The organism is Streptomyces sp. NBC_01003, from assembly GCF_045162695.1.
Taxonomy (GTDB): Bacteria; Actinomycetota; Actinomycetes; order Streptomycetales; family Streptomycetaceae; genus Streptomyces.
Genome location: NZ_CP108708.1, coordinates 169,508 through 219,041, shown reverse-complemented (window position 1 = coordinate 219,041; position 49,534 = coordinate 169,508). Strand labels below are relative to the sequence as shown.

Genomic DNA, 49,534 nt, shown 5'->3' with positions numbered 1-49,534 from the left:
CCGCAGACACGACGCGCCGCCGCTACGCGGCGGTTCCCGCGCTTCGCGCGGAAAGAACTCCCCGACTTCGTCGGGGAGTTGGCGTCACTCCGTGACGCCATGTCAGCACCGCTTCGCGCTGCTGACGGCTCGGATCGCTCCGCGATCCGGCCTAGCAGGCCCACGCTCCGCGCGGTCCCGCCAAAAGCAGCTGGCTACGCGGGCGGGTCGTGGATGTGGCGGTGCGTCTGTGGTGGCGCAGGCCCTTGACGATCCGTCATGCTTCTGGTCGGAATCGGACAAGGCGAGAATCTCCCAAGCCGCGTGTGTGTCATTATGGCAAGTTGGCTAGATTATGGCCTGGATGCTTACCACCGACTGCCCCTGCTGGCCCTGATATACGTCGCCAAGCATTCACTAATCGGCGACATCATTCAGTGGCCTTGGCCCCTGCCGAGCACATCAGTCACGGGAGCCCGTAATGGCAGATAGGTGATGGGCTCGACGTGGGGCACCTCCTCTGATGGTTCGTCAGAAACAGCCTTGATGGAAGAGTTTGGGCGATCTCGGGGCCGACGCTGACTCGCATATCTGATCACCGGGCGGGTCGGGCAACTCTGCTGCGGTACCTGCTGCCTGAGGCGACAGGCGGGCGGGCCAGGGCGGTTGTGCGTCGCTCACGTGCGGGCTCCGAGGGCCTGGTCCAGGTCGATGCCGTCGGAGTCGTCACAGCCTCCGGCCAGTAGGAACTCGTCAACGGCCGGAGCCGCGGCGAGGCGGGCCCGCCAGGTGCGGACGACGTCCTGGACTGGGGCGAGGCTGAAGGGGTGCCGGGCGTCGTCCAACGCGCGCACCAGTCCTGCTCGAACGCGGACACCCAGGTCTCCGAGCGCCGGTCGGCGCGCAGCTCCTGGAGCAGCTGGGCGGCGGCGGGGGCTTCCTCGGGCTGCGCGCTCATCAGGTCCTACAGAGGGGTCGCATCGCCACCGTACGTGCGGTGCGGGGCAGTTGGGCGGGCTTGTTGTCACTTCGCGTCGGCGCGTGGTTCTCCAGGGCCGCGGCTCTTGTCTCGCGACTGGCAGGATGGCGGGTTGAGTTGTGCGGCTTTGAAAGGAATCCCGATGTCCGCTCGCTACCAACTGGTGATCGACTGCGCCGACCCCGACCGCCAGGCCCATTTCTGGGCCGCCGCACTGGGCTATGAACTCGCACCGCCCCCATCCGGTTTCGCCACATGGGACAACTACTACCGTGACCTGGGGCTGCCCGAAGAAGCGTTGACCGGCGGCGCGGACCGGATCAGCGACCCGCAGGGCGGTGGACCGGCCATCTGGTTCCATGTGGTCCCGGACGCGAAGGCCGTGAAGAACCGGCTGCACATCGACATCCACGCCAGCGGCGACCGCACAGACCCGATCGAGACGCGGAAGAGGCGAGTGGACGCCGAAGCCGGCCGCCTGATGGGCTTGGGCGCCCTCATCACGGTTGTCATGTACGAGGAAGGAATCGACCACTACGCGGTCGGAATGAAGGACCCCGAAGGGAACGAGTTCGACATCAACTGACCAGAGCTCGGTGACAACCAACGTGCCTTGCCATCCCACAACGGCCAGGTCACCAAGGCCCGCAGGTGTCAACCATAGAACGCCTGAGCCGAAGGACAACGCAGACTCGGTGGCGACGCTGCGCCGAGAGGTGGCGAGGGGAGCCAACTCGTCCTCGCTGACTGGGCCCCGGTGGGCTACCAGCTGGTGAGTGAAGACGGACGCGACCTGTACGTCCAGGTCCGCTATGCCGCTCTCCTGGAGAAGGCGGACCCCATCGCACCCCCTACACAGGCCGCGCCTACGGACGAGTGCTGGTGTCACCGGTGGACGCAGCCGAACTGCTGGGCTGGGGCGAGCGGGGCGCTTCCCAGCTCGCGGCCGCGGCCCGGATCGCCGCCGACCGGTGGGGCCTGACCATCGCCACGGCAGGCACGGCGCGGCATGAGCCGTCCTACCCGCGCGGCGCGCGTGTCAGGTGGAGCCGGAAGTCGTCACTTGCCATCCACCCACCCGCGAACCCGGCGAACCTTCCCGGTCGGAGCACTAGGCGTTCCGTACGTCGGCGCGCTTGTCCAATTCGCGCATCGCCTCTGCGTGGGCGCTCATCCGGATGCTCAAGCTGCCGCTGGTGAAGAGCGCCACACCAGCGACCGACACCGGCAAGGACAGCCCGAGCACAGCCAGGGCTTCGGGCCAGTCGCGTTCGTTCTGGCACCAATCACTGCTTTGCAGGCCGTTGTTGGCGGTACCGCGTTCGGTCAGCAACCGTGACTCGCACTCCGCGGGGTACTGGTCGTCTGGCTCGCGATCGACCGAGTATGGCGTGAGCAGCAGCAGAGCACACCATGCCCACTGCAGCGCCGCCACAACCAACAGGCCTATGCCCCAGGCGCGTATCCGCCCGGCCCTGTCGCGGAAGTCGAGGTCGTAGTCACGTGATCGCATGGTGGGCGAATCTAGCAGCGTGTTTTCTCAGCTCGGGGGGCGTCCACCCCCATTCCCGCGGACGGGTGTCCAGGGTTCACACGGCGGCTGTGCCGGCTGTCCTCTTCCGCCAGCTTCCACGCCGCCAGCCAGCCGTCATATCTGGTTCTCGGCCAGTCGCAGGGGCTCTCTGCTCCAGCGGTGTCCAAGTCGACTGCGGCGCAGGCCTGTTCTCAATCGCGCTCATCGGGCCTCCCGCGCGGTGCACAAGGCTTCCCACTCGGCGTAGGTGGCGCACTGGCCCGCGCTGCGTGCCCACAGGCCGCTTTCAGCGGTGCGCGGGGCCTTGGGGGTGAGGTTGGTATGGGTGTTGGGGCGCGGAACGGCCAAGGCCCGCGGGTGCACGCTTAGGCGGCGAAGCCGATGTTCATGACGTACTCGTAGGCGCCGTAGTCGGAGCCGAGGTCGACGGTGATGCCGTCGAACCATGCCTCGTCCATGGCCTCGTCGTCATCGGCTGCCCAGGCCTGCACCATCCGGTCCCAGTGCCGCACGTTGAGGGTGCGGAAGGAAACGTCACGCTGGAGCGGTCGGGGGACCTGGGCTTGGTTGAGGGGATGGAACTCGACGCGGGTGCCCCGGCCTTGCCGGTTGAGGCGGGCCAGCAGGTGCCGGGCGACGTTGTGGCGGCGGACCTGCCGGTAGGCGGCTTCCAGCTGTGCCAGGCTCGTCTTCGACGGTGAGGCCTTGCCCTCGGCCCAGCGTTTCAGCGTGCGGTCGGTGACGGTGAGGCCGGCCTCACGTGCGGCCGCGCGCGCATGGTCGGTGCGGGTGAGGTAGTGCAGGCGGGCCAGCATGCCACGGCGGGTGGTTGCGGGGCTGGCGATGAAGGCGGCCAGCTGGTCGAGCTGACGGGCCGCGGCTTCGTAGCCCTTGATCCCACGGGCGCCGAACTTGCCGAACTCCAGATTCCTGTCGGGCACTTACTCCCCCTCCCCCGCCTGCAGGGCGTCGTCGGCGGCGGCTTTGGCGGTGTAGGTGTCCTTCACCTTGACCTCGGTAACGCCACGGCCCTCAGGGAAGACACTGTGCCAGTCACCGATGACGTGGAGTTCGTCGGTGCCCATCGCACGCACCACGGTCAGGCCCTCCTCGTGGGCCTTGTAGGCCTTCGTCCAGAGGTTGGCGAAGGCCTGGGAGCGGATGAGGTGCATCCAGTCCGGGCGGTACAGCTCCCGGTTGTAGTTCGACTCCCCCATCGTGGACACGAACTTGGAGTACATCGCCTTCACGTACTCCAGCGTCACCTCGTCCTCCTCGCCGATCGCCCGCTCGCGGGCATCCTTGAGGGCGATGCGGAACTTCTCCAGGAGGTTCTCGGTGGCGCCGGAGGTGTACGACTCGTGGATCTGTGGGGGGTCGCACAGGCCGTACTTCGGGCCGGACAGGCGTAGCAGGAGGCGCAGGGTGGGCTCGGTGACCCACAGGGGGCCGGGTTCGTCCCGGTTTCCGATCGGGTTCGGCAGCACCGCTTCGTGTTCCCAGTGCGGTGGGGTGATCAGGTGGACGCCTGCGCGGCGCCGGTCGTGGTCGAAGCCGGTGGAGTGCTCCAGCTGCCCGAGCGGAAGGTGGGTCTTGAGGGCGGACAGGTAGGCGCCGTTGATGTCGAGCGCGGTCACCTCGTGTTCACCGGGCGGGAGCTCGTGGCGGGTCCACTTGGGGCGGGCCTCCCAGATCCGGTCGGCGCCCTTCGCGGTCTGTTTCTTCAGGATGTCGGGGATCCAGGGGTGGGCGATCACGTCGTAGCGGGCGCCCTTACGGGTCTCGTCCAGCAACGCCATCGCGTCCGGGATCGCCCGCTTCAGCAGCGCGGCACTCGCGGCTTCGACGTCGCCCTCGTGGGCGGCGAGCGCGGCTTGAACGGCTTCGTGGATCAGGTCGGCCGGACCGGAGGGCTCCTGGAACGCCCGCCCACGCGGGGCCGGCTTCTTCGGCCGCTGCGCACCATGCGCCGCGTGTGTCGGGCGTGCCGTACGTGCCGTCTGGGCCTGCGGAGCGCTCGGATCCGTAGCCGTGAGAGCCGCTGTCGTGGCGCCGGTGGTGGGCCGGCAGTCGGCAGGGTCCAGGTGCTGGGGAAAGCCGGCCACGCGCTGTCGGGCCGGGCTGGCGCACAGGACGCACGGCTCGGGCGTGGCCAGAGTTTCGACGTCGTCCGCGTCGTCCCTGTCGTCGGCCGGTGAGGGTTCGGTCGCGTCGGGCGCGGCAACCGGGGCCGGTGCCACCTCGCCCGCCTCGGGCTCGGGCTCAGGCCCCGCCTCGGGCTCAGGCCCCGCCTCGGGCTCAGGCCCCGCCTCGGGCTCGGAGTCGGGCTCGGTGGGCGGTGCGAACTTCGCGGCCAGGCCGTCCAGGAGGTAGGCGTACTTCGCGCGCGTCTCCCCCGCCGGGTCACGCCCCGATTCCCACCCGGTGACGGTGGACGGGCTCACGCCGAGTGCCCGGGCCACCTGCGCCTTCGACAGTCCCGCCTGCTCGCGCAGACTCCGGCGTACCTCGGTGTCGGGAAGCTCCTCCTGCGGGGTGAGCGAGGCGAGCAGGGAGTCGATCGCGTCGAACTCGCTCATCACTGACCCGCCCCCTTGTCCGAGCGCCTGGCGCGGCGGCGCTCGGCCAGGGCCGGGGTGGCCGTCTCCTTGACCCGCTGCTCACCCCACCCGGTGATCTGTGCCGCCCGCCCGATCCGGCCGTGCACCGGCCGCCCGGTGACCGGATCACGGGCCAGATACACGCGCAGCGCATCGGCGACGCGACCCTCGGCGTCCTTCAACACCTCGACTGCATCGGCGAGTTCACGCTCGTCATCCACCTCTGACACACTCCAGACGATACCACTTTCAGTGACATACATTAAATTCGTGACGGTCGCCGTTTTGAGTCAGGCCATCGCGGGACAGTGAGCGATCAACCGGACGGCGTGAGGGTGCAGGTCGCGTTGCCGTGGTCACTGGGGGGACTGTGACCACCGGTAGAGCGTGCCGAGGCAGATATCGCGCATCAGGTATCCCGTGAGCTGGGTGTCGACGGTGTCGGGAACCTGCCCCGTGCCATGTTCGGCCTTGATGAAATCGGTGAACATGCCGCTGACGTAGGGCTGTTCGTGGAGCGGGAAGCCCGCACGCACCCAGGCGGTGAGGACGGCTTTGGTCTGTGCCGGGTTCTCCTGGCTGCTGCCGGCGAGGATGCTCATGCAGCGGGAGAGTGTGTGTCGGGTGTCCTTGCCGTGGGGGTGTTCGAGGCCTTCGGCCCTCAGCCCCTGGCGCAGCAGTTCGCGCCGCTGTTCGCCCCATTCGGCGATGGGGTCTTCCTTGCGCTGGAAGTGGTTGAAGAAGGTACCGCGGGCCACGTCGGCCGCTTCGGTGATTTCATCGACGGTGGTCTGGTCGTATCCCTGCCGTGTGAACAGGAGCAGCGCAGTTTCGCAGATGCGGTTCTTGACCCGGAGTCTGTTGCGTTCGCGGCGCCCTTGGAGGGCCGCAGCGGTGGTGGATGTGTCGCCCATGTGGTTGCTCCTCTCGCGCACGGTGTGTACGGGCCTTCCCCGGTTTCCGCTGCACACCATCCGGGCGAGCGGCGGAGGTGGCCCTGATGAGGGGGGCGGGCACTGCTCCGGCAGTCGATTCACTTGACCCCCTGATGTTCAGCGGTGCGCAGCACGCAGCACGGCCTGCATGACGGTCGGGAAGCACGGGCCGTGACGGTGAAGACGATGTCGGTACGCGGCTCGAGGGGGCTCAGGTGGTGTGGTCCTGGGGCGGTTCGGGCTGGGTGTGGAGGATGTCGCGGGCCTGTTCCGCGGCGCGGGCGATGCTTTCGGAGACGAAGTCGAGGAAACGGGCGATGTTTTCGAGGCGGGTGGCGGCGGGGGTGCCAAAACCGAGGACGCCGACGCCTTGTCGTGCGATGTCGACGACGTGGGCGGTGGAACGGGCGGAGGCCATCATCGACTGGTACATGATGTCGTTGTCCACGACATAGCGCTCACGGCGGCGTTCGTCGCGCTCCCTGCGGACCATCCCCTGACTCTCCAGGAACGCGACCGCCTTGGAGATGGATGCCGGGCTGACCTGGAGACGCTGGACGAGTTCGGCCGCGGTGAGGCTGCCGGTGTCGGTGAGGGTGAGGCAGGCCATCACCCGGGCCATCATCTTGGGCGTGCCCGACTGTATGAGGACGGTTGTGAACGTCTCCTCGTACGCGCGCACCGCTTCGGCGTCGCGTCCGTGGGGCTGCGCCGGCGTGCCCGGGTCGCGGGGCGTCGACTGCTTGCGGCGGGCCCGGTGTTCGGTGGCGCGGTGGGCCAGATCCGCGCGGTAGGCGGTGGGGCCGCCGTTGCGCATCACTTCGCGGGTGATCGTCGACGTCGGGCGGTCCAGGGTTCTGGCGATCTCGGCGTAGGCGAGGCCGTCGGCCAGTCCCAGCGCGATCTGCTGGCGTTCCGGCTGAGTGAGTCTGCCTCCCGGCATTGCGGTCTCCTTCTCCTTCGCGGCGATGCGCCGGCCTGTGGTGTCCGTGCCCGGTGTCCGGCATCCGGCGTTCGTGTCTGAGGTCCGACGCCTCGACTATAGCGTTCACCTCCATGCCATTGCAACGACCGGGAGTGGGTTCGTTGCATTAGAGCCCAGATCATTGCAATGAAATCCCTGCAACTACCTGCGCTTATAGGGTTCTTGCGCAACAAGGGTGTTGCCCGATCCTTGAATGCAACGTAGCGTTTCACTCATCAGAAACGACGGATCGAAGGAAAACACCATGCAGAAGTTCGACACCCCCGCCGCCGTCCTCGCCGTCCTGGACATCCCCGCGGGACGCATCCAGTTCATCGCCGCCGACCGCGCCGACACCACGGTCGAGGTCCTGCCCGCCGACAAGTCCAAGAGCCGCGACATAAAGGCCGCCGAGCAAGTCACGGTCGCCTACGCCGACGGCGTCCTGCGCATCGAAGCAGCCACCGCGAAGAACCGGATCCTCGGCAACTCCGGATCCGTCGAGGTGACCGTCCAACTGCCCGCCGGCTCCCGGGTCGAGGCCAAGGCCGCCGCCGCCGAACTCCGCGGCGTCGGACGGCTCGGCGACATCACCTTCGAAGGCGCGCAGGGTTCGATCAAGATCGACGAGACCGCGAGCGCCCGCCTCACCCTCCAGGCCGGTGACGTCTTCGTCGGCCGCCTGAACGGCCCCTCCCAGATCAGCACGCAAAAGGGCGACCTGAACATCGCCGAGGCCACCAGCGGCACCGTCGAACTGCGCACCGAGTCCGGCGACATCACCATCGGCGCCGCCCGCGGTGTCTCTGCCTCACTCGACGCCGGCACCACCCACGGCCGCATCCACAACACCCTCCAAAACACCGACGGCGCCACCGCCGGCCTCAACATCCACGCCACCACCGCCCACGGCAACATCACCGCCCACAGCCTCTAACCCACCCACACCCTCCAAGGAGCAGTCACCATGACCGACCTGGCCATCGCGGCGAACGGGCTTCGCAAGTCCTACGGCGACAAGACCGTCCTCGACGGCATCGACCTGCACGTCCCGGCCGGCACCGTGTTCGCCCTGCTCGGCCCGAACGGCGCCGGCAAGACCACCGCCGTCAAAATCCTCTCCACCCTCATCTCCCCCGGCCCCGGCACCGGCCAGATCCACGTCGGCGGACACGACCTCACCGCCCAGGCGCAAGCGGTGCGCGCCACGATCGGCGTCACCGGGCAGTTCTCCGCCGTCGACGGGCTGATCACCGGCGAGGAGAACATGCTCCTCATGGCGGACCTGCACCACCTGTCCAAGTCCGAAGGGCGACGGGTCGCCGCCGAACTCCTCGAGCGGTTCGACCTCACCGACGCCGCGAAGAAGCCCGCCTCCACCTACTCCGGCGGCATGAAACGCCGCCTCGACATCGCCATGACGCTGGTCGGCAACCCGCGGATCATCTTCCTCGACGAACCGACCACCGGCCTCGACCCCCGCTCCCGCCACACCATGTGGGGCATCATCCGCGAACTCGTCACCGACGGCGTCACCGTCTTCCTCACCACCCAGTACCTGGAAGAGGCCGACGAGCTCGCCGACCGGATCGCCGTGCTCAACGACGGCAAGATCGCCGCCGAAGGCACCGCCGACGAGCTCAAGCGCCTCATCCCCGGCGGACATGTACGGCTCCGCTTCACCGACCCGGACGCCTACCGTTCCGCTGCCTCCGCGCTGGACGACGCCGCAACGGACGAGGAGGCCCTCGCACTGCAGATCCCCAGCGACGGCAGCCAGCGCGACCTGCGCTCCATCCTCGACCGCCTCGACACGGCCGGCATCCAGGCCGACGAACTGACCGTGCACACCCCCGACCTCGACGACGTGTTCTTCGCCCTCACCGGCAGCGCCCGCATCCCCAACCAGCCCAACCAGCCCAAGGAGACCGTCCGATGAGCTCCCTGTCCCTCGCCGTGCGCGACTCGTCCACGATGCTGCGCCGCAACCTCCTGCACGCCCGGCGCTACCCGTCGCTGACCCTGAACCTGCTGCTCACGCCGATCATGCTGCTGCTGCTCTTCGTCTACATCTTCGGCGACGTCATGAGCGCCGGCATCGGCGGCGGCGGCGCCGGCCGCTCCGTATACATCGCCTACATCGTCCCCGGCCTGCTGCTGATGACCATCGGCTCCACCACCATCGGCACCGCGGTGTCTGTCTCCAACGACATGACCGAGGGCATCATCGCCCGCTTCCGCACCATGGCCATCCACCGCGGCTCCGTCCTCATCGGCCACGTCATCGGCAGCGTCCTGCAGTGCATCGCCAGCGTCATCCTCGTCGGCGCCGTCGCCGTAGCCATCGGCTTCCGCTCCACGGACGCGTCCGCCCTGGAATGGCTGGCCGCGTTCGGGCTCCTCGTCCTGTTCGCCACGGCACTCACCTGGATCGCCGTCGGCATGGGCCTCATCAGCCCCAACGCCGAAGCCGCCAGCAACAACGCCATGCCCCTCATCCTGCTCCCCCTCCTGTCCAGCGCCTTCATCCCCACCGACACCATGCCCGGCTGGTTCCAGCCCATCGCCGAATACCAGCCCTTCACCCCCGCCATCGAAACCCTCCGCGGCCTCCTCCTCGGCAGCGAGATCGGCAACAACGGCTGGCTCACCATCGCCTGGAGCCTCGGCCTGACCCTCCTCGGCTACTACTGGTCGAAGGCAAAGTTCAACAACGACCCGAAGTAGCCGAGATGGCCGCGCGGGCCGCCTCCCGCAACCCCGTTCCGCCCCATGGCGGCGTACCCCGACACCACACCGGGGTACGCCGCCACACCCACACCTTTACCGCGGTAAAGAAACTGGCCGCTGGCGGGGAGAGTGTGAGACCGGGACCTGATGCGCACTCAGGGAGACACACGGGGCGGTTCGGGGAGTTTGGGGTGGTATGAACTCGTTGGGTAGGCCCGGGCTTTACCGCGGTAAAGAATCCAATCCGAGAAACTAACGTGTCGAGGCGCAACTGGATCTACGACGTTAGTAAGGTGACACGCATGAGTTCTCCAACCGCCTCCAGCGACCGGGAAAAGGTCGTATCCAAGCTGCCGGGTCGGCTCCGCCAGAGCCTCAAGGTCAGATGCGCCCAGCACGGTCTCGAGATCCAGACGGCCATCGAACAAGCCGTCAGGGCCTGGACCGGACTCGCCTCCGGGCTTGAACCTGTCGACACGGCCGGCGCCGACTCGTTCTCCACCTTCCTCCCGCACGGTCAGTGGAACGACTTCAAGGCGGTCACCAAGCAGCGCAGCGTGTCGCTCACTCAGGGACTGGCGCAGGCCGTGCACATGTGGCTGGACAGCCATCCGGCACCCGACATCGAACGGCCGGTCGTCACCCGGCGGTTCGTGGTGTGCAACCAGAAGGGCGGCGTGGGCAAGACCGCCATCACCGCCGGCCTCGGTGAGGCCATGGCTGAGGACCGCAACAGCCTGTATCCGGTCCAGATCGCCAAGCAACTTGCTGCGGAGCCGGACGGTGACGAGGACCCGCTCGGTGTCGAGAACCTTCCCGGTATCGGCCTGCGCGTCCTCCTGGTCGACTTCGACCCCCAGTGCCACCTCACCAACCAGCTCGGTGCAACACCTCTTCCCATTTCGCAGGACGGCGACAGCCTCACCAACCACATGGGCGGCTCCCCCAAGGGCGACCTGCGGGATCTCATCGTCACCGTCGACGAGGAACGGTTCGGCGACCGTCTCCACCTGCTGCCCAGTTGTAACGACGCATTCCTCCTCGACGTCCGGCTCTCCGGAGTCCGCGCCCGGGAAGCCGCGTTGGAGCGTGCCCTTGCACCGCTGGAAGCCGACTACGACGTCATCGTTGTCGACTGCCCCCCGAGCCTCGGCCTGAGCATGGACGCCGCCGTCTATTACGGGCGGCGCCGGAAGGACGAGGTGCCCGGCCAGTCCGGCCCTCTCGTCGTCGTCCAGGCAGAGGACAGCTCAGCCGACGCCTACGACCTGCTGACGAACCAGATCGAAGACCTGCGCAACGACATGGACCTCGATATCGACTACCTCGGTCTGGTCGTCAACCTCTACGACCCGCGGCGCGGCTACATCGCCACGTCCTCCCTCGAGGGATGGATGGACATAAAGGATCCGCGTGTCGTCGCGATCGTCAGTGAGCGCAAGGAACAGAAGGAGGCCGTCCGAATGAAGCAGCCTCTGCTGTCGTACGCGCCCAAGAGCCAGATCGCGATCAGCATGCGGGCCATGGCGCGGGAGCTGTCATGAGCAAGAAGGACCAGTTGGGCGGCGGACGATTCGGCAACACCCAGACCCGTCCTGTCAGCGCCCGGCGCCAGGCCGTCGCGGAAGCGACCGGTGTTGCCACAACCGGCGCGCCCGACAGCCGCCTGCAGACGCTGCCGCTCGAACAGCTCGTGCCGACTCGGTTCAACCCGCGTCGTAACTTCGGCACTGATGAGGACCTCAAGGAGTTCGGTCGCAAGCTGGAGGTGAAGCAGCTTCAGCCGGCTGTTGCGGTCACGCGCGAGGCCTACCTGAAGCTGTGGGAGGAAGAGGCCGATGCGGTGGGGACCCATCGGTATGTCATCGCGAATGGTGAGCGCCGCTTCCGCGCTTCCCAGGTGGCGGGTCTCGGCACCCTTGAAGTCATCGTCGACGACACGCTTGCGGCGTCCAGGGCCACGTTCCTGGACGCGGTCCTGTCGGAGAACAACGACCGCGAGGACCTGGACCCCGTCGAGCAGGCCATCGGCATCCAGACGATGGTGGAGCAGCTCGGAGGCAAGGCCAGGGTCGCGGAGCACTTCGGCAAGTCGGCCGGGTGGGTCACCCAGCAGCTGTACCTGCTGAAGCTGGCTCCGGAACTCCAGGACCTCGTCAGTGCGGGTGTACTGCCCGTTCGGGAGACTCGGGACCTGGTGAAGCTGCCGGTGGAGGAGCAGGCCACTGCCTGGGTGAACCGGCTGGCGGCCCGGGCCGAGGAGAAGCTGGCGCCAGCGGATCCGGTAGAGCCCCGGAGAGATCTGTCCCAGCAGGCGCCGACGGCCCCGGTCTTTACCGCGGTAAAGAATCCGCAGACCGAGCCGCCGACCGCACCGACCGCACCAGCTCAGCCGGCGCCGTTCTTTACCGCGGTAAAGAATCCGCAGACCGACTCGCCGACCGCACCGACCGAGTCAGCTCGGCCGGCCCCCGGCTTTACCGCGGTAAAGAATGAGGGTGCTGAGCCTGCGCCCCGGAGCGACGTTGCCCACGCAGCGATGCCGTCATCCCCGACGGCTACGACTCCCGAGACTGTCCCCGAGCCCAGGGCCCACGAACTGACGGAGCGGGACACGAACGGACACGAGGCTGACGGCAAGAAGTTCCCCTACGACAGCGGCGCCATGAGCGCGCACCTCCTGATCCGGAAGATGGAGACGGATGAGGAGTTCTTCAAGATGGTCGACATCCTGGTCGCGACAAAGCTGCGGAAGCGGCCCGCGATCTGACGTGTCGGGCGTACCCCATCGACAAGCCCACCAACGCGCGACACTCAGCCCAAGAAGGCCCAGCTCCCATCGAAAATGGAGGCGGGCCTTCTTGGCGTTTGGGGATATCCGCAACTTCAGGTGGTCTCGGTGGGTGCCCTCGATGCCCCTTCTTTGTGGCTCCGCAAATGGGCTCCCGGCCTCCCGTCCGGCATGACTGTTCCCCCCTGTAGTTCGGATGATCCGGGGGGTGATGTCACCGGGCCGGAGGCACCAGTAGACCGCTGATGGAGGCAGGATCACCAGCTCGCTGGAAGGCTCTTCGTAACGTGGATGCTGGCGACCGGTGCCACGCCAACGTGGCCGGGACAGCACGACCTCGCAGAAGGTTCAGCGTGATCGACACCGGTGATGGGGACGTCTTCCTCGGCCTGTCGTCGGCAAGGGCGAGCACCAGGGAACTGCGTATCTCGGGCGGCAAGAGGATCTTCAACAGCGACTGCCGAACGGCGAACCCAAGCTGCGGGCCGTGCTGGACAAGCTCACCGCCGAGCACGGCACAGTCCTGGTCATGGTCGACCAGCCCGCCTCCATCGGAGCCCTGACCCTGGCGGTCGCCGGGGACGCCGGCTGCCGCGTCGCCTACCTCCCCGGCCTGACGATGTGCCTGATCGCCGAGCTCTACCCCGGCGAGGCCGGAGCGACGCCCGCGACGCGTTCGTCATCTGCGACGCCGACGCTGCCCGCACCATGCCGCACGCCCTGCGCGACGTCGAGCCACCGGCGAGGCCATCGCCGGGCTGGAGATGTTCGTCGGCTTCGACGACGACCTGGCCGGCGAGGCCACCCGTATCGCCAACCGCCTGCGCAGGCCTGCTCACCCCGATCCACCCGCACCTGGAACGCGTCCCGGGGGCCCGGCTCGACTACGCGGCGGTCTAGGCCCCCTGCTTGAGCGGTTCGGTTCCGCGGCCGCCAGGCGCAAGGCCGGGCGCCATCGCCCGACCCTCGGCCCCGCGCATGTTCGAGCGCCTCGTAGAGGACATCCTCGTCACGCTCGACGCACAACCGTGATCGTCCCGGGCACCGACGCGGCCGCGCTGATCGTGCCGGGCCTGGCCCGCTCGCTGCGCCTGGACCAGCGCAAGCTCCTGGAGAAGCGCATCCAAGAGCTGCTGGACGAGCGCCCTTTGTCGAAGATCCTGACCTCCTTGCCCGGCATCGGAATGCGAACCGGCTCCCGGGTCCCGATCGACGTCGGCGACGCGAGCGCGTTCCGACCGCCGCCCACTTCGTCTCCTACGCCGGACTGCCCCGCGACCCGCAGTTCCAGATCATCGATACACAGCGAGCAACCCTCCCGCCGGGGCAACAAGCAGCTGAATCGGGCGTTCTTCCTGGCCGCGTTCGCCGCGCTCAGCGACCCGGCTTTCCGGGCCTACTACGACAAGAAGATCACCCGGGCAAACTCCATACCCAGGCCCTGATCTGACTGACCGGACACAGGGGCGACGTTCTGTTCGCCATGCTCCGCGACGGCACCTTCTACCAGTCCCGGCCCGCAGCAGCCCGCAGTTGAACTCCGAGGGGATCTGCCAGAAGCACCACGCAGTCGGCCGCGGGATCGAACCCGACACCAGGTTCCCGTAGTCGCCTTCGGCAGTCATGGCCACCGGCTCGCCCGGCCGACGGCCCGGGCCGAGGAGAAGCTGGCGCCAGCGAATCCGGTAGAGCCCCGGAGGGATCTGCCCCGTCGGCGCCGACGGCTCTCGGCTTTACCGCGGTAAAGAATCCGCAGACCGAGTCGCCGACCGCACCGACCGCACCGACCGAGTCAGCTCAGCCGACCCCCGGCTTTACCGCGGTAAAGAATGAGGTGCTGAGCGTGCGTCCCGGAGCGACGTTGCCCAGGCAGCGGTGACTTCATCCCCAACGGCTACGGCTCCCGAGACTGTCCCCCGATCCCAGGGACAACGAACTGACGGAGCGGGACACGAACGGTCACAAGGCTGACGGCAAGAAATTGCCCTACGACAGCGGCGCCATGAACGCGCACGTCCTGATCCGGAAGACGTGTTGGGCGTGCCCATCGACAAGCCCATCAACACGCGACGACCATCCCTTCTCTTGCGTGGGTATCCCCGGCTTCAGTCGGGGCGGGAATCGCATCTCGGGGCTGCTGTGACGGGTCATGTGTGCGTGGGTGTTCTGTCTGCGGAGGGGTTGTCAGTGGCCTCGGTTATGTTGCTGACAAGAGCCGAAGGGGGTGGGCCGGGTGATTCGTGCGTACAAGTTCCTCATGCGGCCCACGGTGCGGCAGGCTCAGGCGCTCGGTGAGATGCTGCGTGATCACTGCTCCCTTTACAACGGTGCGTTGCAGGAACGCCGTGACGCTTACCGGCACGCCTCGAAGACGAGCATCAAGTACGGGCAGCAGTCCGTGCAGCTGAAGGACATCCGGGCGTTCGACCCGGAGCGTCAGGGCCGTTGGTCGTTCAGCTCACAACAGGCCACGCTCCGGCGGTTGGACAAGGCGTTCGCGGCGTTCTTCCGCCGGGTCAAGTCCGGTGAGAAGCCCGACTATCCGCGCTTTCGTGGGGTGAACTGGTTCGACACGGTGGAGTTCCCGAAGGACGGGGACGGCTGCCGGTGGGACTCCACGCCGCACGACCCGGTGACTCGCGTCCGCCTTCAAGGTGTCGGGCACGTCAAGGTGCACCAGCACCGGGCGGTGGCCGGCAGGGTCAAGACGATCAGCGTCAAACGAGAGGGCCGGAAGTGGTTCGTCGTGCTGAGTGCCGAACAGGTCCAGCCCGAACCGCTGCCCGCGACGGGTTTGGTCGTCGGGATCGACCTGGGCATAGCCAGCTTCCTCGCCGATTCCAGCGGCGGATTCGTCCCCAACCCGCGCCACGGGGCGAAGAGCGCCGCGAAGCTAGAAGCCGCACAGCAGGCCCTGTCTAGGTTTTTGCGTGTGCGCCGCGACAGGCGGACAGCCAACCACCGGCGTGCGGTCGAGAAGGTCGCGAAGCTGCACCGCAAGGTCCGCCGGCAGCGCCTCGACCACGCACACAAAACCGCTCTTGATCTCGTACGCGCACACGATTTCATCGCGCACGAAGACCTCAAGATCCGCAACATGGTCCGGCGTGCTGCGCCGAAGCCCGACCCTGCCAAGTCGGGCGCCTTCCTGCCCAACGGGGCCGGCGCGAAAGTCGGACTCAACCGCTCGATCGCGGATGCCGGATGGGGGGTGTTCCTGACGATCCTGGCCGCCAAGGCTGAAAGCGCCGGACGGGAAGTGATCGCCGTGGACCCCCGCAACACCTCCCGCCAGTGCCCCGAATGCGGGCATACCAGCGCGGAGAACCGGCCCACACAAGAAAAGTTCCACTGCGTCTCGTGTAGCCACTCGGCGCACGCGGACACCGTGGGCGCCCTGAACGTTCTACGGGCCGGGCTGGTCCGTCGCGAAGCCGCACCGGCGTAGCGAGAAGCCCCCTCATTCATGAGGGGGAGGAGTCACGAAGCCCTTCCCTCCTCGCAAGGGGAGGCCGACCCTCTTGACCATACCTGGCTTTCTGTACGCTGCTACTGCGTCTGCAACGATAGATGCAACGATGTTCGCCAAGGCAAGGAGTCACCGAAAACCTGTCACTGCAACAGTAACTACACGCTTGAGTGCAACGATAACTGCTTCGTTGTCTGTTACTTCATATACTCGTTTGCATGCTGCGTATGATGCATCATTGCTCGCTACAATAAATATTTGGATACTTGCAACGCTGCAACCAACGATGTTTCGTTCTCTGGAACGTGCGATCGTGCAAGCGATCTGACGATCCATGAGGCTTTCGATCCAGCGAGCGGTGGATCGATCTACGCAACGTGCGATCCAGCGATCGGTGCAGCTATCGATCTATCTATCTAACAAACGAGCGATGTATCTTGCGTGCGAACCAGCAATCGCCCTGACTAACCGTCAAGCGAACCAGCGAGCAGACTTTCTTACGCACCTGCTAACCAAGGAGCAAGCAAGCGATACGGCGAGCGAGCGAACCATGTTGCCTACGAGCTGACAAACAGTCATGCGCTCGATGTGTGCAACCTGCAAGCAGAGAGCCGAGCCATCGATCACAACGACCGTTCCTTCCATAGCCGTGATGGGGGCTCGTCCTCGTTCGGCATGCAGACCGGGATGTCGCCCCTATGGCGCAGCATCGGCCTGGGACAGCGGGAGTTGGGCCGAGTGAGGCGAAGTCGCGCGTCACTCCGCACGGGTGACGTGAGTCCTGTTATCGTCGTGCCTGATATCCCTGTGTCACTAGAGGAATCAGTGGCGAAAGTGGTAGGCAAATCCGGACGAACTGCCGAACTCGGCTGCTCAAGCGGACATTGCACCTTCCAGGTTCGCCTTCTTCCCCTGGTGACAGATGTGAACTTGTATGAGGAAGCGACTCGCTAGAGAGGTGGGCACGCGTTGAAGGTCATCGCCGTGGCAACGCAGAAGGGAGGGGTGGGCAAGACCAGCACCACCGTCAACTTGGCGGCCGGCCTGGCCCTCGCCGGCGCCCGGGTGCTGATCGTGGACCTGGACCCTCAGGCCCAGGCCGGAACGGCAGTCGGTGTGAACCTGGTCGGGGAGGACCAGCTGGCCCGCTCCCTGGGCTGGGTACTTCAGGCTCGGCTCCAGGGCATGCGCATGGATCTGGCCGGCGTTTGGTTCGATCGCTGCGAGTTGCTCGAAGAGTGGGAAGACGCCGGCACTTTGCACCTCCTCGCGTGTGAGGAGTCCACCATGACGTCAGCTCAGGACCTCATCCACAAAAAGGGCTTTCAGTCGACCCCCATACTGCGCCGGATGCTGGTGGAGATTGAGGATCAGTTCGACTTCGTCGTCATCGATACTCCGCCCGCCGTCTCCTCCCTGTCAGCGACGGCCCTGGCTGCGGCCGACTTCGTGATCACTGTGTGCATCCCGGAGTACCCGGCGCTCAAGGGTGCCGCGGCAACACGGGGCACCGTCAAGTACGTCAAGGACCGCACGGGCGGGGAGTGTGAGCCGCAGTACCTCGGCGCCGTACTCAACCGGTCGAACCCTCCGTCCAGGTGGAAGGCCCAGGAAGTCAACATCCGCAACGGCATGCTGGATGCAGACCTCTTCCCCTTCCAGACCGATATCCGCCTCGACAACCGGATCAGCGACTCCTTCGCCTACGGGGTGCCCTCGGTCATCCGCTTCGCCAGCCACACACCCGGCAAGATGTACAGCGAACTGATGGGCCAGATCGTGGAGCGCATGCAGTTGCCGGCGGAGAAGTGGCAGACACCGGAGCGCATCGAGAGCGAGGAGTCCGGTGACTGAGGAGCAACAGACTCCGGCCCAGAGGAAAAAGAAGAAGCAGTTCAAGCCGGCGGGTGCCGCTCTCGTACAAGGCCTCCTCTCAGGCGCCGACGACGTTGCAACGCGGTCCTTCATCGGCGGGGGACAGGGCAGCACACAGTCTTCAGCTCCGTCTTCTGCCTCTGTTCCCGCGGCAGAAGACGTTCCTTCAGCGATGGCCGAGACCGCTGGGTTGCGTCTTCCACCGCAGGCCAAGGACTCAAGTCCGGCACCTGAAGCAGAGGACTCTGCTTCACCGGCCAAAGATGAGGCGCCTGCCCCGCAACCAACGCGTCAGCGCGCGCGTACCCGCGCCTCCTCCCAGAGCAGCAAGGTTCCATCTCGCTCTGCCTCTCCTGCACCGGCCGAGCCGAGGACCGAAGAGGCGACTGCCTCCGCAGCCTCGACAGAAGCGCAGGAAAAGTCAGCGAAGACGGTGCACAAGCCGGCTCGGGAAGAAGCGAATGCGGCTTCCGCCCAACCGGCACAGGGGGAACGCAGCACGGACTGGGCTCACGCAGCGGTGCATGAGTCTTTCGCCGACGCCAAGATGCGGTCCAGCCAGTGGAAGTCGTACGGATTTCGCATCGCACCCGATGTCCTCGCCCGCCTCAAGGAGCGTCTCGGCGCAGACCGGATGAGTAGCGGCAACAGACAGCTCGCGCTTGGCCACTACCTGGATGCTGCTTTGCGGCATGTCTCGGGAGACGTGCCGCAGTGGATCGATCAGGCCACGGACTTCGCCACTGAGCGGCTGTGGGACTCGGAGTCGACACAGCCTTCTTCGTATCGTGTGGGCAGTGTGGCTCACGCGTGGGTCTCCGGGCTCAGCAACGCATTGCAGTCGGCTGACTTCGGGCGCAAGGGCACTCTCGTGATCTCGGCGCAGGTGGAGCTCTACCTGGATGCGCTTGAGTCCGAGGGGCCGTTGGTGCGTCCGGAACGGCGTCGCCACTAGACGCGGCGTGGCCTGTGAAAAAGGGGCTGGGGAGAGACGGTTGTCTCTCCCCAGCCCCTTTTTCACAGGCAGAACCTGCAGCGGCAACGATCCATGCAACGTTGCCTGCAACGCTGCAGCCAACGATGTGACGATCAATCAATCAAGCGAACATGCGGACTAGCGATCTCACGATCCATGTGTCACTAGAACTCACGGAGTCACGGTAGGAGCAGCCTGGAGCTGATGTCCGCTCAAATCCCCGTTACCGACTGGGACTTGCGTTAAGGGCGACACGCCGATTCTCTAGTGACGCCAGATTCGTGTGTCTTGTTTGCGCTAGGGTGTGATCACGACCAACAGACTTGTCAGGAGAGTCCAGCGATGTCGCTGAACCATGGCCAACTCAGCACCAGTGCCGTTGCCACAGCAGCAGGCCTCAGCGAGTCATGGGCTTGGAAAGCTCGCGACCAAGGGATCCTCCATGAGCCTCACTTCGAGGACTCGGTGGTGGCCCTTCGCGTGTACGCGTTCGTCTCTCAGATCGTCTGGCCCGGGACGCGCCGGCCACGCAGCGCCCGCCAGGACCTCGAGTTGTGGCAGTCCTCCGCAGTCGAAGCCGCCCGCCAGGCGGTCTCCGACTCCAAGACCACGCCCCAGACCGTCCTGTGGGTTCTGGAGGATTCCGTTCATCTGGTCACAACGCCCGGTGAGCGGGCGGCCTTCGACCTGGAACAGCTTGAGGGCCGGGTCGCCATCCGCATCCCCGTGGGGCTGTGGGTGGCAGAACTTCCCGACGCCATGGCTTCACTCAAGACTCGCCGCCGACGCTCCAGCACCAAGGCAGCAACCGCGGCCTAGGGGAGTTGGTGCGCGCAGGGCAGCCGCCAAGCTCCTCGCGCCGCCGCCCCAGGCCGCCCCAGGCCAGCACAGGCCACCACGGCCCACCAACGCGTAGCGGCCTGGGAGCTGCAATTCCCAGGCCGCGCGCGTCAGTAGAAGGAGATGACAGCCAGCTAGAAACTTCCAGCTGAATACCGCCTCACCGAACTCGTCGTGTGTGCCTTGGCCGGGCCTTCGAGTCGCGATGAGGGTTTGCCAACTCACCTATCTCCTACCGGAGCAGATTATAGCTACCCACGCATGGGCTGGTTCAGTGCTGCCTCAAACAGGCCTTGAAAACCACCCCAAGACGTCACAAATCACTCGATATGAGTTGGGCAACCCGCTCCAGCTGACGAAGACGATGCGCAACCGCCTGCTGGGGGCGGTTCGTGCGCTGGTGGCGGACCCCACGCTGCGGGAAGCATCGGACGGCGCCCGCCTCGCGGCCGTCGTGCTCACTGCGAAAGCCCAGTTCCGGGACGGGTACCGGACATCGATCTGGGCATCGGAGCTGGGTCGGTGGCTCGGCGTATCCCAGTCGACCGTCGCGCACACCGTGCTGCCCGAGCTTCGTCGTTCCGGCGTGGTCGCCTCGAACGTGGCGACCAACGCCTTAGGGCACGCGACGGGCCTGAAGTGCTGGGTGGTGCCGGTGTACCGGGCGCAGAGGGCCGGCGACCGGCGGCACGCGCTGGCGTTGTCCCGCTCGGAGCTCTCGGTGCTGCTGCGGTTGTGCGAGGTGTTGTTCGGTCCGGGGTGGGCGCCGAAGGACAAGGATCCGGTGCCTGCCGGGTTGCTCGCGGGCCGTACGGGCCGGGGGGCGGCGACGGACCGGCTCGGGCTGCTGCTGATGGTGCTGACGACGGGTTCGACGGGCTGGCTGAGGCTGTGCCCCGGAGCGGTGGACAGCGGGCGGGGGCGTCCGGCGGCTACGGTGGCCCGGCTTCTGGGCTGCACGGCGGCGGCTGGGGCGAAAGTGCTCAAGCGGCTCCAGGAGCACGGCGTCGCGGACGTGGTGCGGCAGAAGACCGGTTCGGGTCTGCACGCGAAGTCGCGGGTGCGCCTGGTACCGGTGGCAGGGGCTCACGGACTCGCCGTGCGGGAGGCCCGCCGGGCGGCCGGTGCGGTGCTTTCAGAGCACGCCGCTACTGCATCCGGAGATCTTGAGTCCGGCGAGACGGGCAAGACCCTTGTGGCTACTGCGGTGGAAAAACCTGGACAGGGCGAAATCGCGGGATCGGCAGACCTCGCCGCAACTGCACAGCACCACGCTCTCCACGCTTCTGTGGTGACTCCTGGTAGGTCTCTTACGCTCTCTGGTGGCTTTTCCGGCGAAGGCCGTGGTGGGAACGGTGGTCTGCCGGACCGCGCGTGCCCGCGCGAGGACAGGCCCGACCACGGCGACGCTGTCGCCCGGCTGACACCGGTCGACGCCGAAGGTGGCCCGCTGCGCGGGGAACAGCCGAAGAAGTCCCCGGTCGTCGAAGCCGGGAAGGTCGGCCTCGGCCCGGTGAACGGCGCAAACGTGCGGGCCGCGGACGGCCAAGGCCAGAGCAGGCAACAGCAGGGGAGGGGGGCCCTGCCTTCGCAGGATCTGCGGGCCATCCTGGCTCCGGTCCGGCTGGTCTGGGGGCGGCTGGAGCGTCCGGCCGCCCGTCGCCTGGTGGAGGCCAAGGCCCGCACGGAACTGGCCCGGGTCGTGGGCTTCGCCGGTCCCGCCGACGCCCCGCAGATCCTCGCCGACCGGCTGGCCCGACGGCTGGAGGACCAGTTGCGCCTCGGGGGGCCGATCACGGATCCGGTGGGCTGGCTCATCGGCCGGGGCCTGCCGCAGCGCCGGGAGTGCGGCGACGTGCGGTGCGACGACGGCGCCCTGCTCGACTCCGGCCGGGACTGCCCGCGCTGCGAGGACCGCAGAGTCGACCGCCGTGCGCAGCGCCGCGCGGTCTCGGCCGCCGTGGATGCCGCGATGCCTTCAGCGTCCGAGACCGAGCGGCGGACAGCCGCCGAGCAGCAGCTGCACGAGACCGTCGCGGCCAGGGCATGGGCCCGCGAGCGGGAGTGGGAGCAGGTCCGTGCCCGGCAGGCGGCTGCAGCACAGGCCCGTACCGACGCTGCGGCACACCGGCCTGTCGACGACGTTCCGGCCGCGCCCGTGGCCCTGGTCGTGGTGCCTGCGCCGCGCCCGGCTCCGGTCGAAGCCGACCATGAGCTGGTTCTCGAGGACTTGACCCGCGAGCAGGTTCTGGACTGGCGAGATCGCGCAGCTCATGACCACCAGGTGGTGTTCGACCACATCGACCGCTACGGCGAGACGTCGGCGCAACGCCTGTTCACCAGGTCGTTCGTGTCGCAGGTGCGGCGCCTGTCCGGCCTCGGGCACCTGGACCTCGGCTACACGGCCTGGGGGCAGGCGTGAGCGGCGACGAGGTACCGGACGTCGACCTGGACAGGTGCGGGTTCTCGGTTCCCGGGGCGCCTTCAGATCTTCCAGGTGCGCAGGTGGTCGGCGACGGTGTAGACGTCGAGGCGGGTGTCGCGGATCTTGTGTACGAGGTCGGAGAGGGCGCCGTAGGGCGGGTCGATGGTCTCGCCGGACTGGTCCATGTACTGGGCGGCGACGAACGCCGCGTACAGGCTGTTGTGGTGGGGGAGCGGTTCAAGGCGGGCGATGGTGTGCAGGAGGGCTGCTGCCCGCCAGGCGTTGTCCGGGTCGGACTTCTCGAGGGTGGGCATCCTGGTCTTGTGGCGGGCCACGGCCGCCACAAGCGCCGAGTAGTCGGACACGCTCATGTCCTGGCGGCCGACGGCGAACTCCTGGACGTCCAGCAGCCACGCCACATCCACGTACAAGATCATGTCAGGCGGCCGCTGCCGGGGAGCCGGGCGACGGGGCCTCGTCGGGGAACGCCTCGTCGAACTCGGAGCGCAGCCTGTCGGCCCAGGCGGAGGCGCCGGTGACGAACTGCTTGCGCTGCAGCTCGCGTACGCCGAGGTCGTGCAGGTACTCCTTGAGGCTCTTGCCCTCGGCGGCGGCACCCGCGCGTACGGCTTCCATTTCCTCGTCGGTGAAGGACACATTGAGAGACGGCATACCGCCATGGTACCTAATTGGTACCTGCTGCGCGGCCGGGTGGGGCAGCGATTCAAGCGACCGTAGCGACTCAGATATGGACATTGCCGTCCGGGCCGGGTCGTGTGAGTGCATGTTCGCTGCAGAGTCGCTTGAGTCGCTTGACCCGGTGCGGCGGCTGCCGGTCGCTGTCCGGGGCGGGCCGGCGGCCGGGCGTCAGCTACGGGGCAGGGCTTGGGTCACTGCCGGTCGCTCGGACAAAAGTGCAGGTCAGAGGCAGCGGTCCGGCGAAACAGCGACCCAAGCGACTGAACATGCGCATATATGACGGTGCTGTCCTGTGTGGTGGGTGTGCGTGCGCGTCATATATAGAAAGCTTGAGTCGCTTCAGTCGCTGTTGCTTCTGCTGCACCCCCTCTGAGCTGCGTCTTTGAGGGGGTGCCTCGGGAGCTGCTCACCCGCCTGCCGGTCGCTGCGTCGTGACGGCGGTCGCTTCGGCTCAGCGATCCTTTGCCGATCTTTGTTTCCCACTGGTCTCTTGCGTCTCTCCCACTTCGCTAATCTGACGCAGCGGCTTCGGTCGCTTCAGTCGCTGCATGGGGGTGCACATGGCGTTTGAACTGCTGGTTCCGGACAGCGACTCAGGGGGGCAGGCGCGCCGAGCGCTGGCGACAGCCCGCTGGTTCGCCGCTCGCGGCTGGCCCGTTCATCCGCTGGCGCCGGGCCGCAAGACGCCTGCGGGAAGCTGCGCGGACTGCCGTGTGCCCGGGCACAGTTACGAAGGATGCGGCTGCAAGGTCGAGGGCCGCTGGTGTCACGGATTCCGCGCCGCCACGCTCGATGCCGCCCGGATCAACCGGTGGTGGGGCGCCAACCCGCGTTTAGGCGTGGGGGTCTCCTGCGGTCCGGCGGGCCTGGTCGTCATCGACATCGACGCGCATGAGCGACAACTCCCGGACAGGGGAAACCTGTTGCCCGGGATCCCCATCGCGGAGCAGGTCGATCTGACCGGCCTCGCGAACGGCTTTCACACGCTCGGTGTCCTGGCCGCCCTGCGCGGCGCGACGAGCCCGGCGCAGGACACATCCACGATGCGCGTACGTACCCCTTCCGGCGGCCTGCACGTGTGGTACCGGGCCCAGCCGGGCCGGCGGTATCAGTGCTCCACCGGGTCCGGCGGCGGCCGCGCCCTGGCCTGGCAGGTCGACGTCCGGGCGCACGGCGGCTACATCGTCGCCCCGGGCACCGTCACCGACGCCGGCCCGTACACAGCGATGGGCCCCGTGCGTGAACCCGCGGCGCTGCCCGCCTGGCTCGCCCGCGAGCTGGACCGTACCGGGCATCTGCCGCGGCCGCCCGAGCCCCGGCCGGTCGTCCCCCGCGCGCGGCAGGCCGTCATCGCGGCGGGCGGCGGGCGGACCACGGCGAGCCGGGTGCTCCGGGCCTCGCTCGCCGACGTGAGCGCCTGTGCCGCCGTACCCGAAGGGGCCGCGTTCTCCGAGAAGTTGAACCGCGCCGCCTACATCGCCGGAGGGCTTGTCGCCGCCGGGCACCTTGACGCGGACGAGGCCGAGCGGTGCCTGACCGAGGCCGCGGCGCTGGCCCGCGGCGGACAGGAAAGGCGCTGCGCGTCCATCATCCGCAGTGGGCTGCGCGCGGGTCAGCTGCACCCGCTGCATCCGGGGGGTCGAAGGTGAGCGCACGCAACAAGGAGACGCTGTTCGACTTCGATGCCCAGGCCGTGGCCTCGCAGATCCTCGCCAATCCGGTGCTCCCACCCCGCCATGAACCGGGTGAGGGCGTCGTCGCCACCGCCGAAGGGCTGCTGCCCGACACTCTCAGCGACCGCGGCAACGCCAAGCTCTTCGTCCGCCTGTACGCCCGTGACTACCGGCACGTGCCGGGTCTTGGCTGGTTCCGCTGGGACGGCACACGATGGCAGGTCGACGAGGACGACACCGTGCTGTGGGCCGCGGGTGATCTCGCCGAGTCGCTGGCCACCGGCGACCCGCGCGGTGTGTTCGCTCCGCAGGGGCTGCAGCAGCACCGTCGCCGCGCGCTGAGCACCAGCGGCATGAACGCGATGCTCTCGCAGGCCAAGTCCGCGCCCGGCATGGTCCTCAACGCCGCCCGCCTGGACGCCGATCCGTACGCTCTGTGCACCCCGTCCGGCGTCGTCGACCTGCGGACCGGGGCGATCCACCGCGCCGATCCCGACAAGGACTTCCACTCGCGGTCCACCACGGCGGCGCCGCTGGCGATGCCGACGCCGCGCTGGGACCGCTTCCTCAGGGACACCTTCGGTGCGGATCCCGAGGGCGCGGAGATGATCGACTTCCTGCATCTGCTGCTGGGCTACTCCCTCACCGGAGACGTCGGCGGGCAGGTCATGCCGTTCCTCTTCGGCTCCGGCAAGAACGGCAAGTCGGTGCTGCTCGATGTGCTGATGAAACTCATCGGTGACTACGCCGATGCCGCCCCGCCCGGCTTCCTCATGGCCCGCCCTTACGAAGGCCACCCCACCGACCTGGCCGAACTCCACGGCCGCCGCGTCATCGTGTGCAGCGAGGTCAAGCCCGGAGACCGGTTCGACGAGGCGCGGGTCAAGCTGCTCACTGGCGGGGACCGGATCAAAGCGCGCCGCATGCGCCAGGACTTCTTCAGCTTCCAACCGACCCACAAACTATGGCTGTTGGGCAATCACCGGCCCGAAGTCGGCACGGGCGGCTTCGCGTTCTGGCGGCGGATGCGTCTCATCCCGTTCGAGCACGTCGTGCCCGACCACCGGAAGATCGACAACCTGGCCGACCTCCTCGTCACGGAGGAGGGCCCCGGCATCCTCAACTGGCTGATCGAGGGCGCCCGTCGCTATCTCGGCGGCGAGCGGGACCTCACCGGGCCCGAGCGCGTCCGCATCGCCACTACCGCGTACGCGGAGACCGAGGACCACACCGGGCGCTTCCTGAGCGAGTCCTGCCGTCTGGACACCGAACTGAGGGCCGAACAGGCGTGGCTGTACACGGCCTATAAGACGTGGTGTCAGAATGAGGGAGCCCCGCCCATCTCGTCACGCGCCTTCGCGGCCCGGGTCCGCGAAGTGCTGGGACTGGCATCGCCCAAGGCGATGATCCTTTCCAACCAGCGGAAGTACTACCCGGGCATCGGACTGGCGGCCGACGAGGAGAGAGCATGAGCGCCCTCATCACCGAGTACGAGATCGCGCACGAGGCCGATCTGGTCTGGCTCGAGGACATCGACACGCTGGACTACGTCCGCCAGAGCCTGGACCGGTTGCCCACCCGCCGAGGCAGGCCCGCCTACCACCGGGACGGCCGCATGGTCGGCTACGCGGTCCTCGACACGCAGGCCAAGCCGTCGCGGTCCTCGGGTACGTTCCGCCGCCGTGTCTTCTGGCTGCTGCCGCACGACCGGGACAGCGAGCCCGAGGGTCTGTACGCAAAGGGTGCCCCGGCCGAGGCCGTGGACCCGTGCACGCTCGGGCCCGGTGACAAGGGCCGCAAGACCGAGCGCTCGGAGGGTGGGCCGCCGTCCTCGGCCATGCGGGCGCTGGGCATCACGCTGCCGCTGTAGCACCGCATGCCCCCTCCGTTTCCGGTTCGGTGAGCGCCCCGGCCACGTCGAACCGGCGCCGCGCCCCGGGCTGCCGGGGCCATGGACCCGGCAGCCCTCAGAGCGTGTAGACCAGGGTGAGCACTTGGAACTGACGCTCCATGGCTCGCCCCGAGACACCCGTGAAGCCGCCGGTCCCAGAGTTGGGAACGATGCTCCCGTCGCTGCTCTGGTTATCCCCGTTGGCCAGCCCACTGTGCTGGATGACGAAGGTGCCCTGACGGCCGTCGAGGGTGCCCTCGATCCTCTCGGACGCCACGTAACCACCGCCCGCGGCTCCTTGGACCGTGAGCACCTCGGCAACGCCCGTGCCATCGATCACGCCGCTGTAGTGCTTCCGAATCGTGACCCGGGTCAGTTTGGGTCCCTCAGCAGGCTCCTCGTACACCTTCTCGTCGAAATCAATGATCTCGAACTTGGCCTCGACGGTGCGCTCTTGATCAGTCATGGCCAGCAAGGCTAGCCCGGGCCGTACCACTGTCGTTTGCCGGGCTCACGTCTGCCACCGGTGTTCGCAGTGACGGCCATCCGCTCATGACGCTTGGACGCCGGTGAACCGGGGCGGAGTATGTCATGCCAGACAGCGGTGATCACTGAAAGTAGTCGATGCCGATTGCGGCCCAACTGCTCGGCGGCGGCAGCACGTTCGGCGCGGCCGGCCGTCAGGTGCAGGTCGCCGTCTACCTCGTCAACGCCGGTGAGCGGGGGCACGCGGCGGTAGACAGGGAGCTGTACATCCCCGTCGCAGCGATTCAAGCGACCGTAGCGACTCAGATGAGGAGATTGCTGTCCGGGCCGGGTCCCGTCAGTGCATGTTCGCCGCAGAGTCGCTTGAGTCGCTGGACCCGGTGCGGGGGAGGCCGGTCGCTGGGTGGGCCGCCGGCGACCGGGCGTCGGCGGCGACCACTTCTGGTCACCGTCCTACTTCGCTGCCTCCGACGGCGGCGCACCCCTCAAGGTGATCAAGGAGTACATCGAAAACCAGAAGCGTCCCGAGTGAGCCATGGCTTCGGTTCCGCTGGACCAGCTGTCCCGGCGCTCCACGCCGCCCTCCACCCGGCTCCGCCGGTCACACCACCGCGACGCTCCGCGTCGCAGCCCCGAGATGCGTTCCTCCCAGGCGTGAACGCCCGGCGTTCCACGCAAGGATCCGCTGAACTCCGGTGGCGTGCGGTACGGCGTCAACGGTGCCGACGGAGGCTCCGAGGCGCGGCGCTCCCGTTCGAACCGCTCCGGTACGACGGTGGTTGAGCTCAGGCGGATTCGAGGAGCGGGCGGATCTCGATCGTCTCCGGAGTAGGCAGGGCCTTGGCCAGTTCGACGGCCTCCGCACGGTCGGCCACTTCGAGCACGAACCAGCCGCCGAGGGTCTCCTCGCCGGGGTGCGCGGGCCCGTCGGTCACTGATGACGCCCCGTCGGTCGTCTTGCGCACGGTCGCCGGGGCGTTGTGCTCGGTTTCCAGGGCGTCGCCGCCGACCAGCTTTCCGGCCGCCGCAAGCTTGCCGATCCAGGTCTGGTAATCCGCTCGGTAGGTGTCCCGGTCGGCCTGGATCCGGCGGCGTGACTCATCTGTCTCAAAGATCACGAGTGCGTATTTCACGGATGTTCCTCTCCGGCTGCCGTGCGGGCGGCCGTTGTTGACGTTGGCGGGTGTGAGGGAGTCGTTGGTCAGGTGGCGTTGTCCACAGGGGCGACGCGAGCCAGCGCACCGATCTCCAGAGCTGCCCACAAGGCGCCGTCGGGACCTGGGGTGATGCCGTGCGGCTCGGAGCCGGGGGTGGGCAGGTCGTGCACGGTGATGGTGCCGTCGGGAGTGATCGAGCCGACGCGGTTGCCGCCCCACTCGGTGAACCACGCAGTGCCGTCGTCGGCGACGGTGATGGCGTGGGGCCGGGCTGCGCGGTCGGGCAGCGGGAACTCGGTGACCCGGCCGTCGGGGGTGATCCGCCCGATCTGACCGGCGGAGATCTCGACGAACCACAGAGCCCCGTCGTGCCCCGCGGTGATGCCCACCGGAGCGGCGTCCTCGGTCGGCAGTGGGTGGAGGGCCACTGCGCCGTCCATGCCGATCCGCCCGACAGCGTTCGCCTGGTTGAGCGTGAACCACATCGCGCCGTCGGCGCCGGCGGTGATCGCGGAGGGGAACGCGCCCGTGACCGGGAGCGGGAACTCGGTGACCCGGCCGTCGAGGGTGATGCGACCGATGCGGTCGGCGGTGGTCTCGGTGAACCACAGGGCACCGTCCGGCCCTGCTGCGATACCGAAGGGCCCGCAGGCGGGGGTGGGTAGCGCGAAGTTGTCGATGACGCCGCCGGTGGTGATCCGCCCGATCCGGTGTGCCTGGTATTGGGTGAACCACAGGGCGTCGTCGGGGCCGTGGACAATGACGGTCGGCCCGCACGCGGGGTCGAGTTGGTGGCTCGTCGGTTGTCCGCCGGGGATCAGCCGACCTATGTGGCCGCTGCGTACCAGGGTGAACCACAGTGCGCCGTCCGGCCCGGTGGTGATGGCGTACGGTCCGGCTTCGCTGTCAGTCACAGCGTGCTCGTCGATGGACACCTGGGTCACAGGGGTTTCTCCAGACCGTGCTCGGCGGCGATGCGTGCGATGTCCGCGGGAGTTCCGGCCATGATAGTGCGGGCGTGTTCGGTGACCAGGTCGGTAGGCCAGTCCCACCATGCTGCGCGGAGGAGTCGCTCGACGTCGTCGTCGGTGAACCGCTGCCGGATCGGCCTGGCCGGGTTGCCACCGACGACGGTGTAGGGAGGGACGTCGGCGGTGATCAGGGCTCCGGCCGCGATGATGGCGCCGTCACCGATGTGCACGCCCGGCATGACGGTCGCCTGGTGGCCGAACCAGACGTCATTGCCGATGACCGTGTCCCCGCGGCTGGGCATGGCCGTGACGATGTCCAGGGTTTCCTCGGCCCAGCGGCCGCCGAACATGGTGAACGGGAAGGTGGACACACCCGCCGTCGGATGCTCCGCGCCGGCCATCAGGAAGCGGGTTCCCGTGGCGATCGCGCAGTACCTGCCGATGATCAGGCGCTCCGGCCCGTAGGCGTAAAGCACGTTGCGGTGCTCGAACTCCGTCGCGCCGCCGGGGTCGTCGTAGTAGGTGTACTCGCCGACGACGATCTTCGGCGAGGCTACCAGCGGTTTGAGGAACACCACCCGGTCGTGCGCGGGCAGCGGGTGAACGGTGGTCGGATCAGGTGCCAAGGCGAGGATCCTTTATGTGGTGCGGTCCGCGGCGGCGGACGATACGGACAGGAGAAAGGGGCGGACAGGCACGGCTGACGCTGTTCCCGGCCGGGTGCCGGGTGCCGGTGGGCCAGTGGGACTGGGCCGAGTCTCGTTTAGGCTGTTCGGCCGGAACAACACCAATTTCCGCAAGGCAGCCATAAGCGGGAGTGATAAATGGGGGAGCCGTGGAGCTGCGGGACATCGAAATCTTTCTGACGCTCGCCGAGGAACTGCACTTCGGCCGGACCGCGGAGCGGCTGCATCTCTCCCAGGCCCGCGTCAGCCAGTCCATCAGCCGGCAGGAACGCCGCCTGGACGGCGCCTTGTTCGACCGCAGCACCCGCACCGTGACACTGACGCCCTTGGGCCAGCGGCTGCGCGACGATCTCCACCCCGGCTACGGGTTGATCCGCAAAGCCCTGACCCATGCGGCGGAGACTGCCCGCGGTTGCTCCGGGACCGTGCGGCTGGGGACGATGGGCGCACTCCCCTCCGAATTGGCCTGGCTGGTCGAGGAGTTCTGCGCCCGCCACCCCCAGTGCAGTGTGGAGTTCGTGGAGTACCACTTCAGCGATCCGCTCGCCCTGATACGGGCCGGCGAGGTAGCGGCGCAACTGATGTGGCTCCCGGTGCCCGAACCCGGACTCCGGCTCGGGCCCGCAGTGCTGACGGAGGGCCGGGTCCTGGCTGTGGCCACGAGCTCCGATTTGGCGTCACGGGCTCGCGTGTCGCTTGAGGATCTGGCCGGTCGGACAGTTCCGGACCCCGGCACGCGTACTCCCGGGGAGTGGTTCCGGGCGATGTGCCCGGAGCGGACGCCGGGCGGGCGCCTGGTCCACCGCGGCCCGCAGGCGAGGACCTTCCACGAGGTCCTGGCACTGGTCGCCACCGGGCGCGTGGTCTGCCCGCTCAACGCCCACGTCCGCCGCTATTACAACTACCCCGGAGTGGTGCTGGTCCCGATCGATGATGCGCCACTCACCGAATGGGCGCTCGTTCTGCCCGAGTCCGCCCCCGCGCCGCATGTACGGGCGTTCATAGAGACCGCCCGCGAACTCGGGGCGCGTGAGATCGACAGGGGCGGAGCCCGTGAAGAGCGACCAGGACGAGCCACAGCTGGTCATGGTCCACACTCCTCAGCGCCCGACAACTGAGCCCGACAGGAAGAAACCGGCCCAACCGCACCGTGTTGGCCTCGGCGTTTCGGTTGCACCGAAGCGGCGTCGCTGACCACCAACTGTGGAGTGGGCGAGGCAATTCTGTTGCCTGGGCATCGCGAAGGCCCGGCGCGGTGGTCGGGTTCTCCAAGGTCCTTCGGGTCATGAGCGGTCAGGTATTCGCCGGTCAGCCGACGGGGCGGGGTAGTGCGGCGAGGCGGTGGACGGCCGTGCACCGGGCCGAACACCTCGGCCTGGTCCCGCAGCACGGCCAGATCCGTAACGGCCTCGCCGCCGTCGGCAAGCATCACCGCGAGCTGGAAGCACGGCCGGCCGGATCAGGGATGTCGGCGCGTTCTCCGGGGCGGGGCGTGAGGGCTGACGTGACGGATGCCGAACGACCGATGGACCTGCTCGAGAGACCCGACAACGTGGTGCTCCGCATCCGCTGGTGGGCGCTCGGGCCGCGCGGGAGGGTGGCCGCCGCGTCGGGAGTGCGTGCCTGTGCGGCCCCGGACATGTCCGGGGCCGCCTGCCGGTGGCGGGGGTGGGGCTACTCGGTGATGAAGTCGCCCATCATGGCCATGTCCTCGTGTTCCAGGTTGTGGCAGTGGATCATGAAGGCGCCGGGGTAGTCCGTGAACCGGGTGACCACCTCGACGGCCTCGGCCGGACGCAGGTCCACGGTGTCCTTCCAGCCGTGGTCGAACGCCCCGATGCCGTGGCCGTCGCGCGACACCACCTGGAAGGGGTCCAGGTGCAGATGGACGGGGTGGTGGAAGTTCGTGGTGAACCGCCAGATCTCCACCTGGCCGAGCTTGGGGCGGGCCAGCGCGCGTCCCGGCTCGTACTCCTTGCCGTTGATCGTCCAGCCCGCGCTGGAGCCGCGGAAGTGGAAGTCGCGGGTGACTGCGGCCCGGCTCGGGTCGAGCCGGCGCACCTCGCTCAGCTTCTGCGGCACCCTCGTGTCGTCACGGGGGGAGCCCGAGCCGACGTCGAAGCGCATGACCTGGGCCGTCGAGCCGTCCCCGAAGCGGTTCAGCAGACGTACTTTGGTGCCCGGGCGGTAGCGGGAGAAGTCGACCACGACATCGAAGCGTTCGGCCGGGGCGATCTCCAGCGCGTCGTGGCGGCGGGGCGCATCCAGCAGTCCGCCGTCGCTGCCGATCTGTACGAAGCCGCCGCCGCCTTCGGGCTGCGGGTCCAACTCCAGTTTGTACAGACGGGCGTTGGAGGCGTTGAGGAAGCGCAGCCGGTAGCGCAGCCGGTCCACCTCGTGCACCGGCCAGGGAGCGCCGTTGACCAGGATGACGTCACCGAGCACGCCGTTCATGTAGGCGTCCGTGACTCCAGGAGTGCGCAACTTGCTGTCCACCCAGGGGTACTGGAACGACCCGTCCGCGGCGAACGAACGGTCCGCGATCATGAGCGGGATGTCCCGGTCGCCGCGGGGCAGCGGCAGCCGCTCCTCCTCGTCGTCGTGCACGAGGTGGAATCCGGCGAGACCCATCCAGACGGCCACGCCCGTGTAGCTCATGCGGTGGTCGTGGTACCAGAGCGTCGAGGCGCGCTGATCGAGGGGGTACGTGTAGCTGCGCGTGCCCTCGGTGAGGTCCATCGCGCCGTGGTCCATGGACATGCCGTGCGCTCCGCCGCTCATGTCCTGGTGGGCGCGGCGCATGTCGTAGGAGCCGTCGGCGGGCAGGATCAAGGAGGTCGGGTAGCCGTCGCTGGCTGCCGGGGTGTGGCCGCCGTGCAGGTGGACCACGGTGGGGCGGTCGAGTTCGTTGCGGTGGCGCACCACGGTGCGGCGTCCCGAGCGCGAGACGATCGTCGGCCCCGGGAAGGTGCCGCCGTACGTCCATGCCTTGGTGCGCAGTCCGGGCAGGATCTCCAACTCGGCGTGCTGCTGGGTGATTTCGTAACGGTCGGTGGTGCCGCTCGTCGACACCGGTTCCAGCACCCGGGGGATCGGCAGGGGCGTGCGGAAGGCGGCCGGCAGTTCGGCCTGGCTGGTCAGCACCTTGCCGGGGTGGCCCTCGCGCACGTAGCGGCTCAGTACCGGCCAGCCGGCCGCGGTCAGGGCGCCGGCGCCGAGCACCGCCCCGCCGGCGCCCAGGAGCGCGCGCCGCCTCACTTGACCGGCTCCGGCTGAACGGTCTCGTCCGGGGCGGGGACGGCCGGGGCCTCGGCGGGCAGCGGGGTGGTCATCACGCGCTGGCACAGCACCGCGACGGCGGAGACGAGGATGACGCCGAGCACGACGTGGGCGGCGACGCTGCGGCCGAGGCCGAGGGCTATCTGGCCCACGAGCGCCAGGACCATGACGACCGATGCGGGGAAAATCGATCTGGGCCCTCCGAAGCGGCGTACGAAGAAGGCGGCGACGGCCACCAGAAGGGCGACCACGGTGATGACACGGCCGAGTGTTCCGTGGATCGCCAGCATGTCGTAATGGCCGCCGAGAAAGCCTCCGGCCAAGGCGACCTGGACGAGCATCAGAATCGACTGCAATGCGGCAATGATGCGCAAGGACAGCAAAGATGAACGCAATGACATACCGAAGATCTAACCCGGATGCCCGGCGGCCTGCAACCCGAACTTGGCGTTTTGGGAAGGCAGTTGGGCGATCTCCAGGTGTTCTCCAGGCGTTCTCCAGATTGGCAAAGTCCGAATAGAGCCAGTGGGTGGGTCGAGATCGAGCCATGCGCTCTCGTGCGGGCCATGTGGCGTGCGCTGTCCGCCCGGTACGGGACACGTCTCATGGCTCCGGTGGCCACGGCCGCATTTTGGGGAGGGAATGCGATGACGGTGCTCACCCGCGACGAAATCCCCCGGCTGAGAAGGCTCGTCGCCGCTCCCGGTGGCGGATTGCGGCTGATGGGGTTCCCGTTCGCCGGAGGTTCGGCCGGCTTTTTCCGGCCGCCCGGCGATTGCGTCGGCACCGTATGACGAAGACCCTTGCCACGCAGTGTCGTCCGGGACGTCGAGAGCGGCGCCGCAAGCCCTGGTCCCTCCGGCCCGCAGCTCGGGTCCTCGCCGCCGGGTTCGGCTTCGGGGCCGCCGTCGTGTGCCGTGGCATCGGCCGGGCCGTCGGCCTGCCGACCGCACTGGCTGCGATGTCGGTGCAGGCGATCGGACGCGCTGCTCGCCCGGTCTTCGTTGTGCCGGGCGGCGCGGTCGTGCCGGTCCGCCGAATCGCCGCGGATCGCCCGTGCCGCGCGGGCAGGAAGGAGCACCTGGGCATGAACGTCCCAGCCCTCACCGACCCCTTCGGCAGACTGCCGCGGGCCTGCCCGGCACTGCCCGGCCCCCCGTGATTCTGACCGCGGCCGGCACCCACGGTGTCCTCAGGGGCCGGCTAGTGGGCGATGACGAGCGTGGCGGGGGAGGCGGTGGGGTGGAAGGACACCTTCTCGAAGCCGGCTTCGGCCAGCCAGGCGGCGTAGTCGGCGCGGCGCCATGTTCCGCCTTTGTTGCTCTTGAGCAGCATTTCCGAGGCGAAGAGGAGCGGGAAGGAGGGGCCGCTGCGGTCGTCCTCGACGACGTAGTCGCAGACGACGAGGGCGCCGCCGGGTTTGAGGGCGTCGCGGAGCTTGGCGAAGACCGCCACGTTGTCCTCGGGGCCTTCCTGGTGGGCGACGTGTGAGTACAGGGCCACGTCGTAGGCGGCGGTGTCGAGTGGGACGGTGTGGAAGTCGCCGTCCAGGCACGTGAACCGGTCGGCCAGGGAGTGCTGCGCGAGCAGCCGGCGGGCGATGGCGTTGATGGGTCCCCAGTCGAGCTGCGTCGCGCGGGCGGCGGGGTTGAGCCGGAGCCAGACGGACGAGAAGATGCCCGACCCGCCGCCCACGTCGAGGATCGAGAGTTCCTCGCGCTCGGCCAGGCCCAGCACGTCGGCGGCGGTCTGTGCTGCGCTGACCGACAGGCCCGCGATGGCGGTGACGACCTTCTCCCAGTGGGGGTTGTCGGCCACCTCCACCATCGGGCCCGCCAGCGGGCCCCCGGCGCGGAACACCTCGAGCCGGCCCGCCAGTTTGTCCATCTCGGCCAGCTTGAGCTGCGCGAAGCCGCTGATGTCGGTGGGCTGCCCCTCGACCAGGTACAGCTCGGCTTCCGGGGTGTTGCGGTAGGTGCCGTCGTGCGTCTGGAGCAGCCCCAGGCCGACGAGCCCGTCGAGGAGGGACTGCACACCGCGCTCGGCCATGCCGGTCTTCGCGGCCAGTTGGCCGGCGGTGTCCAGCCCGCCGTGGATGAGCGTGAACAGCGAGTGTTCCGTCGCCACACCGAGGATGCCGGTGGCCCAGTAGCCGCTGGCGATCTCCAGGATGCGGCTTGGGGAAGGCAGGTTGCCCGTCATCTTGTCCTTCTCCTCACAGGGATGCCGGCACGGCCTGCCGGCGTAGGTCCGCGGTGATCGCCGGCGCCTCAACGCGCCAGCTGCCGACGGCCATTTCGGCGGTGATGCCGGGGCCGAAACCTGCGATCACACCGGTGGCGTTCGGGGTCATCGTGTCTTCCTCGAACAGCCTGCGCAGCGCGTCGAGTACGACCGCGCTGGCGATGTTCCCGTATTCCGTGAGCGTCGCCCAGCTGTGCCGGAACATCTGGAGATCGACACCCAGGAACGTGCTCAGATCGGCGAGGATGCGCGGGCCGCCGGCGTGGATGATGTAGAAATCCAGGCCGGCGATGTCCCAGCCATGGCTCATCGCGAGTTCACGCAGCACCGGAGCGAGTGGCTTCATCGTCCCGGGCACCCGGCGGTCCAGCTGGAAGTGGAAGCCGGTGGACCGCACGGCGTAGGAGATCCAGTCCTCGGTACCCGGGATGATGTAGGAGGCATTGCGTTCCAGCGAGATCCCGGTGCCGCCGCTCCCGCGCACCACGGCGGCCGCCACCGCGTCGCCGAACAGCCCGTCGGACAGCAGCGAGCCGATACCGTCGTCGTCGGGCTGGTAGCACAGCGAGCACAGTTCGCAGGAGACGATCAGGACGTTGCTCCGCGGGTAGGCGGTGCAGAAGTCGTGGGCCCGGTTGATCGCGGCGCCGCCGGCGGCACAGCCGAGCTGGGCGATGGGTATCTGCCGGGTGTCGGTGCGGAATCCCATGTTGTTGATCAGCCATGCCGTCATCGACGGCATCAGGAACCCGGTGCAGGACACGAAGATGATCGCGTCGATGTCCCGGGCGGTCAGCTGGGCGTTTGCCAGGGCCTCTTCGATGACCTTCGGGCATCTCTTCTTGGATTCGACCTCGAATATCCGGTTGCGCTCCTCGAGGCCGGGATGGCGGAGCGTCTTCTCGATCGGCTGCACGACGTGCCGTTTTTGCACACCCGTGTTCCTGATCAACCGAAGCGCCAGTGGCAGCTGTGGCTTCCCGCGGTGAGTCTCCTCGGCGAACTTCAGGGTTTCTTCCATGGTGATGACGTATTCCGGCACATCCACCGACGGTTTGCATAGCGTTGGCATATCCGTGGAGTCCACCTTCTGGGAAGTCGGCTCGGAGTTCGACACCTCCGTACCCTTGCCCACCGCGCTTGCGATCGGCTTGAAGCGGACTTGGGCTCCAGCGCGTCGGTTGTGAACGGGCCGACGCCGGCCGCTACTCGTCCCGGCGCGTGATGATCTCCTCCAGCATCCGCCGCAGCATGTCGATCCCGTCCTGGCCGAACTGCCGGGCCCACATCCGCTCCATGTCCCCGAGGATCCGGGCGGCCGCGAGCTGGCCCGCCTGGCCCCGCTCGGTCAGCCGGATGAGTTTGGCCCGGCGATCGCGGGGGTCCGCGGTCCGCTCGACGTAGCCGAACCGCTCGAGCTCGTCGACCACTTCGGCGATGGCCTGCTTGCTGAACCCGGACCGTTCGGCGAGCACGGTGAGCCGCGAGCCCTCCGGGTCGATGAACCGGAAGACGGAGCCGTGCCGGAACCGGACCCCCTCGAATCCCTCGTCGTGCAGCTGCCGGTGGAGTTGGTCGATGGTGAGGTCCTTGGCCTGCGCGAGCAACGTGGGCAGCGGCACCTGGCGCTCGCCCGGCTTCTCCGGTCGCGTGGTCATCTCGGGCGCACCTTTCTGGCACAGCCAAGTCGTCAGGGGGCTTGACTAAAAAGTAGTACGGTTGCTTGACTAACTCTAGCGGCATCGGAAACTCGACCGCGAGACACGGCGCGACACCGGTTGTGAAGGGAAGAGTCATGAGCACTTCGGGCGAGGAGAACCGCAAGACCACCGGCTTCGACGGCGAGGCCCTCGAAGCCTTAGGCAAGCGGGTGATGGGGCCGGTGCTGACTCCGCAGGACGAGCAGTACGACGCGGAGCGCGCAGGGAACCAGACCGCCCGTTCGCATCGGCCCGCGATCCTGGTGGGCGCGGTCGGCCCCGCTGACGTGCAGCAGGCGGTGGAGTTCGCCAACCGCCACGGGCTTCCGGTGGCGGTGCAGGGCACCGGGCACGCGCTGGCGGCCGTCGCCGCCGAGGGCGGAGTCCTCATCAACACGTCCCGGATGACCGGCGTCCGCGTGGACGCGGAAGCGGGCACCGCGTGGGTGGCGGCCGGGGTGCGCTGGGACCAGGTGATCCACGAAGCGGCGTCGGCCGGTCTTGCACCGCTGGCGGGCTCGGCCCCGGGGGTCGGCGTGGTGTCGTACACCCTCGGGGGCGGCCTCGGACTGCTATCGCGGCGTTACGGATACGCCGCCGACCACGTGCGCAGCATCGACGTCGTCACGGCGGACGGGCGGCTGCGGCAGGTCACGCCGACGTCGGACCCGGACCTCTTCTGGGCGCTACGCGGCGGCCGGGACAACTTCGGTGTGGTCACCGGAATCGAGATCGACCTCATGCCGGTCCCGACGCTCTACGGCGGTGGCCTGTTCTTCGACTTCGCGTCGGCCCGCGAGGTCCTTGACACGTACGTGAAGTGGTCGGCCGGCATGCCCGATGAGATGACCTCCTCGGTCGCGGTGATCTCCTTCCCCGACGCGCCGGTGCTCCCGCCGCCGCTGCGCGGTCGCCATGTCGTCCACGTCCGCATCGCCTACTCGGCGGAGGACCTCAGCGCCGGCAAGGACCTGGTGGCGCCGCTGCGGGCACTCAACCCCTTCAACGACACGGTCCGTGAACTGCCGTACAGCGAGGTCGGGACGATCCACAACGACCCGCCCGTGCCAGGCACCTTCGAGTCGGCCACCACCCTGCTGGGCGAGCTCGACGCCGACGCGGTCCGCGCCCTCCTGAACCTGGTCGGACCGCACGCGCCGGTGCCGCACGTCGTCGAGCTGCGTCACCTCGGCGGCCGGCTCACCCGCCCGGCCGATGTCGCGAACGCGGTCGGCAACCGCGACGCGCACTACTTGGTGAACGTGGTGTCGCGGCTGGAACGCGCCGACATCACCGACATCCAGCCCGCGCACGAGCGCCTCCTCGAGGCGATCGCACCCTGGAGCACCGGAGGCCGGGCCCTGACCTTCCTGAACGGGCGGCGGGACACCGAGTACGTGCGCTCCGCGTACGACCCCGAGGACTACCAACGCCTCACCGAGATCAAGGCCGCCTACGACCCGGAGAACATCTTCCGGCTCAATCACAACATCCCGCCGGCTGCCCCCGGGCGAGCCTAGGGCACGTCCCGCCCGGGGAAGGGCTTCAGCGCTTCTCCGGGCCGAGGTGTACGGGCAGGCCCGTGACGGAGTTGGAGAAGATCGACGGCACCGCGGACAGTTCGGCGGGATCGACGGCGAGCCGGAGTTCGGGGTAGCGGGCGAACAGCGGGGGGAGCGCGGCCATCCCCTCGAACCGGGCCAGGGCGGGTCCGATGCAGACGTGCGGCCCGCTGCCGAACGCCATGTGCCGCTTGACCGGACGCGTGATGTCGAACTGGTCGGCGGTCTCGCCGTACTGTCGCGGGTCACGGTTGACGCCGCTCCAGGGAGCGAGGATGGCGTCCCCCTTGGGGATGGTGACGCCGGCCACCGTGATGTCCTCGGTCGGAAACCGGGCCGGGAAGTTGCCCACCGGGGAGTCCCAGCGCAGGGTCTCCTCGATGACCTCGCTCCAGACAGCGGTGTCGCCGCCGCGGACCATCGCCAACTGGTCCGGGTGGGTCAGCAGGGCGCGTGTGGCGTTGACGATCAGGCTGATCGAGGTTTCGTGACCGGCGCCGATGAGAGTCCACAGTGTGTCTTCGAGTTCTTCGTCGGTGAACGCGTCATCGGCCTCGTCGTTGCCGGCGGCGATCAGCGCACTGGTCAGGTCGTCCGCCGGCTCGGCGCGTCGCATGGCGAACAGGCGCTGGAACAGTTCGTGCCGCTCCTGCTGAGCGGCGAGGAACTGCTCGGCGGTCGTGTCGGCGCGTATGACGGTGTCGATGAGCGCGCGGAACCGTGACCACCACGCTTCGGGCACGCCTATGAGTTCGCATATCACCTGCATGGGGAACGGGTAGGCGTAGTGCCGCCGCAGATCGACCGTGCCGTCCGGCGCGGCCTGGTGGGGCAGGTCGTCCAGCATCGTGGCCACGATCTCGTCGATGCGCGGTCCCATGCGCTCGACCCGGGCCCGGGTGAAGGAGCGGGTCAGCGGGCGGCGCAGCCGCCGGTGCTCCGCGCCGTCACGGGCCATCAGATTGTTCAGCCGGATCATGCCGAGCAGCGGCCAGTCCTCGGGGATCTCGCCACGGCGCAGGGCCTCCCAGTTGCGCCAGTCCCGCCCCACCCTCGGGTCGGCGGTGAGCTCGGCGAGCAGCGCGTAGTCGGTGACCACCCACATGCGGACGCCACCAGGAAGCACGGCGCGGACGACCGGGCCGAGATCGCGCATCAGGGCTGCCTCACCATGGCGATCGGTGCCCAACGGGTCGATGGGAAAGAGCGGGAGAGAGGTCTGACTGAGCGTCGTGTCGGTCATGGTGACGTTCCTCCTGGCTGACTTGAGGCCGGACCGTGGCCGACTTGAGGTCGGATCCTGGCCGACTTGAGCGCGGAACGAAAATGCCACCAGAGTTCACTTGGGAACGACTAACCATCGACCACAATTCGCAGGTCAACCGCCTGTATGACATAGGTCATCGGCTACTCGATCGATATTCAATGAACCGTTGCTAGCCTCCTCCGACCATCCGATCAGGTATCGGACGTGCGAAGAGTGATGGGGAGTGTCTGCCATGAATGCATCGAGCGCCCTGACGGAAAATGACACCGGCGGGCGCGTAGCCACGTCGCGCGAGTTGAGCCCGGGGGAACGCTGGTACTGGATCATCGATCAGCTCTCCACGCTCAACGTCTGCGCCCGCGTCCATATCGAGGGGGAGCTCTCGGCGGAGGTGCTGCGCACCGCACTCGGCGCGCTGCAGGACCGCCATCCGCAGCTGCGGATGGCCATAGCGGACACGTCGCCGGAACCGGCGGGTGGCGGGCCGCGGTTCGTGCCGACGGACCTGCCGATTCCGCTGCGCGAGGTGCACCTGACCGGCTCCGAGGACTCGCGATGGGCGAGTGAAGTGGACGGCCACGAGCTGACGGATTCCCTTGACTGGAGGTCCGGCCCCCTGGCTCGCGCCGTCCTCGTCAGCGGGCCGGAGCAGAGCCACGACCTCATCCTCACCGTCCCGCACTGCATTGCGGACGGGACGACCGCACTCTCCCTGCTGCGTCAGTGGGTACGGCTCGCCGCCGCGCCGCCGGCGCCCGGCCGGACCGCCGTCGCGCGCGGACCCGTTCCGGAGCCGTTCGAAGCCCTCTTCCCGGAGCGCTTTCGCGTGGCGCCCCACGCGCAGTCCGACGAGGGGGCGGCCGACGGGGCAGACACCGCGGCGGCCACGGACGCCGTGGGCCGGCTGGAGCCGGAGCGATTCGTGCCCTTCGACCAGCGCCGGACGCGGATGCTGCACCGGTCCCTCGGAGGCGACGTGCTGGAAGGGCTCACGCTCGCGTGCAAGCGGGAAGGTGCCACGTTGCACGGTGTGCTGGCCGCGGCGATGGCCTGTGCGGTGGCCCGCGACGCCGGAGCCGCGCCACCCGCGCAGTTCGCGGTCGGCTCCCCGGTCGCCCTCCGGGACGAGCTTCGGCGTGCGGTGTCCGAGGACGAGGTGGGCTGCTTCGTGTCGGCGCTGCACTCAGTGGTGCGCTACGAGCCCGACGACCTCTGGTCGATGGCTCGGTTCATCAAGGACGACATTGCCGCGCGCAAGAAGCTCGGCGAACAGTATGAGGTGTTCAGCCTGCTCGCCGCCCAGGGACCGACCGGCGTCGCCGACAGCGAGCCCTTCGTCCGGCACTTCGAGGAACACGGGCCCTTCAACTTCTTCGTGTCCAACATCGGGCGATTCGAGTTCCCCGCCGAACTCGGCGCCTGGCGGCTCTCCGGGGCGCAGTTCGTGGGCGGGATCTCGGTGGTCGGCTACTTCGGCTCCTCGGTGACCACCAGCCAGGGTCAACTCTCGTGGAATTTCACCTATATCGACGGGGCCGTGTCCCGGGAGCGTGCCGAGCGCCTCGTCGACGACAGCGTCAGCATGGTGATCGCGGCGGGGAAGTAGCCACGGGAACGAGTCGGCCGCGGCCACATCGGGGATGAACCCGGTGGTCGCGGCCGGTTGCTTCCTGCGTCAGCCGAGCTTGAGGGCCAGCTGAACTCCCTGGTGGACCGGGAGAGTTATGGAGAGGTATCCATTGGCCGGATCGTTGATGTAGTCGCGGAACTCCTCGTAGACTCCGCGGCCGATGTCGAGGTCGACGTCATCGACGATCACCAGGGCGCCCGGCCGCAGCCGGGGTTCCACGATCTGGAGAATCGGGAGCCGGAGATCGAGCCATCCGTCGAGCAGCAACAGGTCGACCGGCCCGGGCAGTTCCCGCAGTGTCTCCCGGGCGTCACCGACCCGCAGGTCGACGAGATCGCCGAGCCCGGCGGCGGCGAAATTCTCCGTCGCCCGTCGTGCCTTGTCCTGCTGCAGCTCGGTGGTGATCACCTGACCGCCGTCGTTGTCGCGCACCGCGGCCGCCAGATAGAGCGTCGAGATCCCGAAGGAGGTGCCGAACTCGACGACGGTCCGTGCCTTGACGGCCCTGGTGAGCAGGTAGAGCAGTCGCCCGCCCTCCCTGGACACGGACATGATGATGTCCTTCGTGCGTTCCGCCATCTCGGCGGCGCTCATCCCGACGGGAAACTCACCGCCCAGGTCCACGCCGGCCGCCGCCCATTCGGCCGCCAGATCCTGCTTGTCCTCGGCTGCCAGCAGCCGGTTCAGGGTTGATGCGACAGCGTCCGATTCCAACGTCGAAGACATGCGCACACTGCTCCTTGTTCTTGTGGCTGCGGCCGTCGCCGAGCCACCGGTTCAGGGGATCAGGACGGTCTTGCCGGGCAGCTTCTGGGCGGCGAGCTCCTCGTGCACTGCGCGGAGCTCGGTCAGGGGGCGCCGCTGCGCCACATGGATCTTCAGGTCACCGGCGTCCACCCGGGCAACCAGTTCGGCGAGTTGTCCCGCGTCGCTGCGCCCGAAGACCTGCAGGTTCCGCACCCCGCGCTCGGTGTGCGCCAGGCCCGGGGGAACGGTGTTGGCGAAGGCGCCGCCGTCGACGACCAGATCCACCAGCTGCGTGAGCTCTGCCGGGGAGAGGAACACCAGGTTCAGCACCACGTCGAACTGCTCGCCGGCCACCGCCTCCTGGAGCGGAGTGGCGGTGTAGTCGATGATCCGCTCGGCTCCGTAGGACCGGACGCGGTCACGGCTGCCGGCGCCTGCGGTCGCGGTCACCGACGCGCCGGCCTGTGCCGCGAGCTGGACGGCGTACCCGCCCACCGCGCCGCCGGCACCGTTGATGAGGACGGTCTGGCCCGCTGTCAGTCCGACGTGCTCGAACAGCGCCTGCCAGGCGGTCAGTGCGACGGACGGCAGTGCCGCGGCGTCGGGCAGGTCCCCCGTACGCGGAGCGGCCGTCAGCGTCTTTGCAGGTGCCACGGCGTACTCGGCGGCAGCGCCGGGCCCGTCGATCGGCAGCCATGTCACCACCGCGTCGCCCACATTCCAGTCGCTCACACCGTCGCCGACCTCGGTGATGACACCTGCGACGTCGTAGCACGGCACGTGCGGCAGAGCCAGTTTGAACACCTCCCTGACGTAACCGGCACGCAGCGAGGCGTCAACGGGGTTCACCCCCGCGCCGGCGACGCGCAGCACGACCTGGCCCGCACCGGCCTGGGGGCGGTCCGACTCTTCGTGGACCAGAACGTCGGAGTCGCCATAGGAATGGAAACGCACTGCCTTCATGATCAGCCTCTCTTCATCATTGCTTCGAACTCGAGCAGCTCGCCGACGGCGTCGCCCATGACGGTCCGGCCCAGTTCCGCAGCCCCCGAAAACGTCATGCGAGCCGGATGTCCTGGGGCGAGGGCGTGTGGGGGGACCGGAATGCGTGACGATTCGAACCGGGCGCTCACTGGATCGCTGAGCACCCTCCCAGTTATTAGCATCCGAACCACGGCGCCGACCAGATGAATTAGCGGAATCCGAGCGCATTTCGAGGAGCGCTCAAGCGAGTTTTGAACCGGTGTCCGTAGCGTCGGCCAACGATCCCTGATATCCGGGGTGGCAACGGGCAACAAGGCGCTTTCCGGCCCCAGTTGCTGTGCAGAACCCGGTATACGGCTATCCGGAAGGGCTCATCATGACGAACACAATGCTCGTCGGAACCTCGCAGCGTTCGGGCTCTGTACGGTGACCGAGATACCGCTCACAGGCGGGCGGGCCGGTCGCCGGGCCATGGCGGAATTCCATGCGCTGGGCCCGGTGGAGGCGTTGGTATCCGGCCGGATGGTGGATCTGGGGACGCCCAAGCAGCGCACACTCCTCGCCCTGCTGGTGAGCCAGGCCGGCCGGACAGTGACAACAGACGTCATTCTGGAGGCCCTTTGGGAAGGGAATCCGCCGCCGTCGGCGATGACGTCACTGCAGGCGTACGTGGCCAAATTGCGCAAGGTCCTGGAACCGGGCCGTGCGCCGAGAACACAGGCGACGGTCCTGCGTACGTGTGCCCGGGGCTACGTGCTGGACGCCGGGGCCGTCGATGTCGATGTGCACAGGTTCGTCGCGCACGCCGAGGCGGGCAGGCGGGCGCGGGACCGTGCGGATCCGCAGCAGGCGTTGCACGAGTTCGATGCGGGGCTGGCGTTGTGGCGAGGGCAGCCCTTCGCGGAGGTGAGCGGTGTCCCTTGTGTCGTGCCGGAGGTGGCGCGCCTCGAAGAGGTGCGGCTGTCCGTCGTCGAGATGCGGTGCGCGGCGCTGCTGACCCTGGGAGCCCACGAAGTGGCCGTGGCCGAACTGAGGGCCTTCGTCAAGTCCAACCCGTTGCGCGAGTACGGCTGCGAGCTGCTGAGTCTGGCCTTGTACCGGGCAGGTCGGCAGGCCGACGCACTGGAAGTGCTGAGGACCATTCAGGCGAGCCTGTCCGAGGAGTTGGGCGTCGATCCCACCCTGCGGTTGCAACACATGAGGCAGCAGATCCTGAACCAGGATCCGGCTCTGGACTGGCAGCCGGCATCAGCCCTTCCGGTGCGGTCGGCAACCGTCGGGGCCGAGGGTTCGCTCCCGCCGCACGCGGCCGCCGCGTCATCGCCGACGGACGACACCGCCGAGGACGTCTTCGTCGGTCGTGAGGCAGCGGTCCGGCAACTGACCGAGGCTCTGGCCGCGGCGGAGGCCTGCCGGGGGCAGGTGGTGATGGTGTCCGGGGAGCCGGGGGCCGGAAAGACCAGCCTGCTGCGGCGGTTCGCCGAGCGGTCGGGCGTGCCGGTGTTCTGGGGTACCTGCGCCGAGCACATCGCCGCACCGCCGCTCTCGCTGTGGGAGCAGGTGCTGCGTGCGGCCGACGCCGCCTTCCCACACCGCCCGGCACCGGGACCGGTGGCCGAGCTGCTGAACGGGACTGCCCAGCAGCCGACGGTCGGCATGGAGGTGGCGGATGGCGACCCGCGGCTGTTCGATGCCATCGGCCGGCATCTGACCGGTCTGTCCGGGAGCGGAGCGCTGGTGGTGATGCTCGACCATGTGCACCGGGCCGACCCGGCCTCCCTGCGGATGTTGGTTCACCTGGCGGAATTCGTGCCCAGGAGCAGGCTCCTCCTGATCGCGTCCTATCGTTCGGACGAGGCGCCGATCCTGGCCGGGACCCTGGCGGCGCTGTCCGGTGCGCAACCGACGCGGATGGAGCTGCGGGGGCTGACTCCCCGGGACACCCGGGCCCTGGCCAGCGCCATCGTCGGCAGTGAAGTCAGCATTCGCACAGCCGAAGGGCTGTGCGCCAGGTCCGGGGGAAACCCGTTCTTCCTGCGCGAAATGATCAAACTGTTGGCGGGCGAGCAGCGCCTGGACGAATCCCGCGCGGCGCCGGTCCCGGTCCCCGTCCGTGAAGTGGTGATGCACCGCGTCGAACGGCTGCCGGGACCCGCGGCCGAGCTGCTCGCCGTGGCCGCCGTCGCCGGCCAGCACTTCGACGTCGAGGTCGTCGCCGACGTGGCGTCGATCGAGATCGACACGGCGCTCGCGGTGCTCGACAGCGCGATCGCGGCGGGCCTGATCGATGAGGACAAGCAACGACTCGGCTGGTTCCGCTTCACCGACGCCTTGGTGGCGGAGGCGCTGTACGAGACCACGGGACGGATGCGCCGGGGACGTCTGCATCTGCGGATCGAAGCGGCGGCCGACCGTGCCTGGGCGACCGAGCGGGCGGCTGCCGGACTGGCCCCTGCCGCGACCGCCCCGAGGACATGAGTCCGTCGGGCCCGGACCGGCCGGAGGAACAACGAAGGTGATGGCCACGGGTGGCCGTCGCGGGCGGGGCGTCGAGCAACGGACGCCAAGTCGGCGACAACCCGTTGAAAAGCTCCAGCCAAGTCGCATGGCCGATGCTGAGGCAAGGCAGCCGCGACAAGGCGTCGACTTTGCGCGACTCGAAGGGAATGTTCCATGACTGCAGAAGCCACGCTCGCCCGTTTCCGCGAGTACATGGTGGGACCCGCACGGTTCATGAACCTGCTGTCCTGCTTCGAACTCGGCCTCATCGACGCGCTGAGGGAGAACCCCGGCAGGACCGCGGCCGAGCTCGGCGCCTCCGTCGGGGCCAAGCCGGCTGCTGTGGAACAGCTCCTGAATCTGCCGGTCAAGGAGGGCTTCGTCGCACACGACGAGACGTCCGGGACGTACTCCCTCGACGCACTCGAGGACGTGGCCGACGTCGACCTCCAGCGGGTGCTCGCCTTCATGGGCAAGATCAAGGCCACCACGCTCAGGCAGCTCTACTACCTCACCGAAAGCGTGCGGACCGGCACCATCGTCGGGCTGAAGGAACTCTACGGATTCGAGGGGGACTTGTACGGCGCGATGGCCGTGCACGCGGACCTGCGCGAGCCGTGGTCGAGGCTGATGGATTCGGTCACCGAGCGCATCGATCCCTGGTTCTTCGACAACATCGACATCCCGGCCGGCTCGCAGGTGCTCGACCTGGCAGGGCACACCGGTCTCGGCGCGATTCACACCTACAAGTTCAAGGGCTCGGCCGGACTGCGGGTGACCACGTTCGACCTGCCGGACAAGCGCGAGGACTGCCTGCGGAATTTCCGGGAGCACGGCGTGGACGGTACGTCGTCGTTCATCGGGGGAGACGTGTTCCAGAGCGTCCCCAAGGGTTTTGACGTCGTACTGATCAAGCACTTCCTGAACATGTTCGACAAGGATGACGTGCTCAAGATCCTCAACCGCGTCCACGAGGCACTCGAGGTGGGCGGGCAGGTCAACATCCTGGTGCCGATATATGCCGAGAACATCAAGGAATCCTGGAGCGTCGACTACTACCCCTCCTTCTTCCTCGGCTGCGCGACGGGGCAGGGCGGACCCCAGAAGCTGTCGACGTTCCGGAGCTGGCTGGAAGAGGCGGGGTTCACAGTCACGAGGGAGATCTCCCAGGACCCGGCGGACCTGCCGCCGGACGCACTGCCGCTGCAGGGCATTTTGAGCGCAACGAAGAACGGCTGACCGCTCGCTTCGGGCTCCGCGTCCACACACCACTTGGGGAGGGCCATGTCCCGCCGCCTGTTCACCTCGGAATCCGTGACCGAGGGGCATCCTGACAAAATCGCCGACCAGATCAGCGACACCATCCTCGACGCGCTGCTGCGCCAGGATCCCGCCTCGCGCGTGGCGGTCGAAACCCTGATCACCACCGGTCAGGTGCACATCGCGGGAGAGGTGGCGACCTCCGCCTACGCGGACATCGCCGATCTGGTCCGGGCAAAGATTCTCGACATCGGCTACGACTCCTCCGCCAAGGGCTTCGACGGCAACTCCTGCGGAGTGTCGGTGTCGATCGGCGCGCAGTCCCCGGACATCGCGCAGGGCGTCGACCTGGCGTACGAGTCACGCGGCGAGGGCGCCACCGAGGACGACGAACTCGCCCGCCAGGGCGCCGGCGACCAAGGTCTGATGTTCGGCTACGCGACCGACGAGACGCCCAGTCTGATGCCCCTGCCGATCGAGCTCGCCCACCGTCTCGCGCTGCGCCTGTCGCAGGTCCGCAAGGACGGCACCGTTCCCTACCTGAGACCGGACGGCAAGACGCAGGTCACCATCGAGTACCGGGGGAGCCGGCCGGTCCGCCTGGACACGGTGGTGGTCTCCTCGCAACACGCGAGCAACATCGACCTGGACTCGCTGCTCGGCACCGACATCCGCACCCACGTCGTCGAGCATGTCCTCGCCCAACTGGCCGAGGACGACATCAAGCTCGACACCGAGGGCTACCGCCTGCTGGTCAACCCCACAGGGCGGTTCGAGGTCGGCGGCCCCATGGGCGACGCGGGTCTCACCGGCCGGAAGATCATCATCGACACGTACGGCGGCATGGCCCGCCACGGCGGTGGCGCCTTCTCCGGCAAGGACCCGTCCAAGGTGGACCGTTCGGCTGCGTACGCCATGCGCTGGGTGGCCAAGAACGTCGTGGCCGCCGGTCTCGCCGCGCGCTGCGAGGTGCAGGTCGCGTACGCGATCGGCAAGGCCGAGCCGGTGGGTCTGTTCGTGGAGACCTTCGGCACCAGCACGGTCGAGGAGGAGAAGATCTCCCGGGCCATCAGCGAGGTCTTCGACCTGCGCCCGGCCGCGATCATCCGCGACCTCGACCTGCTGCGCCCGATCTACGCCCAGACCGCCGCCTACGGCCACTTCGGCCGTGAACTCCCGGATTTCACCTGGGAGCGGACCGACCGCGCCGATGCCCTGCGCAAGGCCGTGGAAACGGGCTGACAGCAATGTGCCGCCAGGACCTGGCGCGACAAGCCAGTGGTGCGCGGTTCCCCCGCCGCGCACCACTTCGACCGACCGGAGGATCACGATGACGTCGCAGCAGGCGGGCCGCGTGCTGATAGTGGGTGCCGGGATCGCCGGCATGGCGGCAACCATCGCCTTGCGACGCACCGGGGTGGCGGTCGATCTGATCGACATCGAGCCCGACTGGACGGTGGTCGGTGCAGGACTCACGATCACCGGGCCGACGCTGCGGGCGCTCCGGCAGCTCGGCGTGTACGACGCGGTCGCCGCGCAGGGATATGTGGGCGAGGGCATCCGGGTGTGCGGGGTCGACGGCACGTACATCCGGGACATCCCGACGCCGATGCCGCCGGAGGCCGGGGTGTGCGGCTCCGGCGGCATCGGCCGGCCGGCGCTGTACCGGATCCTCTCCTCGCAGGTTGTCGCCAGTGGTGTGCGCCCGCGCTTCGGCATGTCCGTCGTGGAGATCGCGCAGGACAAGGACGGCGTCGATGTCAGCTTCAGCGACGGCACCGCGGGCCGCTACGCCATGGTGATCGGAGCGGACGGGATCTACTCGCGGACCCGCCATCAGGTCTTCCCCGCCGCCCCGCAGCCGGAGTACACGGGTCAGAGCGTGTGGCGCATGTTCGTACCGCGACCGCCGGAGGTCGACCGCCGGCACTACTTCCTCGGCGGAGAGGTCAAGGTCGGCTGGACACCGGTCTCGGCGACGCAGATGTACATGTTCGTGGTCGAGCGGACGCCGCGGAAGTTCCGTGAACCCCACGAGCTGCCGGGCGGCCTGGCCGACCTGCTCAAGCCGTACGGCGGACACGTACGGACGTTCCGGGAGTCGATCCGCGAGGACACCGAGATCGCGTACCGCCCGCTGGAGTCGTTCCGCCTGCCCGGTCCCTGGCACCGCGGGCGGGTGATCCTCATCGGCGACGCCGCTCATCCCACCACGCCGCAACTGGCCTCGGGCGCCGGCATCGCGGTCGAGGACGCGTTGGTGCTCGCCGAGGAACTCGCCCACCACGGCGCGGTCCCCGCGACGTTCGAGGCGTTCTCCGCCCGGCATGAGCAGCGGTGCCGGTTCGTCGTCGAGAGCTCCATCGAAATAGGCAGGCTCGAACAGGAGCAGGCACCACCGGAGGCCCAGACAGCCGTCGTGGAACGCGCGTTGGCCAGGCTCGTCGAGCCGGTCTGAGGCAGCTCGGCCCGGCCGGACGGAGTTCGCCCGGGGAGCAACACGGGACCGACCGGCGCTCGCGGCACGGATGTTCACGTCGAGAAGGCCAATCGGCTGAGATCGGCACGGGGATAACTGCCGAGGACGAACGCGGCGTGGCGCTGGGCGAGGGCGGCGACGACGAGGCCGACGGGAGGGTCGTCCACGTGTCCCTCGCATTCCAGGAGGAAGGAATAGGTGCCGAGGCCGAAGCCGCCGGGCC

At 68.2% G+C, this 49,534-nt stretch carries 47 protein-coding genes and 1 pseudogene (1 of these 48 only partly in view); 26 read left to right on the top strand and 22 right to left on the bottom strand.

What is annotated here, in order from left to right; all coding sequences use genetic code 11:
- Positions 1–656 precede the first annotated feature (656 nt).
- The gene (locus tag OG698_RS48810) at positions 657–833 is read right to left on the bottom strand and encodes a DUF6247 family protein (protein ID WP_406111839.1); all 177 of its coding nucleotides are present in this window, start codon (positions 831–833) and stop codon (positions 657–659) included.
- 267 nt (positions 834–1,100) lie between these two features.
- Between OG698_RS48810 and OG698_RS48805 the strand changes: the two genes are divergently transcribed.
- Positions 1,101–1,544 (top strand): VOC family protein, encoded by a 444-nt coding sequence (locus tag OG698_RS48805; RefSeq protein ID WP_331729090.1) that lies wholly within the window; start codon positions 1,101–1,103, stop codon positions 1,542–1,544.
- A 525-nt stretch (positions 1,545–2,069) separates the two neighbouring features.
- Here OG698_RS48805 and OG698_RS48800 read toward each other — a convergent pair.
- The 6 genes from OG698_RS48800 to OG698_RS48775 all read right to left on the bottom strand — a co-directional run bounded on the left by OG698_RS48800 (position 2,070) and on the right by OG698_RS48775 (position 6,970).
- On the bottom strand, positions 2,070–2,471 hold the full coding sequence (locus OG698_RS48800) for a hypothetical protein (protein WP_329580749.1): 402 nt from the start codon (positions 2,469–2,471) through the stop codon (positions 2,070–2,072).
- Positions 2,472–2,857: 386 nt separating this feature from the next.
- Positions 2,858–3,433: a transcriptional regulator gene (locus tag OG698_RS48795; protein WP_331729099.1), complete on the bottom strand. Its 576-nt coding sequence runs from the start codon at positions 3,431–3,433 to the stop codon at positions 2,858–2,860.
- Positions 3,434–5,071, bottom strand: coding sequence for a helix-turn-helix transcriptional regulator (locus tag OG698_RS48790; protein WP_331729102.1), 1,638 nt, complete (start codon positions 5,069–5,071; stop codon positions 3,434–3,436). It lies immediately after the preceding gene.
- Positions 5,071–5,322 carry a hypothetical protein gene (locus tag OG698_RS48785; protein WP_406111842.1) on the bottom strand — a complete coding sequence of 84 codons (252 nt, stop codon included), beginning with the start codon at positions 5,320–5,322 and terminating at the stop codon, positions 5,071–5,073. Before OG698_RS48785 ends, OG698_RS48790 begins: the two co-directional genes overlap by 1 nt.
- Before the next feature lie 126 nt (positions 5,323–5,448).
- Entirely contained in the window at positions 5,449–6,006 is a 558-nt protein-coding gene (locus OG698_RS48780) for a TetR/AcrR family transcriptional regulator (RefSeq protein WP_331729108.1), read from the bottom strand.
- Positions 6,007–6,238: 232 nt separating this feature from the next.
- Complete coding sequence (locus OG698_RS48775; protein WP_331729111.1) at positions 6,239–6,970, bottom strand: helix-turn-helix domain-containing protein; 732 nt, start codon at positions 6,968–6,970, stop codon at positions 6,239–6,241.
- Positions 6,971–7,256: 286 nt separating this feature from the next.
- On the opposite strand from OG698_RS48775, the gene OG698_RS48770 reads away from it, so the two are divergent.
- From OG698_RS48770 to OG698_RS48715, 12 genes and pseudogenes are all read left to right on the top strand, one after another.
- Positions 7,257–7,928, top strand: coding sequence for a DUF4097 family beta strand repeat-containing protein (locus OG698_RS48770; RefSeq protein ID WP_331729590.1), 672 nt, complete (start codon positions 7,257–7,259; stop codon positions 7,926–7,928).
- A 30-nt stretch (positions 7,929–7,958) separates the two neighbouring features.
- Positions 7,959–8,930 (top strand): ATP-binding cassette domain-containing protein, encoded by a 972-nt coding sequence (locus tag OG698_RS48765; protein ID WP_331729575.1) that lies wholly within the window; start codon positions 7,959–7,961, stop codon positions 8,928–8,930.
- A complete protein-coding gene (locus OG698_RS48760; RefSeq protein WP_331729574.1) occupies positions 8,927–9,718 on the top strand; it encodes an ABC transporter permease in 792 nt (263 codons plus the stop codon). The genes OG698_RS48765 and OG698_RS48760 overlap by 4 nt, the downstream gene beginning before the upstream one ends.
- 305 nt (positions 9,719–10,023) lie before the next feature.
- On the top strand, positions 10,024–11,265 hold the full coding sequence (locus tag OG698_RS48755; RefSeq protein ID WP_331729573.1) for a ParA family protein: 1,242 nt from the start codon (positions 10,024–10,026) through the stop codon (positions 11,263–11,265).
- Positions 11,262–12,491, top strand: a complete 1,230-nt coding sequence (locus tag OG698_RS48750; protein ID WP_331729572.1) for a ParB/RepB/Spo0J family partition protein — start codon at positions 11,262–11,264, stop codon at positions 12,489–12,491. Before OG698_RS48755 ends, OG698_RS48750 begins: the two co-directional genes overlap by 4 nt.
- 475 nt (positions 12,492–12,966) lie before the next feature.
- Positions 12,967–13,425, top strand: a pseudogene (locus OG698_RS48745) (transposase); the annotation flags it as partial.
- A 115-nt stretch (positions 13,426–13,540) separates the two neighbouring features.
- Entirely contained in the window at positions 13,541–13,957 is a 417-nt protein-coding gene (locus OG698_RS48740; protein ID WP_331729570.1) for a transposase, read from the top strand.
- A gap of 788 nt (positions 13,958–14,745) precedes the next feature.
- Positions 14,746–15,960 carry a transposase gene (locus tag OG698_RS48735; protein ID WP_331729568.1) on the top strand — a complete coding sequence of 405 codons (1,215 nt, stop codon included), beginning with the start codon at positions 14,746–14,748 and terminating at the stop codon, positions 15,958–15,960.
- A 1,005-nt stretch (positions 15,961–16,965) separates the two neighbouring features.
- The gene (locus tag OG698_RS48730) at positions 16,966–17,835 is read left to right on the top strand and encodes a ParA family protein (protein WP_326779429.1); all 870 of its coding nucleotides are present in this window, start codon (positions 16,966–16,968) and stop codon (positions 17,833–17,835) included.
- Positions 17,828–18,811 (top strand): hypothetical protein, encoded by a 984-nt coding sequence (locus OG698_RS48725; RefSeq protein WP_406111931.1) that lies wholly within the window; start codon positions 17,828–17,830, stop codon positions 18,809–18,811. The genes OG698_RS48730 and OG698_RS48725 overlap by 8 nt, the downstream gene beginning before the upstream one ends.
- Before the next feature lie 489 nt (positions 18,812–19,300).
- Positions 19,301–19,651 carry a hypothetical protein gene (locus OG698_RS48720; protein ID WP_234374823.1) on the top strand — a complete coding sequence of 117 codons (351 nt, stop codon included), beginning with the start codon at positions 19,301–19,303 and terminating at the stop codon, positions 19,649–19,651.
- A gap of 226 nt (positions 19,652–19,877) precedes the next feature.
- Entirely contained in the window at positions 19,878–22,094 is a 2,217-nt protein-coding gene (locus tag OG698_RS48715; protein ID WP_406111929.1) for a hypothetical protein, read from the top strand.
- A gap of 62 nt (positions 22,095–22,156) precedes the next feature.
- Here OG698_RS48715 and OG698_RS48710 read toward each other — a convergent pair whose 3' ends face one another.
- Together OG698_RS48710 and OG698_RS48705 are read right to left on the bottom strand one after the other, a co-directional pair.
- On the bottom strand, positions 22,157–22,534 hold the full coding sequence (locus OG698_RS48710; protein ID WP_331729560.1) for a toxin Doc: 378 nt from the start codon (positions 22,532–22,534) through the stop codon (positions 22,157–22,159).
- 1 nt (position 22,535) lies between these two features.
- Entirely contained in the window at positions 22,536–22,769 is a 234-nt protein-coding gene (locus tag OG698_RS48705) for a hypothetical protein (protein ID WP_326779424.1), read from the bottom strand.
- 587 nt (positions 22,770–23,356) lie between these two features.
- On the opposite strand from OG698_RS48705, the gene OG698_RS48700 reads away from it, so the two are divergent.
- The 3 genes from OG698_RS48700 to OG698_RS48690 are packed head-to-tail and all read left to right on the top strand — an operon-like array spanning position 23,357 to position 26,339.
- Positions 23,357–24,445, top strand: a complete 1,089-nt coding sequence (locus OG698_RS48700; RefSeq protein ID WP_406111927.1) for a bifunctional DNA primase/polymerase — start codon at positions 23,357–23,359, stop codon at positions 24,443–24,445.
- Positions 24,442–25,941 carry a phage/plasmid primase, P4 family gene (locus OG698_RS48695; RefSeq protein ID WP_331729557.1) on the top strand — a complete coding sequence of 500 codons (1,500 nt, stop codon included), beginning with the start codon at positions 24,442–24,444 and terminating at the stop codon, positions 25,939–25,941. The genes OG698_RS48700 and OG698_RS48695 overlap by 4 nt, the downstream gene beginning before the upstream one ends.
- Entirely contained in the window at positions 25,938–26,339 is a 402-nt protein-coding gene (locus tag OG698_RS48690; protein ID WP_331729556.1) for a DUF6009 family protein, read from the top strand. Before OG698_RS48695 ends, OG698_RS48690 begins: the two co-directional genes overlap by 4 nt.
- Positions 26,340–26,436: 97 nt before the next feature.
- On the opposite strand, the gene OG698_RS48685 is transcribed toward OG698_RS48690, so the two are convergent.
- Positions 26,437–26,826, bottom strand: coding sequence for a DUF3224 domain-containing protein (locus OG698_RS48685; RefSeq protein WP_331729555.1), 390 nt, complete (start codon positions 26,824–26,826; stop codon positions 26,437–26,439).
- A gap of 423 nt (positions 26,827–27,249) precedes the next feature.
- On the opposite strand from OG698_RS48685, the gene OG698_RS48680 reads away from it, so the two are divergent.
- Positions 27,250–27,378, top strand: a complete 129-nt coding sequence (locus OG698_RS48680; RefSeq protein WP_331729554.1) for a transposase — start codon at positions 27,250–27,252, stop codon at positions 27,376–27,378.
- A 253-nt stretch (positions 27,379–27,631) separates the two neighbouring features.
- Here the strand turns inward: OG698_RS48680 and OG698_RS48675 are convergent, their stop codons facing one another.
- The 3 genes from OG698_RS48675 to OG698_RS48665 form a co-directional block, all read right to left on the bottom strand.
- Entirely contained in the window at positions 27,632–27,979 is a 348-nt protein-coding gene (locus tag OG698_RS48675; RefSeq protein ID WP_331729553.1) for a YciI family protein, read from the bottom strand.
- Positions 27,980–28,047: 68 nt separating this feature from the next.
- A complete protein-coding gene (locus OG698_RS48670; protein ID WP_406111924.1) occupies positions 28,048–28,917 on the bottom strand; it encodes a virginiamycin B lyase in 870 nt (289 codons plus the stop codon).
- A 26-nt stretch (positions 28,918–28,943) separates the two neighbouring features.
- Entirely contained in the window at positions 28,944–29,600 is a 657-nt protein-coding gene (locus OG698_RS48665; RefSeq protein WP_331729550.1) for a CatB-related O-acetyltransferase, read from the bottom strand.
- Between the two features lie 209 nt (positions 29,601–29,809).
- On the opposite strand from OG698_RS48665, the gene OG698_RS48660 reads away from it, so the two are divergent.
- On the top strand, positions 29,810–30,778 hold the full coding sequence (locus tag OG698_RS48660; RefSeq protein ID WP_406111922.1) for a LysR family transcriptional regulator: 969 nt from the start codon (positions 29,810–29,812) through the stop codon (positions 30,776–30,778).
- Between the two features lie 556 nt (positions 30,779–31,334).
- On the opposite strand, the gene OG698_RS48655 is transcribed toward OG698_RS48660, so the two are convergent.
- Both OG698_RS48655 and OG698_RS48650 read right to left on the bottom strand, forming a co-directional pair.
- Positions 31,335–32,918, bottom strand: a complete 1,584-nt coding sequence (locus OG698_RS48655; RefSeq protein WP_406111920.1) for a multicopper oxidase family protein — start codon at positions 32,916–32,918, stop codon at positions 31,335–31,337.
- Complete coding sequence (locus tag OG698_RS48650; protein WP_406111918.1) at positions 32,915–33,295, bottom strand: hypothetical protein; 381 nt, start codon at positions 33,293–33,295, stop codon at positions 32,915–32,917. The genes OG698_RS48655 and OG698_RS48650 overlap by 4 nt, the downstream gene beginning before the upstream one ends.
- Positions 33,296–33,586: 291 nt before the next feature.
- Here OG698_RS48650 and OG698_RS48645 point away from each other — a divergent pair, with 291 nt between their 5' ends.
- Together OG698_RS48645 and OG698_RS48640 are read left to right on the top strand one after the other, a co-directional pair.
- Positions 33,587–33,733 carry a hypothetical protein gene (locus OG698_RS48645; RefSeq protein ID WP_331729546.1) on the top strand — a complete coding sequence of 49 codons (147 nt, stop codon included), beginning with the start codon at positions 33,587–33,589 and terminating at the stop codon, positions 33,731–33,733.
- Entirely contained in the window at positions 33,730–34,101 is a 372-nt protein-coding gene (locus OG698_RS48640) for a hypothetical protein (protein WP_331729544.1), read from the top strand. The genes OG698_RS48645 and OG698_RS48640 overlap by 4 nt, the downstream gene beginning before the upstream one ends.
- 41 nt (positions 34,102–34,142) lie before the next feature.
- On the opposite strand, the gene OG698_RS48635 is transcribed toward OG698_RS48640, so the two are convergent.
- From OG698_RS48635 to OG698_RS48625, 3 genes are all read right to left on the bottom strand, one after another.
- On the bottom strand, positions 34,143–35,141 hold the full coding sequence (locus tag OG698_RS48635) for a methyltransferase (RefSeq protein WP_331729543.1): 999 nt from the start codon (positions 35,139–35,141) through the stop codon (positions 34,143–34,145).
- A 13-nt stretch (positions 35,142–35,154) separates the two neighbouring features.
- On the bottom strand, positions 35,155–36,204 hold the full coding sequence (locus OG698_RS48630; RefSeq protein ID WP_406111915.1) for a type III polyketide synthase: 1,050 nt from the start codon (positions 36,202–36,204) through the stop codon (positions 35,155–35,157).
- A gap of 184 nt (positions 36,205–36,388) precedes the next feature.
- Positions 36,389–36,841, bottom strand: a complete 453-nt coding sequence (locus OG698_RS48625; RefSeq protein ID WP_331729540.1) for a MarR family transcriptional regulator — start codon at positions 36,839–36,841, stop codon at positions 36,389–36,391.
- A gap of 137 nt (positions 36,842–36,978) precedes the next feature.
- Between OG698_RS48625 and OG698_RS48620 the strand changes: the two genes are divergently transcribed.
- Positions 36,979–38,403, top strand: a complete 1,425-nt coding sequence (locus OG698_RS48620; RefSeq protein ID WP_331729539.1) for an FAD-binding oxidoreductase — start codon at positions 36,979–36,981, stop codon at positions 38,401–38,403.
- A gap of 25 nt (positions 38,404–38,428) precedes the next feature.
- Here OG698_RS48620 and OG698_RS48615 read toward each other — a convergent pair whose 3' ends face one another.
- Positions 38,429–39,688 carry a cytochrome P450 gene (locus tag OG698_RS48615; RefSeq protein ID WP_331729538.1) on the bottom strand — a complete coding sequence of 420 codons (1,260 nt, stop codon included), beginning with the start codon at positions 39,686–39,688 and terminating at the stop codon, positions 38,429–38,431.
- A gap of 256 nt (positions 39,689–39,944) precedes the next feature.
- Between OG698_RS48615 and OG698_RS48610 the strand changes: the two genes are divergently transcribed.
- Positions 39,945–41,318: a condensation domain-containing protein gene (locus tag OG698_RS48610; protein WP_331729537.1), complete on the top strand. Its 1,374-nt coding sequence runs from the start codon at positions 39,945–39,947 to the stop codon at positions 41,316–41,318.
- Positions 41,319–41,387: 69 nt separating this feature from the next.
- Here OG698_RS48610 and OG698_RS48605 read toward each other — a convergent pair whose 3' ends face one another.
- A complete protein-coding gene (locus tag OG698_RS48605; protein WP_331729535.1) occupies positions 41,388–42,068 on the bottom strand; it encodes a class I SAM-dependent methyltransferase in 681 nt (226 codons plus the stop codon).
- A 51-nt stretch (positions 42,069–42,119) separates the two neighbouring features.
- Positions 42,120–43,052 carry an NADP-dependent oxidoreductase gene (locus tag OG698_RS48600; protein ID WP_331729533.1) on the bottom strand — a complete coding sequence of 311 codons (933 nt, stop codon included), beginning with the start codon at positions 43,050–43,052 and terminating at the stop codon, positions 42,120–42,122.
- Positions 43,053–43,499: 447 nt separating this feature from the next.
- Here OG698_RS48600 and OG698_RS48595 point away from each other — a divergent pair, with 447 nt between their 5' ends.
- The 4 genes from OG698_RS48595 to OG698_RS48580 all read left to right on the top strand — a co-directional run bounded on the left by OG698_RS48595 (position 43,500) and on the right by OG698_RS48580 (position 49,290).
- Entirely contained in the window at positions 43,500–45,551 is a 2,052-nt protein-coding gene (locus tag OG698_RS48595) for a BTAD domain-containing putative transcriptional regulator (RefSeq protein WP_406111911.1), read from the top strand.
- A gap of 195 nt (positions 45,552–45,746) precedes the next feature.
- Positions 45,747–46,811, top strand: a complete 1,065-nt coding sequence (locus tag OG698_RS48590) for a methyltransferase (RefSeq protein ID WP_331729528.1) — start codon at positions 45,747–45,749, stop codon at positions 46,809–46,811.
- 45 nt (positions 46,812–46,856) lie between these two features.
- Complete coding sequence (gene metK / locus OG698_RS48585; RefSeq protein WP_331729525.1) at positions 46,857–48,074, top strand: methionine adenosyltransferase; 1,218 nt, start codon at positions 46,857–46,859, stop codon at positions 48,072–48,074.
- Positions 48,075–48,162: 88 nt separating this feature from the next.
- On the top strand, positions 48,163–49,290 hold the full coding sequence (locus OG698_RS48580) for an FAD-dependent oxidoreductase (protein WP_331729523.1): 1,128 nt from the start codon (positions 48,163–48,165) through the stop codon (positions 49,288–49,290).
- A 74-nt stretch (positions 49,291–49,364) separates the two neighbouring features.
- Here OG698_RS48580 and pheA read toward each other — a convergent pair whose 3' ends face one another.
- On the bottom strand, positions 49,365–49,534 hold the 3' portion of the coding sequence (gene pheA / locus OG698_RS48575) for a prephenate dehydratase (RefSeq protein WP_331729521.1). It continues 679 nt past the right edge of the window; 170 of the gene's 849 nt are visible here — the last part of the coding sequence; the start codon falls outside the window, past its right edge; the stop codon is at positions 49,365–49,367.

Coding starts and splice junctions, on each gene's coding strand:
- OG698_RS48640 (WP_331729544.1), top strand. CDS start 33,730: ATGACGAAGACCCTTGCCACGCAGTGTCGTCCGGGACGTCGAGAGCGG.
- OG698_RS48610 (WP_331729537.1), top strand. CDS start 39,945: ATGAATGCATCGAGCGCCCTGACGGAAAATGACACCGGCGGGCGCGTA.
- OG698_RS48630 (WP_406111915.1), bottom strand. CDS start 36,204: ATGGAAGAAACCCTGAAGTTCGCCGAGGAGACTCACCGCGGGAAGCCA.
- OG698_RS48580 (WP_331729523.1), top strand. CDS start 48,163: ATGACGTCGCAGCAGGCGGGCCGCGTGCTGATAGTGGGTGCCGGGATC.
- OG698_RS48775 (WP_331729111.1), bottom strand. CDS start 6,970: ATGCCGGGAGGCAGACTCACTCAGCCGGAACGCCAGCAGATCGCGCTG.
- OG698_RS48625 (WP_331729540.1), bottom strand. CDS start 36,841: ATGACCACGCGACCGGAGAAGCCGGGCGAGCGCCAGGTGCCGCTGCCC.
- OG698_RS48635 (WP_331729543.1), bottom strand. CDS start 35,141: ATGACGGGCAACCTGCCTTCCCCAAGCCGCATCCTGGAGATCGCCAGC.
- OG698_RS48780 (WP_331729108.1), bottom strand. CDS start 6,006: ATGGGCGACACATCCACCACCGCTGCGGCCCTCCAAGGGCGCCGCGAA.
- OG698_RS48685 (WP_331729555.1), bottom strand. CDS start 26,826: ATGACTGATCAAGAGCGCACCGTCGAGGCCAAGTTCGAGATCATTGAT.
- OG698_RS48790 (WP_331729102.1), bottom strand. CDS start 5,071: ATGAGCGAGTTCGACGCGATCGACTCCCTGCTCGCCTCGCTCACCCCG.
- OG698_RS48710 (WP_331729560.1), bottom strand. CDS start 22,534: ATGATCTTGTACGTGGATGTGGCGTGGCTGCTGGACGTCCAGGAGTTC.
- OG698_RS48700 (WP_406111927.1), top strand. CDS start 23,357: ATGGCGTTTGAACTGCTGGTTCCGGACAGCGACTCAGGGGGGCAGGCG.
- OG698_RS48750 (WP_331729572.1), top strand. CDS start 11,262: ATGAGCAAGAAGGACCAGTTGGGCGGCGGACGATTCGGCAACACCCAG.
- OG698_RS48615 (WP_331729538.1), bottom strand. CDS start 39,688: ATGACCGACACGACGCTCAGTCAGACCTCTCTCCCGCTCTTTCCCATC.
- OG698_RS48805 (WP_331729090.1), top strand. CDS start 1,101: ATGTCCGCTCGCTACCAACTGGTGATCGACTGCGCCGACCCCGACCGC.
- OG698_RS48755 (WP_331729573.1), top strand. CDS start 10,024: ATGAGTTCTCCAACCGCCTCCAGCGACCGGGAAAAGGTCGTATCCAAG.
- OG698_RS48600 (WP_331729533.1), bottom strand. CDS start 43,052: ATGAAGGCAGTGCGTTTCCATTCCTATGGCGACTCCGACGTTCTGGTC.
- OG698_RS48705 (WP_326779424.1), bottom strand. CDS start 22,769: ATGCCGTCTCTCAATGTGTCCTTCACCGACGAGGAAATGGAAGCCGTA.
- OG698_RS48800 (WP_329580749.1), bottom strand. CDS start 2,471: ATGCGATCACGTGACTACGACCTCGACTTCCGCGACAGGGCCGGGCGG.
- OG698_RS48715 (WP_406111929.1), top strand. CDS start 19,878: ATGAGGGTTTGCCAACTCACCTATCTCCTACCGGAGCAGATTATAGCT.
- OG698_RS48605 (WP_331729535.1), bottom strand. CDS start 42,068: ATGTCTTCGACGTTGGAATCGGACGCTGTCGCATCAACCCTGAACCGG.
- OG698_RS48760 (WP_331729574.1), top strand. CDS start 8,927: ATGAGCTCCCTGTCCCTCGCCGTGCGCGACTCGTCCACGATGCTGCGC.
- OG698_RS48690 (WP_331729556.1), top strand. CDS start 25,938: ATGAGCGCCCTCATCACCGAGTACGAGATCGCGCACGAGGCCGATCTG.
- OG698_RS48590 (WP_331729528.1), top strand. CDS start 45,747: ATGACTGCAGAAGCCACGCTCGCCCGTTTCCGCGAGTACATGGTGGGA.
- OG698_RS48645 (WP_331729546.1), top strand. CDS start 33,587: ATGACGGTGCTCACCCGCGACGAAATCCCCCGGCTGAGAAGGCTCGTC.
- metK (WP_331729525.1), top strand. CDS start 46,857: ATGTCCCGCCGCCTGTTCACCTCGGAATCCGTGACCGAGGGGCATCCT.
- OG698_RS48770 (WP_331729590.1), top strand. CDS start 7,257: ATGCAGAAGTTCGACACCCCCGCCGCCGTCCTCGCCGTCCTGGACATC.
- OG698_RS48765 (WP_331729575.1), top strand. CDS start 7,959: ATGACCGACCTGGCCATCGCGGCGAACGGGCTTCGCAAGTCCTACGGC.
- OG698_RS48620 (WP_331729539.1), top strand. CDS start 36,979: ATGAGCACTTCGGGCGAGGAGAACCGCAAGACCACCGGCTTCGACGGC.